Below are 57,671 nucleotides of genomic sequence, written 5' to 3'. Positions count from 1 at the left end.
GAGACTGGCTGTCGTGGATTTTATTTGTTAGCCGATGGGATTACCACCATGCTTCAGCTTGGATACCTACGCTGTATTCAGTGTCGTTACCAGCACCAAACGCATTGTCGTCTTCGTGATCCATCAAGTAGCTTGCGTATACACGGATTTCAGGACGAGCCCAGAAGCTTGAACCAGCAGACCATGCTTGAGCAACAGTCAGCTTGCTACCAGATTTGTCTACATTGTTGTCTTCTTCGATGAAGTGGCCACCTTCGAAGATAGTGCGCATTGTATCATTCCACTTATACATCGGGCGAACAACTGCATTCAGGATTGTGTGGTCATCACGGCTGTCGTAGCTAGTGCTTGCGTATACTACTTGGTGACCGATTTCCCAGCTCTCTGAAGGTGCGACAACACCCCAGTTGATGATACGGAAGCCATCAACACCATCATCAGATGTAGCGTTGAAATAGTGGCCAGCACCCAAGCTTGCCATTTGCTCACCGAAGCCATCTGTACCGTACTGAAGTACCGTTTTGTTGAAGCCAGTAGACAAACCCTGAGTCATTTCAGCCGTCAGCATAACACCATCGTTGAATGTTTTGCCTTCCTTCTGCGCGTCAGTTTCATTGGTCATCGCGTAGTTTAGACCAAGCTCTAGGCTTGCATCGCTCCACAGACCCAGGCCTGCATAACGTACGTCAAAGTTGTTGACGTTCACGTCGCCAGCATCATCTCGTAACCATGCTACAGATAGCTTACCTGCACCCGCTGAAAGGTTTTCGATACCAGCACCATTACCAGAAGTATCCCAGTAGTAGAAGTCAGAAATATGAATGTCGTGACGCTGGTAGTAACGCTTACCGGCCCAAATTGTTGCGTCTGTATCACTTGCAATCAGACCTTTAGCCTGAACATTGAACTGACGCAGAGCAATGGCTTCTAAATCGCCACCAAGGCCTTCCCAGTCATTTGAACCATTAGTTGATACAGCCAGCATGGAGTCAACATAGAAAGTTTTACCATCTTGGTTGTAAACTTCTTTGCCGAGGCCAATTTCACCGTAGACATCATTTTCATTACCTAAACGACCCACTTTAGCCTTTTCATAAGCTAAATCAGCACCGTTTTCACCACTCATACCAACACCAGCACGCATGTAGCCGTGGAAATCAACGTCGCTGGCAGCCATTGAAGACGCTGACATCAGGGCAGCAGAAACTGCCGCTGCGGTAAGACAGATTTTGTTCAATTTCATTGGTGTAACTCCTTGATGGAACAATATGTTTTTTGTTATTTCCGTACTTTTTTATTTGTGGCTGGTGAGGCAGTGGTTCCACCAACCAGTGGAAATTCTTTGTAAAAAAAGAGGCGGGAGGTCTTATTGCTCAAAAGCGTGGCTTCCCGCCATGACCGGTTATTGGTCTAATTCTCAAATCACATGAGTTAAGAGTGAACTCGGCAGTAAAACTCTCTCGATGTTTACTTGATGGGTTTATTCTGCTCCTCTCCCTATGACCCAACATCCTCCTCAGGAATTGATTGGTAAGGAGGAGTAGGGGGGAGGAGTGTGTAGATCACGTTTTGTACAAACGTAAGTGAAAATGATGACCGTCAGCCATGTTTTTGGGTTATTGATCACGTATTTACGTCTTTAGTGAAAATTCAACGGGCGCATATATGACCTTCATCACATATATTTACCCGATAAAAGGGGATGAGCCTTGCGAAATCAGAAGGACTGTGGGGTGTAAGCGACTATTTTTGTGATTTAAGTCGATTATTTTGATGGTCAATGGAACTTTAAAAACAAGATCTTGATCATATTTAAAATTCGCTTACGCAGTATGAGCATAATGACAGAACCGATGCTCATATCCCCAGAGCACTTCAAAATGCAGAGATCCGCAAGGACTCAGTGGCGACTAGCGAAGGTGCCATGATGAACGAATAGAACTTGTTTTTTGAATAGGGCTAACGTAGTACCAAAGCCTCTGAAACTAGCCCAACGTATGATATTGAGAAATATGGGCTGGTATTCAGCCCATATCACATTATTTTCTGGAGTGGCCGTAATTTAAATAACCAGGCTCGTAAATTCCTTGATTGTTGTAATGCCCAATGTCAGAAAGCTGCTCTAACTCTGTTTTTTTGTCAGCAGGTTTTCGCTCGGGTGCACGGTAATTTACGTAGCTGGGCTCGTAATGACCGGACGCATTCTTATAACCAATCTCGTACAGGTTGGAGCCTTGGTTTGGCGTTGAACTGCGCTCTCTAGCATGCTGATAACTTACGTAGCCGGGTTCATAAAGCCCATTGGCGTCTTGTCGGCCAATGTCTTTCAAATCGGCAAAGACAGGAAGACTGATAAGCAGACTGCTACCTAACAATGGAAGCAGTATTAGTTTGATCTTCATAACAAGTATCCTTGTTGGGGGTATCCAGTTATGAAGACCGAGAATCAACGAATAACTTTCAATTTTAGTTGACCATTTCGGGGGGGAAGGGGGGGATAAAGAGTGTCTTTATCCCCCTCCGACAGGCTGGTGCTACTCATCATCAATGAAAGTGCGCCCTTCTAGAGAGTAGGGTTCTTTTTCATCGAAAAGATTTTTCTGTCCCAGGGTCTTTTTAAGTTCATTTTCAAGTGATTTAGCCTCCAGGTAATTCCCTTCTTCATAAGCCAGTGCAATGCGCTCTTCGATATCTTCGATCCTATCTCTGAAGTTCATTTGAGGTGCCTCCAGCAAAGGTGTGGATAGATAAAAGTGAGTATATGTTCGTGTAAACGTCCATAACTATTTTACTGACATCAGATGATGCCTATTTAAAGCTTAAGATAAATTGGCGGTATTGGTAGTTTGTTATGAGTGATTCGCTATGCTTTTGATTTGCAAAAAGCCTTTTAAGGTATTTGGGGGAATATCAATCGGGATGTGTATTTTGAGAAAGCAGAAAAAGCACTACGCGAAATATCGCATAGCGCTTTCATCCGGGGGATTAACGGTTCAGGCGTGTGTTATACGCCTTGTTCCTTAAATAAGCGACGACATGCTGTGCCATCACTGTGGAACAGGTGGCAACGATGGGCTGGAATGCCAATGTCGAATTTCTGACCCGCTTCCACGTCAAGTGTATCTGACTGGCGATAGATGAAATCTGCATCAACATGATCAAGGTTCAGGTAAACTTGGGTTTCATGTCCCAGTTTTTCTACCACCAGAATAGTACCGTCGATACAAGCATCACCATCGTCACAAGGTACCAGATGTTCAGGACGAATACCCAGAGACATACGATCTCCTTTATTCACGGTAGAACCATCGACGGGGATCCAGAATGCTTGGCCGTTTGCAAGCTGAACCATTACGCGTTCGTTTTCAACTTGTTCAATAGAGACACTCATGAAGTTCATTTTTGGCGAGCCGATAAAGCCGGCCACAAAACGGTTTTGAGGGTAGTGGTATAGCTCTAAAGGTTTACCAACCTGAGAAACATAACCGCCGTCCAATACAACAATCTTATTGGCCATAGTCATGGCTTCAATTTGATCGTGAGTTACGTAAATCATCGTCGCACCAAGCTGCTTATGCAGTTTAGCAAGTTCAATTCGCATCTGAACCCGTAACGCAGCATCAAGATTCGACAGTGGTTCATCAAGCAGGAAAACCTCAGGCTGTGATACAAGCGTACGACCGATTGCTACACGTTGTCGCTGACCACCGGACAATGCTTTAGGTTTACGTTCAAGTAAGTGACCAAGCTGAAGAATATCTGAGACACGATCAACACGCTTTTTAATTTCCCCTTTGTCTGCCTTGGCTAGCTTCATACCGAAAGACATATTGTCAAACAGGTTAAGGTGCGGGTACAGAGCATAAGATTGGAAAACCATACCCACACCGCGTTCAGATGGGGCAACCTCGTTCATACGCTGATCACCAATATAGAGGTCACCAGAAGTAATATCTTCCAAGCCAGCAATACAGCGAAGGAGTGTTGATTTACCACAGCCAGATGGCCCAACAAATACAACAAATTCCCCGTCAGCGATATCGAGATCAACATTCTTGGAAATCAGGTTATCTCCATACGCTTTACACACGTTTCGTAAAGTGACACTCGCCATCGAGCCTATTCCTCTAGTTTGTTGTTAGCAGCAAGCACAATAGTATTCATCCATTAGCTTGCTGGTAAAGAATTTCTTGGTGTAGTGAAGAAAAAAACGGGTAGCTTGTATTTCATTAAACAATTGAAAAGGCAGCTACCCTACCAAAAGCTGCTTTATTTACTTCCCCAAGAAATAAAGCGGCATCAATGATTCCGGTTAAAACGAGAATCCTGCGGTGCAAAAATTTAGCGATGCAAAACAGTTAAAAGCTTCTTCATCTACCCAAATGTGTATGTATACATCTTTACCTAGTCTTAGTAAGTAAGCATCATCCTTATTGTGAATTAAAAAGGGGGGATATAGGGGGAGGAGTGTTTAGATCACACTTTGAGATACCGTTAGCTGAAGAGAGAGATTAATCAAAGTACCATGTGCGCCCCATCACATAAACGTGTTGTTTTTTGAGCTTCGTCACAGATGATATCGATGGAGATCACGCTTTTAATTATTTGGTTCCGGGGGCGTAGTTAGTGGGATGATGTCACCTGACACTAACTTAAGGATGATAAGTATGAAATTGCGTTGTCGTGAGCTATAGAATCTGATGATGACGAAACAATAACAATCATGAAGGATGTTAAAAAATGAAGAAAGTCCTCAGCACAGTCGCACTTTGTACCCTTGCTGCACTTAGTTCTGTCAATGCACATGCTGCGATTGAAGAAGGTCAATTAACCATTTGGATTAACGGTGACAAAGGGTATAACGGTCTTGCCGAAGTCGGTAAGAAGTTTGAGGCTGATACTGGTATCAAGGTAACGGTTTCTCACCCTGATTCACTGGAAGAGAAATTCCCTCAGTTAGCTTCTACAGGCGACGGCCCTGATATTGTTTTCTGGGCACATGACCGTTTTGGTGGATATGCACAAGCAGGACTTCTTGCTGAAGTTAAGCCATCAGCAGAATTCAAAGCTAAGTTTGCTGATTTCACATGGGATGCGGTTTCTTACGAAGGTAAGTACGTTGGTTACCCGGTTGCCGTAGAAGCATTGTCTCTAATCTACAACAAAGATTTAGTGGCTAACCCACCTAAAAACTGGGAAGACATTGCTGCGCTTGACAAGAAGCTGCAGAAAGACGGCAAACGCGCCATCATGTGGAACCTACAAGAACCGTTCTTTACATGGCCTGTTCTAGCTGCCGATGGTGGTTATGCATTCAAATACACGGCTAATGGCTATGACGCGAAAGACGTTGGTGTTAACAATGACGGCGCTAAGCGTGCGATGAAATTTGTTAAGAACCTTGTTGATACCGGTGTGATTTCAGCAGATGTTGATTACTCTGTTGCTGAGTCTGGCTTCAATAAAGGTGAAGTCGCAATGACAATCAATGGTCCATGGTCATGGGGTAACATTGATAAAGCGGGTATAAATTATGGTGTAACGCTGCTACCTAAACTAAATGGTAATCCATCTAAGCCTTTCGTTGGTGTACTAACTGCGGGTATCAGCACGGCGTCACCTAACCAGGATCTGGCGGTAGAGTTTATGGAGAACTATCTGTTGACCAACGAAGGTCTTCGTCAGGTGAACAATGACACACCACTAGGTGCGGTTGCATTGAACTCATTCCAGACAGAACTAAGCTCAGATTCACGTATTGGCGCAACAATGGACAATGCGATGAATGGTGAGATCATGCCAAATATTCCTCAAATGTCAGCATTTTGGTATGCAGAAAAAGCGGCAATCGGTAACGTTGTAACAGACCGCCAATCAGTAGATGACGCGCTGAATACTGTTGCGGAACGTATGACTAAGTAACGCAGTTGAACCTAAAGGGGGGAGTATCGTTTTCTCCCCCTACCAGAAGTACAGTGAGGACCTCTAATGCAGTCTCATCAAGCTGCCAGTATGGCAGATGGAAACGCTGATATGGCATCTAATTCAATGACAACAAGCCTTGATTATCGTAAATGGCTTAAATGGACCTCGTTAGGACTAGTCAGTTTAATTAATGGCTACGCAGTTGTTTTAATGTATTCACGAGGTGAATATGCTTTTGCATTATTAACCCTTATCGTCGCCTCTCTTGGTGTATACATTTTTGCCCGTAAGCGCACTTATGCGCATCGTTATATTTACCCTGGTGTAGCAGGTATGATCCTGTTCATCATTTTCCCTTTGGTCTATACCATCGGTCTTGCCTTTACAAACTATAGCGGTAGTAACCAGTTAAGCCTTGAGCGTACTCAGTCTGTTCTTCTGCAACAGACCTCCCAGAGTGGTGATAGCTATAATTTCTCACTGTATGAGCAAGACGGAACCTACAGTATTGCACTTAAAGATGGCGAACAATGGCTATCGACGGATCGTTATGAGCTGACAGCATTGCCGACAGATAAGATCCAGCTGAAAGCCGTGGATGAGCCTGTTGGCAATAAAGCCTCCCTTAAAACGGTGATTTCAAACCGGAAGCAGCTCAGTGATCTGTTATTGTCTACAGTGGAAGGTGACGAACTGCAGATGTCAGGACTCCGTACTTTTGCTGAAATTCGGCCTATGTATGTCTTGCAGGATGACGGTGAAACGTTAGTTAATTATCTAAAAAACATTACCTATAAACCAAATTGGGAAACCGGTTTTTACCAAGAAGTGAATGTGGATGGTGAATTCATTGGTGAACCACTATCTCCAGGTTTTATTGTAAACGTCGGTTTTGATAATTTTACGAGAATTTTTACAGATCCGGGAATTCAAGGCCCCTTCTTTAAAATCTTTGTCTGGACGGTATTATTTTCAGTGCTGACCGTTGTGTTTACACTTGCGGTAGGCGTGGTTCTGGCACAGGTCATCTCTTGGGAATCGCTTAAAGGCCGCAGTGTGTATCGGGTAATGCTGATTCTTCCTTATGCGGTACCTGCTTTTATTTCGATTCTGGTGTTTAAAGGTTTGTTTAACCAGAGCTTTGGTGAAATTAACCTGGTTCTTGAAGGGCTGTTTGGCCTTAGCCCTGCATGGTTTACCGAACCATTCCTAGCTAAGACAATGATTTTAATTGTTAATACATGGCTGGGTTACCCATACATGATGATCTTGGCTATGGGGCTGCTAAAAGCGATTCCTGAAGATCTTTATGAAGCATCTGCAATGGATGGCGCAGGCCCAATTGATAACTTCTTCAATATTACACTGCCATTACTTGTTAAACCGATGATTCCTTTGTTGATTGCAAGCTTTGCTTTTAACTTCAATAACTTTGTACTGATTCAGCTGTTGACTAATGGTGCGCCAGATATGATTGGCACCAGTGTTCCAGCAGGTCATACTGACTTATTGGTTAGCTATACATACCGTATCGCTTTTGAAGGTTCGGGTGGTCAGGACTTTGCTCTGGCTGGGGCAATTGCAACAATGATTTTCTTATTGGTTGGTGGCCTATCACTACTGAATATGAAATTTACTAAGCTGGAATCAGAGTAAGGAGCACGAAAATGGCAATGGTTCAACCGAAATCGTTAAAATACAGAGTGTGGGCCACTCATATTGCAATGTGGTGTTTCCTCGGTCTGATGATGTTCCCGTTATTAATGGTTATTGCTATCTCGTTCCGGGAAGGTAACTATGGATCAGGAGAATTAATCCCGACCAATCCATCTCTAGAGCACTGGAAGTTAGCCCTCGGTATTACCGTTGAAAATGCGGATGGTACGGTAACACTCCCCCCATTCCCGGTGATGACCTGGTTATGGAACACGGTAAAAATATCAGGTATGACCGCGATTGGTATCGTTACACTGTCGACAACTTGTGCTTATGCTTTTGCACGTATGAAGTTTGCGGGTAAAACGACGATTCTGAGATCGATGCTGATTTTCCAGATGTTCCCGGCAGTACTTGCTTTGGTGGCATTGTATGCGTTGTTTGACCGTCTGGGCACTTATGTTCCCTTCCTGGGAATGAACACTCATGGCGGTGTGGTATTCGCTTACATGGGCGGCATTGCTCTGCATGTGTGGACAATTAAAGGTTACTTCGAATCAATCGATGGTTCACTTGAAGAAGCCGCAGCATTGGACGGCGCAACACCATGGCAGGCATTCCGTCTGGTACTGCTGCCACTATCGGTGCCAATTCTTGCTGTAGTATTTATTCTGTCATTTGTTGCTGCTGTAACCGAAGTTCCCGTTGCTTCATTATTACTGCGTGATATTGACACTTATACTCTAGCGGTAGGGATGCAACAATACCTGCATCCGCAGAAATATTTATGGGGTGATTTTGCAGCCGCGGCTGTGCTTGCAGCACTGCCAATTACGGTCGTGTTCTTGCTTGCTCAGAAGTTCCTGGTCGGTGGTTTAACTGCGGGTGGTGTTAAAGGCTAAGGGACTTTAATCTCCATCTGAAGTCAAAATAGGAAAGCTCGTCTTATTCAAATAAGGCGAGCTTTTTCCTTTAAATACAAGCTAATAATGCCATTACGAAGAATCACTGAAAAAGCGATAAAGATTTTATTTATAGGTTTGTTTTTTGTTTAAAAACATTCCCCTGCCTGATACCATGATGCCCATATAGGATAATGGTATTATAGCTTGTTATCGCGCTCGGTGTGGCTATCGTCTAGTTTGATGTCTGCAGTCGCTGCGAGCTTTAATCACTATAATGTAAAGATAGATAACTAATGGTAATTGAAATGTTAAAAGCTGCCAGATTACGATTAGTTGAATGAACAATAATAACAATAATAACAATAAGACTCGCCTTCTCACTTAGGGTGAGTCACTCCCAAGTGTAGCTCTTAACAATGGTTTGGTCGCCGATCTGTTAAGAATCCTATGCTTAACTTAATATTGGCGTTGCTGCATAGCTGGACTTACCCTTTGCAGGATAAGTTTTATTGGTAACCGAAACCCGGCGATATCGTCGGGTTTTTTGTATCTGCAGGGTGACAATATACGGCAAGGAGGAATTATGTTCTCTGATCAAGAGGTATGCTGTAGGTAAGCACTGAATATATTATCGGGCAACTCGGTTTCGTCCTGAATTTTTTGCTTTATAAAGTGCCTCATCCGCAGCTTTAAGGACGTTTTGAGGGTCATGGTCGGGAAAACTATCTGCCAATCCAATACTTACCGTGACATGCACCGCTTGGTTCTTATTGTCTTGTTGTCGTAACTCTGTTCCTTTCTCGTCACTTTTCGGGCGATCATCCTGAGCGCGGACGATAAGATCATACTTTGCAATAGCAATACGCAATTGTTCAAGGTAATTTTGACATTGGCTGGCTTCTTTACCCTTAAACAAAATAGTAAATTCTTCACCGCCGTAGCGGAAGATCTGGGCACCACCTTTTGTTTGCTGCATGATTTTAGCCACAAGCTTTAATACGTTATCACCAACTTTATGGCCGTGGATATCATTGAACTGCTTGAAATGATCAATATCCAGCATTGCCAGAGTATAGGTTCTTCCCAGGTTCTTGAGTTCTGTTTCTAATGCGCGCCGACCGGGAATGTTTGTTAACTGATCAACAAAGGCGAGTTCGTGGCTACAGGTAATTATATTGAGCAGCAAGAGCGTTGCGGCTAGTGAAAAAGCGGTACTGGAAATAAAAGGGTACTGAAAAAGGACAAAAGCCAAACTTGAAAAGAGTAAACTGATATAAACGGTTTGATCAGAACCGAAATTACGCTTCAGAATGGTTGCCGCGCTGCTACAGGTCAGTGCCAACGCCAATAAAATGAGGATTACAGGCAAGGGTGAAAACGTGGGTATGGTGTAGAGGTATGTATTCCATAACCATGAGAGTGTTGTCTGGGAAAAGTAGTCTATAACCAGAGCTGACCATGCAATTTGTAGTGCAATAAACAGCATAAAATAAACCCCGAATCGGGACCACAGCCGTTTATCTGGCATGATGTGGATCTGTAGCAAATTCAGTGGCAGTAAGCTAGCCAGTAAGATAAAAATGAGCTTAGTGGAGTCATTCGACAAAGGTTCTTGTAAATAGGTTTGTATGATGTAGTAAGCCACCATCATGAGAAGCGCGACTAACCCTGTTCTGCCCTGATTAAACGGTTGGCTTAGAAGGACAACTAAAGAAAATAAAATATAAGGCAGGGTCAGTAACAAGTCTTGGTATGAGGCTAAGGCAGCAGTGAACCCTTCTAATGCAAATATCATCAGAATTGAGATCAGCAATGGCGACCCAAATCGAAATCCAGCGCTTCTAAAAACGGCAAATGAAAGAGATGACATTCAAATAATTCCCTTATTCAGGGCGATAGTATAACAAAACAGCGGTAATACCCTTAATTAAACCGAAAAGACAAAATAATAGTTTGGAATATGACTGTTTTTTAGTTTATCCAAAGTTATAAAGGTGTTACTCATACCTTCTTTTATTGTATACCCAAATTAGATCAAAATGCAGGATTCTGGCATCTTGAGGTCACTTGGGTATATGTATATCTTCAGTATATGGAATTACTTTATAAGATAGGGAAACAATTTTCGTTTTTGTTCTACCGTCAGGTTCTGAACACACGCGATATTGCGTTCAGGGATCGCTTCCGGATCCGGATAGTGCCTTAATACATTTTCCATACTTTCTTCACGAATTAGATGGAAAATAGGATATGGCGAGCGGTTGGTCAGGTTTTCGGCATCGTCAGGCGCAGCGCCGTAGAAACAATAGTCAGGGTGGAAGCTGGCAATCTGATAAACCCCATCTCTTCGTAGTTGGATCAGCAGCCCTTCAACCAAATCAAGGAATTGGTTGTAGTCATCAAATTTCTCAAACAAGTTGGGTGCAACAACGAGTGTGGTTTCTAATTCTACTGCAGGGGTTTGATCGAGCAACATCAGCTCTTGATAGATAGCTTCAAGCAGTACCTCCTCTGAGCTTTCTTCACACACCTGAATTTTTATCTGCTTGTTACGGTTAGGCTTTGCTGCAAAAGGGCATAAGTTAAGCCCAATGACCACATCTTCTAACCATTGTTGAACATCTTTTTTGACTTGCGACATGACGACTGACTCTTATCGTTATTTTAATGATTTTATAGTATTGCTATCGGAATACGACTTCAAGATACGCGCTGTGCGCAGTATTTTGGATAGAAAAAGGGTCAGTACGAGACTGACCCTTTGTACCGAATTATAGAAGCTACCGCTTATGCGTCTTCTTTTTCAGTCTTTTTTTCTGCTGCTTCAGCTGGAGCCGGGAACTGTTGAACCGGTTTAGCAACAAGCTGACGAGTCGCGGCACGAACCTCAGCTAATGTAACTTCAAACGTATCACCAAGCTGGTATTCTTTTACCGTATCGATAGTGACGGTACCTAATTCACTATTACACACGATACGCTGCTTGTTATCCACGATAAGCGAAGCGGGGATGAAGGCCGAAGCACCAATCTCAAGTAAGCGAATGCGTATACCGGCACGGTTTATATCGAAGATTTCAGCGTTGAAGATGGTTTCTTCTTTGACTGAATTTTTCAACAGACGAACATACAGCCAATCCGCGACATTCCGCTCTGCCATACGATGGCTGCGGCGGTGGTTGGCAATTTCTTCACCAACGCTATCATCTGGTTTTTGCGTCGGTTCATTACCTGAAATAAGCGCTTTAAGCAGACGGTGGTTGATCATATCGCCGTACTTACGGATTGGTGAGGTCCAGGTTGCGTAGACATCAAGCCCCATTGCATAGTGCGGGGAAGGTTGGTTGCCAACTTCACTATAGGCCTGGAATTTACGTAGGCGGTTATCCAGGTATGTTGAGTCCAGATCATTTAACCAGCGACGCAGGGCACTGAAGCCTTCCAGCGTAGTAAGCTGGTCTTTTTCAAATGGCGCTTCGGCTTCGGTTAGGAAGTTCATCGCAGTATCCAGTTTCTCTGGATGAAAACCGTTGTGGTAGTTGAATACACCGGTACCAAATTTTTCTTTAAGTACACGACCAGCACAGATATTGGCGGTGATCATGGCTTCTTCAATCATACGGTTGGCTGTACGACGAAGATCCGTATGAATCGCGACAACATCGTTATCTTCACTGAGCTCAAAACGGTAATCGGGACGATCCGGAAAGACAACAGCAGTCTTAGTACGCCACTCACTACGCGCATTGGCAAAGCCATGCAGCGCATCGATTTGTGCCGCGATAACGTCGTTTGGTATCCAGTTGTCACATTGACCGTTTTCAATCAGGTCAGAAACGTTGTCATAGGCCAATCGTGCCTGTGACCGAATCCATGCAGCAAAGAATGTGATATCGTCTTGAATTACACCGTCTTTATCAATGCTCACTCGACAACAAATAACCGGACGTTTTTCATTCTCGATCAATGAGCAAAGTTCATCACTTAACTCGCGTGGCAACATTGGGATGTTGCGGCCTGGCAAGTAGATAGTAAAACCACGTTGACGGGCTTCATCGTCCATCTTATCGCCAACAGCAATGTAAGAGGTTGGATCAGCAATCGCAATGGTGATCTCAAAGCTGCCATCGTCTTTTTTAACCGTGTAAAGGGCGTCATCCATATCTTTGGTTGATTCACCATCGATAGTAATAAATGGAAGATCGGTTAAGTCCTGACGTTCTAAGCCTTCGTCCAACATGCTCCAGCTTTCTTGTGGTGCAGGTTCGGCGTTAGGCAGTTCATGACGGGCAAGCGTTACCCACCATGGTGCAATTTTATCGTTGCTGTCTGTGATTTTTTCTTTGATTTCACAGAAGAACGTTTTGTTTTTGTTCGAGTGTTTATTGTCGCCAAGTGGGTGACTATTCAGGTTAGCAACAACCCAGTCACTTTCTTTTAGACTCTCAGGATTAAGCCCCTTCACCGGACGCGCATTAATGGCATCTTTTAGGTGAGGATGATCAGGGATGACGTGCAGACGATCGCGGATCAATTTAACTCGGCCGATAAAACGTGTCAGGTTTTGCTCCACCAGTTCCTGAGGCTCTGCAACTTCTCGCTCTTTTTCTGTACGAATAACGGCAACAACACGGTCACCGTGCATGACATTCTTCATATAAAGAGGAGGGATGAAAAAGCTTTCTTTATTGTCTGTTTCTAGAAAGCCAAAACCACGGTCAGTTGCTTTGACGTTACCTTCCTTCTTCGGAAGTGTCTCTTGAATTTGTTTTTTAAGCTGTGCTAGCAGCGGATTATCTTGAAACATTATGCCTGGTCTCAGATTGTGAACCTAGACACTATACGGATTTGGGGCTGTAAAACCAAGATTTTGGCAAGGGATATTTTTGGACCACAGTTACCGCCGGATCGATTTTAACTCTTATTGTTCGCAGTGGAAGCGGAAGGGGGCAGAGATAGCGTGTGGCGTGATCTCAAGGATAAAAGGTCACATTCTTAAAAGCAGCTACCAGCCCCATTTCGTTCTGGAAGCTAATAAAGCTCTCAGCGACAAAAAGAATGTGCGCTCAAATAAAGACGCCTCTTGCCTCTATTCATGGAACCAATCAGCCCGTATCGGTTGGATCGCGATGATTGTGATGTGGAATGGTGATAATCATCGAAAGAAATTAATTTCAATTGCAGATAAAGCGCTATATTTGGCTAAATAAAGCGGGAGAGGGCTGGTTATTCAATGGGATAGTGGCAAAATGGCCAAGGTTTAGGGCATAAAGTGCTTAACCGACACACTGATTGCTCAAGAAGTAGCAGCTTGAACGTTTTTTTGTGACAGCCTTCAATTTTTTCTGGCATTTTATCGAGTAATGGCGCACAATGCGCGCCTCTTAATCGTCGAGGCCCATGCTTGTGGTTGCTGTTGCAGAACTCTTAAAGCAGAAGGGGCCCCGTTTTACGTTAGATTATTTATTGGGATCCCAATGCTAGAATCTGTTACAGAATTTCGCCAGTTAGATCTGGCCGACACACTACTTTCCGCACTTGACTCAATGGGCTTCGTTACGCCTACCCCTATCCAGGCGGCGTCTATTCCTCTACTACTTACTGGTGCAGATGCACTTGGTAAGGCACAGACTGGTACTGGTAAAACGGCTGCGTTTTCACTACCTGTACTGAACAAAGTAGATCTTTCTCAGCATAAGCCTCAGGCTATTGTTATGGCTCCGACACGTGAGCTGGCGATACAGGTTGCTGCAGAAATCAAAGTTCTTGGTCAGAATATCAAGGGACTTAAAGTTTTAGAGATCTACGGTGGTGCTTCTATCGTGGATCAAATGCGTGCACTGAAAAATGGTGCTCACATTGTTGTTGGTACTCCAGGTCGTGTTAAAGACCTTATTTCACGTGATCGTCTGCACCTTGATGAAGTTAGTACGTTTGTACTGGATGAAGCTGATGAAATGCTGAAAATGGGTTTCGTTGACGACGTTACTTGGATCATGGAGCAAGCTCCTTCATCGGCACAGCGCGTATTGTTCTCGGCAACTATGCCTCCAATCGTTAAGCAAATTGTCGACCGTTTCCTACGTAACCCATCGCGTATTGACGTTGCTGGCGAAAACCGTACTGTATCTCAAGTTGAGCAGCAGTTCTGGGTCGTTAAAGGTGTAGAGAAAGACGAAGCAATGATTCGTATGCTCGAGACTGAAAAGGACATCGATGCGTCAATCGTATTCGTTCGTACTCGTCAGGACACTGAGCGTCTGGCTGACTGGTTATCTTCTCGTGGTTGCAAAGCTGCAGCACTACACGGTGATATTCCTCAGTCTCTTCGTGAGCGTACTGTTGATCACATCAAACGTGGCGTTATCGACGTACTAGTTGCAACTGACGTTGTTGCTCGTGGTCTTGATGTAGCTCGTATTACACACGTATTCAACTACGATATCCCGTTCGATGTAGAATCTTACATCCACCGTATCGGTCGTACTGGCCGTGCTGGCCGCTCTGGTAAGGCGATCCTGTTGGTTCGTACCAACCAGATCCGTATGCTTCGTACTATTGAGCGTGTCACTAAGTCTCGCATGGATGAAATCCAGCTTCCTAACCGTGACGCTGTTGCGGCAGCGCGCTTGACTCGTCTTGGTCAAGAGCTAGAAACACAGAAAGAACAAGCAACGCTTGAAGCTTTTGTTGAGCTAGTTGGCAAGCTACAAGAAACGATTGACGTTGATGCTGCAACACTTGCTGCAATGCTTCTTCAGCGCCAGCAGGGTAACCGTCCTCTGTTCTACAAAGGTCCGGACCCAATGATCGCTGCTATCGAGCGTGAACAACAACGTCGTGAGCGTCGTGGCAATGATGATCGCGGTGACCGTGGCAGTCGTGGTGGCGAACGTGGTGGTGAGCGTGGTGGTGAGCGTGGTGGTGAACGCGGTGAGCGTCGTTCATACAACAATGCTGACTGGGATACTTACCAGCTTCAAGTTGGCCGTGAGCAAGGCGTTCAGGTTAAAGATATTGTTGGCGCTATCGCTAACGAACTTGGCCTGACTAAAGAATTTATTGGTGCTATTAAACTTGCACCTAGCCACACTTATGTTCAGCTTCCTAAGAAAATGACAGCAGAAGTTGCTGCTCAGCTTAAGAAACTGCGCATCCGTCAGAACGAAGCGAAGGCTGTTGTTGTTGAAGGCGAAGTGCTGCGCGAGCATAGTCCTCGTGCCGCCAATCGTGGTGGTTACCGCGGTAACCGCGAAGGTAATCGTGAAGGTGGTACTGGTGGTCGTCGTTTCGATCGCAACCGTGGCGGAGATAGCCGTGGCAGCCATCGTGGTGAACGTAATCACGGTAACAGCGACCGTCCTCGCCGTACAGGCAGTGAAGCATAGCAGTAACGCATAATTAAATTATTGTTATCTGAAAGCCGGGCTTAATGCCCGGCTTTTTTACGCCTGTAATGACCCGATCCAATTCGATCTTTGTCCGGCAGTTTGAGTACAAGTGTAAAAAAAGCCCGCATCGCGAGCTTCTGTTATTTAGGGCATCATATTTTCAGTTTACAGCCTTCACACTGTCACGTTCAACCAAGGTGGGTTCGAGTTGAATGACCTGATTTGATACACGCTTGGTTTTAATTTTATCTAACAAGGTATCTACTGCTTGTTGGCCCAACCGGTGTTTAGGCTGGTGGATTGTGGTGAGTGAAGGCGTAATATATTTCGCTAGTTTGATATCGTCATATCCGACAATAGAAATATCATCGGGTACCGACATGCCTTTTTTACTGGCAGTATTAATAACGCCCATTGCCATCATGTCATTACAGACAAACAGTGCAGACGGAAGCGGGCCTTTTGAATAAAGCTGTTCAAATGCTTTTTCACCGCCTTCACATTCGAAATTGCCTGAAGCAATCCAGTTTTTATTAATCGTCAGGCCTGACTCTTCCATCGCCTGAATAAAACCGGATAAACGCTGCTGCGCCGTGAGCTTGTCTAGCGGGCCTGTCAGGCAGCCAATTTCTTTATGCCCTTTAGCGATTAAATGACGGGTAGCCAGATAGCCGCCGTGGTGGGAATTGTCCTGAATTTTATCGCTTGGAAAGTCCATAGGCCCCCAATCCATGACGACGGTCGGAACGGGCTGGTGACGAGAAAAGAGATCAAAGGCCTGGCCTTCTACTTCGCTACACATCAATAGCAGGCCATCGACACGCTTTTGCAGCAAGGTGTCGAGGTTGGAATGCATTCGTTCCAGATCGCCTTCGGTATTGCACAGGATCAAATTATAGCCATGTTCATAGCAACGGCGTTCAACACCTTTGACAACCTCACCAAAGAATGGATTGGTTGACGTAGTGACCAGCATGCCAAAAGTTCGGGTGTGGTTGACTTTCAAACTACGAGCTAGGGCTGAAGGGGCGTAATTCAGTGTTTCGACCGCTGCCAGAACGCGCTGTGAAATATCTTCACTGACAAAACGCGTTTTGTTGAGCACGTGGCTGACAGTTGAGGTAGAAACGCCAGCATGTTTTGCAACGTCTTTGATAGTCGCCATCAATTTCTCCCTGATCCTTGTTCTGTTTGCAGTTTACCTGCATGGAGCAAGTAAACTGCAAATCAGATTATATTAGCTATGCTCAATGAGAAAGCGTTTAACTTCAGCGCGATGTGGGATAGAGGTTTGAGCCCCCATACGTGTAACTGAAATTGCAGCCGCGGCATGAGCGAAGCGAATAGCTTCATCCAGTTTACGGCCTTCCTGGAGGCCTGTCAGTAAAGCACCGTTAAATGTATCACCGGCAGCGGTGGTATCGGTTGCTTCAACCCGGAAGCCTTCTACTTGCCGGCCATTCCCATTCTGGCTGACCCATACACCCTGACTTCCGAGCGTGATCATAACAAGTTTAATACCCTTTGCATGCAGCACATCTGCTGCTTGCTGAGCTGATGCCATATCCGTTACTTTGATGCCGGTCAGCAACTCTGCTTCCGTTTCATTGGGCGTTATCATATCAACAAGTTTTAATAAGTCATCAGATAATGGCTGAGCGGGGGCCGGATTTAGCACCACCTGTGTACCCGCTGACTTGGCAACTTGCGCGGCTGCTTCGATTGTTTCAATCGGCGTTTCCAACTGCATTAGCAGGGTATCCGCATCAGCGATCAGCTTGTGATGCGGCTTAATGCGTGCCGGGGTTAAGCAGCCGTTGGCTTCGGCAGAAATACAGATGCTGTTTTCACCAGTAGCAGCGACCTGAATCATTGCAATACCGGTCGGCATGTTTTCTTCAATCATCACCGCTTCGGTATTGATGCCTTCGTTGGCAAATGTTTCAAGCATGGAGTGGCCAAAGCTGTCGTCACCAACGCTGGCAATGAACGCAATATCAGCCCCTAAACGTGCAGCCGCAACCGCCTGATTAGCCCCTTTGCCACCAGGAATGACGCAATAACTGTGACCGTGTAACGTTTCGCCCGGACGAGGGAAAGAAGCAACCTGAAGAACATGGTCGGCGTTAACGCTACCTAGAACAACTAACTTATTCATAAACGAACCTTTTTAATTATGAATGTTGGTCAAAATATATGGGTTAGGACTGCGAGTACAGTGCTAAACGATAGATTTTCGATTCAGGTAAAGAGAGGCGAGTTTCGAGCTTCTCGAAACTCGCCAAAGGTCTTATTTCGTGATGACTTTAAGTTGTACCGGGATGTACTTCTCTACTGATTCGCCTTTCAGCACTTTGTCAGCCGTTTCCACACCCAGCGCACCAATAAGATCGGGTTGTTGTGCGATAGTTGCGCCCAGAATACCGCGTTTAACGGCTGCGATACCGTCTTCAGTACCGTCAAAGCCAACGATTAAAACATCTTTACCAGAAGCCTGGACAGCGCGAAGTGCACCCAGTGCCATTTCGTCATTCTGTGCGAATACAGCTTCCACGTCTGGGTTGGCAGCCAGCATGTTTTCCATTACGTTCAGACCTTTGGTACGGTCGAAATCAGCCGGCTGACTAGCAAGCAATTCCATACCGCTGCTTTCAACGGCGTTCATGAAGCCCTTTCCACGCTCACGCGCTGCAGATGTACCGGCAATTCCTTCAAGCTGGATAACACGGGCTTTTTCGCCTACTTTTTCCATGATGAATTTACCGGCCATTTCACCACCAGCAACATTGTCAGAAGCAATATGGCTTACCACGTCACCACGGCTTGCACCACGGTCAAGCGTCAGTACCGGGATGTTCGAGCGGTTTGCCATACGAATAGCGTTAGATACCGCATCTGAATCGGTAGGGTTAATCAGAATTGCCTTAACGCCGCGGACAGTCAGATCTTCTACGTTAGAAAGCTCTTTGCTCGGGTCGTTTTGAGAATCCAGAACAATCAGGTTGTAGCCCAGCTCTTTTGCTTTCGCTTCAGCGCCTTCTTTCATGGTAACGAAGAATGGATTATTCAACGTAGAAACAACCATTGCCATTGTGTCTTGTGCAGAAGCAGTCGTGCTGAAAGATGCCGAAAGAACAGCAGCAGAGATAAGGGTTGCTAACTTTTTCATTCTATATTCCTTATATGTTTCGGGTCAGGTTTTCGGGCATTAATGCGGAATTGCGTTGATGCCCGGTATACAGAGGGTTAGGGTTTACTTCTTTTTAGTCTCTACCAGTACTGCCAGTAAAATGACCACTGCTTTTGCAATCATCTGGAAGTACGAAGACACATCTAACAGGTTTAGTGCGTTGTTAAGGAAGCCGATGATCAGAGCACCGATTAAAGTGCCCATGATTCGACCTTTGCCCCCGGCAAGGCTGGTACCGCCAAGCACGACAGCTGCAATCGCATCCAATTCGTATCCCATACCGGCAGTAGGCTGAGCGGATGAAAGACGAGAGGTGACGATGATGCCGGCAAGGGCTGCTAACAGGCCGCAGATTGCGTAGACGCCAATCTTGACGCGATCTACGTTGATGCCTGATAAGCGCGTTGCCGATTCGTTTCCGCCCAGGGCGTAGATGTAACGACCGAAGCGGGTATGATTAAGCAGGTACCATACAGAGGCGAATACGATGACCATCAGCCAGATTGGAACCGGGATGCCCATCGCATAACCGGTACCGAACCAGGCGAAGCTATCTGCTACGTCTGTAAAACCGGTTGAAATAGGGCGGCCGTCAGTGTACACCATGGTCACACCACGCAATAAGGTCATGGTTACCAGCGTCGCAATGAACGCCTGAACTTTGCCTTTTGCGATGATCACCCCACTGATTGCACCTAATGCCGCACCGGCAAGCAGGGCCGTCGGTACTGCGACTATTGCCGGGATTTCCAGTCCAATCATGGTGGCTGCAAAGGCACCGCAGAGAGCCAATACAGAGCCGACACTCAAATCAATGCCCGCGGTTAAGATAACCAGCGTCATACCCACTGCGATAATCGCATTCACCGACGTCTGACGGAGAATGTTCAACAGGTTATCGAGAGTGAAGAAATTAGGATTAAGAAAAGAGACCACCACGATCAGCAGAATTAAAGCGATTAGTGATTTTTGTTCAATTAACCATTCTTTAGTAAAAAGCTTATTGGCGTGTAAAGCATGCTTTTCAGCAGATTGCTTATTATTGGTCATAGCGTTATCACTCATGCTGCTACCTCATTGATTTTTTTACCAACAGCGCAAGCCATTAGTTTTTCCTGATCGGCATCGGCTGCCATAAATTCACCACTGATATGACCTTCGTGCATGACTATAATGCGATCACTCATCCCCAGTACTTCCGGCATTTCAGATGACACTAAAATGATGCTCATGCCATCGGCTTTGAACTGGTTGATCAGCTGGTAAATTTCTTTTTTCGCACCGACATCGACACCGCGTGTCGGCTCATCAAGGATAAGTACTTTCGGTCTGGTCATCAGGCCTTTGGCAATGGCGACTTTCTGTTGATTACCACCCGACAAGTTACCAATAATTTGATCGCGAGTCGGTGTCTTGATATTGAACAGACGGATAAAGTCTTCAACTGCAGTAACTTCATCGTAGTGTTTAATCTGTACACCTTTTGACAGCTGCTCTAACGCACAAAGCGACATGTTTTCTTTTACTGACAGCCCTAAGACAAGTCCATCGCCTTTGCGGTCTTCTGAGATATAAGCAATGCCGTTGGCCAATCCGTCCTGCGGACTCTGCGGATTAATGACTTTGCCATCTAAGATGATATCCCCCGAGTCACGGTGCAGGGCACCATAAATAATCTTCATCAGTTCAGTTCGACCCGCTCCCATCAGGCCGGATACGCCGAGGATTTCACCGCGATCAAGCTTGAAGCTCACACTGTTAACACCTGAGCCTGACAGGTTTTTTACTTCCAGACAGGTTGTGCCGTGTGTAACGTCTATGCGCGGGTATTGTTCTTCTAAGCGGCGGCCGACCATCATTTCAATCAGCCCGTCTTCATCAATATCAGCCACCCGGCGTTCACCTATGAACTTGCCATCTCGAAGCACAGTGATGTCATCGCAGATCTCAAAGATTTCTTTCAGGCGGTGTGAAATATAAACGATGCCGCAGCCTTCATCGCGAAGCTCGTTGATGACTTTAAACAGTGATTCAGTTTCAGTGTCTGTCAGAGCATCTGTCGGTTCATCCATGATGATGACTTGTGACTTGAATGACAGCGCTTTGGCAATTTCAACCATCTGCTGTTCGCCGAGGCTGAGTTCACCCAGTAGCTGATGTGAGTGGTGCTTCACATTCAGGCGTTTTAGAAGCGCATCGGCTTCACGATACATCTCTGACCACTTGATGCCACCAAACGCATTGGTTTTTTCACGGCCGAGGAAAATATTTTCAGCAATAGTCAGTTCAGGGATCAAGTTTAATTCCTGATGAATAATACTGATCCCCGCTTCCTGGGAGTGTCTCGGGCCATTAAAATTGACGAGCTTACCCTGATAGCGGATTTCACCGGCATCCATGGCATAGATACCCGTTAATGATTTCATCAGGGTGGACTTACCGGCACCATTTTCACCCAGCAAGGCCATGACCTTACCCGGATAAACATTCAAGCAAGCGTTGTCTAACGCTTTTACGCCAGGGAATGCTTTTTCGATGCCTTTAAGTTCTAAAATTGGCTGGTTCATGTCAGCTCCTTGCGATTATTCCGAAAATCGAGGGGTTAAAAAACAACGCCTGACTGGAAAATTACGTTCGCATAAGGTGTGCATTCACCTGTACGAATGACGGCCTTACTGTCTTGCGTATGTACCTTGAATGCTTCGTGGCTGATATAAGAAACGGCGATTTTTTTATTGCATAACGTTTCTTCTTCGCGGATCAGTGCAATCAGCGCTTGGTGTAATTCGGGGCTGACTTGTGCAAACTCTTCTGCAAGTACAACGCCTTCAATTTGCATTTCACCTAGAACAGCTTTGACGGTATCGATAAAAGTAGGGACGCCAGGGATTAATGCAAGATCGATACGTTGTGTCTCATCAGGGATCGGTAATCCAGCGTCGCAAATGGTGACTTCATCGGTATGACCCAGAGTCGCGATAACATAAGACAGCTCGGCGTTGATGAGGGCGTTTTTTTTCATGGTTAGCACCTTTAATAATTCATGGTGGTGATGCTTTCTGAGTGTAGCCAACCGTAGATATTACTCTCTCAATTGGCTGTTTTATGCCATCGAATCGTTTACGCAAACGTTTCGATGGCTAAAATGTAGTTTGTAAAGTGATGGATTGCACTCTGGATTATCACAAAGTGTGATTGAGATCAGACCAAGATATACCTAGCCTGAATAAATGGAGGGGTAGATCACAATTAAAACGCGGCGAGAGACGCTAGCAGTGCTAATTCTATTGATTATCTAATCATTAAGAGCATCGCGGGGGGAGTATATGGATAGCAATACAGAAAAGGAGTCTTGTTTGAAATCGCTAGCACATTGTCGCAATAATGACTTGCGCAGAATGAAAGCAGGCATAGATGTTCTCATCAGTAGCCAAGTTAGTATCTGCCAAAGTTGAATTATCAACTAACGCACACAGCTCATCCACCTTGTTAAGGGCGACGGTGACTTCTGTTGACGTCTTATCACGACTGATGGCTTTGATTTTGCCTTTTATCTGGTTGTCGTACGGTAATTCAGAGGACATTGCATTGACGACCACAACGGACGGCCCTTTGATCAACGCGACGACATCTTTGCCGATTTCAAGCTGCAGTCTTAAGGTACTGCTATGAGTAATTGTCGCTGAAATTTGCTGGTTGTCGTTTAACGCAATAATAATCAGATCATGGAGTTCATGTCGCTCAATATGGCTAATGGTGCCAAATAACTGATTGCGGGCACTGGTTTGTAATGAAAGTTTACTCATCACACCAAGCAGGCTATGTAGTGGTACATTGTCATCGTTTAACGCTTTTAGCCCCATATCCTGGATTTTATCCAGCAGATCATACATTTGTATAAGACGCTCACCGAAGTGGGTGAGCGATGCACCGCCTCCGCCTTTTCCGCCTTTTTCGCTGGTCACTAAAGGTTCCTTAGCACGACTATTCATATCTTTGATCGCATCATAGGCGGCTTTATAACTGATCCCGGCCTGTTTGGCTCCCTGACTTATCGACCCCGTATCCTGAACCGCTTTGAGCAGTGCCACGCGTCGAGGATTGGCAAACACTTTGTTATTTTCTGAAAGGGTTAAGAGCGCATCAAAGTCCATCATTGCTGAGTTTGTACCTTTAATTGATAAAAATAGAGCTAAATCAGAAATATAACTTCTGTTTTGCAATAAAGTATACCTTAGTATGTGTAAAGCATTTATTGTTTTTCAGCCTTCAAACAAGCGAGTAATGACGATGCAAAATATTTTATTTATCTTAAATGAGGCGGCTTACGGCTCTGAACGTACCTTCAATGCGTTACGGTTGGCGATTAATTTGAATGAACAAGAGCACCAGGAAGTCCGGTTGCAGATCTTTTTGATGTCAGACTCAGTCAGTTGCGCATTAATGAGGCAGATGCCTGCGGAGGGGTATAACATTCAGCAAATGTTGGAAATTCTCGTGGCCCAGGGAGCGGAAGTGAAACTTTGCAAAACCTGTACGGATGCGCGTGGTTTATCTGTATTGCCGCTGATTGAAGGAGCTGAAATTGCCACATTGGATGATCTCTCGTTGTGGACACTGCATGCCGATAAAGTCTTGACCTTTTAAAGTGAGGTTCTAGCTTTCTGTACCACGCCAACAAATGTGATTGATAAATCAACTGATAGCCACCAGGCTGCAGCTCCAATGTCAATTGATTGTCAGGATATCCCTAGCTTCGAGCCATGCACTACAATAAGAATGCTAAGCACGCTATTGTTTGGTTCATAATAATTTTGAGGGTGCAGCAATGAAAAAAACAATAATTGCAGGGGTTGTCGGTCTCGTGCTGGTCGGGTGCGACGGCGGTGGTTCTTCTGAGAGTGGAACCGGAAAGTTTTCATTGGCCTTTTCTGATGCAACGGTAGATGGTCTTGATCAGGTTTGCGTCGCATTTGATAAAATATCGGTACACCATACCGATGGTGGCGAATCAAACTGGGGTACCACTTCTTTTGCTGCTGATCAAAGCTCACCGGAGTGTATTCCTTCAGGAATGATTATTCCCGGCTCTGATACTGGCAATCCTGAATTTATGGTGATTAACCTGATGGCTTATCAGGGGAGTAATTCACTGCAGGTGCTCAGCAATGAAGTGATGGCAGCCGGTAAATATACCCAGCTGAGATTATCGGTACTGGAAGAAAACAATCATGCTTATAGCGACGGCACACCGTATTCTCATGTGATGGAGACGCTTACTAAAGACAAACTTGGTTTCGGTGTTGCAAGCGGGGAGCTGAAACTCGATGGCTTTGATGTCACTGCTGATGCCACTCAGGCTTACACCCTGGAGTTTGATCTCCGTAAGAGCATGGTTGAAAATGCCAATGGCTATCAGCTGAAGCCTCGTGGTGTACGTCTGGTGAACAACGAAGGCGTTGCCTACATTGATGGTACCGTGGGCAGTGAGGCGTGCCTCGGTAACCTTAATGATGCGTTTGTTTATATCTATCCGGGATCAACGCAAGTGTATGGTGATTTAGGCTCAGATTCTGAACCCTTTACATCCGCATCGGTTGAGGTTGATACCCTCTCCGGAGAAGGTCAATTTGCCGTCGGTTATGTTCCGTTGGGCTCCTATGACTTAGCGTTAGTCTGTAACGGCAGCGAAGATGATTCAGAAGCAGGCGGCGATACGCTCAGTATTACTGATCCAATCATTGCTGATGTGATTTTACCGATCACAGGCGTCACAGTGTCATTCTGATCGTCTAGTACTTGATCACCTGAAATGAACAAAACCCGCATTCAGCGGGTTTTGTTATTAGTGATGAATAAAATGTGAATTAAGCGTGATGAGAGCTTAACTCGAATTTCTTGATCTTGCGGTATAATGTAGCAATACCAATTCCTAGCTCTTCTGCGACTAACTTACGATTACCCAAGCGATTAATTGCCTCTTCGATGCGAATTTTTTCCATCTCTTCGAGGCTCATAATACTGTCATCCATAGTGTGCTGTTCGCTGCGTTTCTCACAGGGCGTACGTTCGAAATAAGGTGGCAGTAAATCGACATCAATCATATCCCCGGCAGGTACAACATTCACCAGGTACTCGATTAAGTTGCTGAGCTCGCGTACATTACCCGGCCAGTTATAGCTATTCAGCCGGGTCATGACACTGGGGGTGATACCCGGATAACCAACCCCGATTTTCCGGGTGTGGATATCAAGGAAGTAATGTACCAGTATGTCGACATCTCCCTGACGATCTTTAAGTGGCGGAAGGTGAATTGGAATGACATTCAGTCGATAAAAAAGATCTTCACGGAACTTGTTGGTCGCGATCATTTCAGAAAAATCACGGTTCGTCGCTGAAATTACCCGAATGTCGACAGGCACTGCGGTGTTGGAACCAATCGGCATGACTTCACGTTCTTCAAGAACACGCAGCAGTTTGGCCTGCAATGTCATCGACATGTCGCCAATTTCATCCAAGAACAGAGTGCCTTTATTCGCGGCCTGGATCAGGCCGGTCTTTCCTTTATTCGAAGCGCCGGTAAAGGCACCTCTGACATAGCCGAACAGTTCACTTTCAAGCAGCTGATCTGGAATTGCGGCGCAGTTGATGGCAACAAAGGGTTTATCGTTGCGATCGCTTAGGTTGTGCACCGCGTGGGCAATGACTTCTTTACCCGTTCCGCTTTCACCGTTAATTAATACACTTGAAGGGCTTGTGGCAATACGGCTGATCAATGTCTTAAGTGTTTGCATTTGCTTGCATTCGCCAATAACGCTGCGCAATTGTTGCGGCGGCTTGCCTATTTCAAAAGACGTATTGGGCTGGTAGAAAGCCATTAAAAATAATTGGTGGCCTTGAATATCATGGAACTGGCCGACAACCAGCTCCTGGCGTTCTCCTAATGAAATAATATGTTGTTGATGACCTTTTAATTCATTGTTATGGAAAGATAATGGCTGAATGTTGACTGCGATATGGGCCAATCCGTCACGGGAAATATTAAGGTTATTCAAAGCCGGATCGTTGCCGTATTTCACCCGGTTATTGTCATCAAGTACCAGTACCCCCTGATCCATATTTTCAATCAGGCTGGTAAATACTTTACTTAGTCCATTATCGTTGTCTCCGGACTCCAGCACTTTAGAGACAAAAATTTGAGAAATATGCCGGATATAGTCAGAGAATAACTGGACGTTTTCTTTGATCTTTTCCCGTGACTCCTCAGTAAACGCCACCAGGCTAATCACGCCGATGCAACGGTCTTCGATCATAATAGGGACGCCTAAAAAGGCGGTTTCACGACAACTTTCTTTATTGGAGCAGCCATCACAAATAGGATCGGTCCGTGACTTGACTACAACTTTTTCCTGATGGGTTTCAAGGATATAACGAAATATTCTTGAGGTGGTATTCAGTTTTTTTCCAAAAAACTTACTGTAAGGGCCGGTACCAGCGATACGAACTAGATCAGCATCAACCACTTCTGCGTCTAACTGTAAGACGGCTGAAAGCATTTGCGTGAATCGCAGTATCGTGGGCTGTAACTGCATTAATTCAGACTGGTGAAGTGTATTCAACATAGTATAAATCTATTTCTAAATGAAAAGACCGTAGTAACATAGTAAACATTAATACTCATCAGTTTGATGTGCATCAGGATTTTATAATGGAATCGCGATGCGCAATAGGAATTGCAAGGTAGATCACACCTAGATATCAATATGATAAACCGACATCGAGTCACTATCATTTTGGTCGCTATCGCTGATAGTCCGTGATAGTGAGGAGCGAAACAGAGAAGACACGGATAAAATCATCTCACCTTATAACCCACTGTTTTAATAATAAAAAATATTTTTTTCATTTTGAATTCTGTTGTTGGCATAGTAATTGGATTAAGAGAATCAGACGTCTGTTATAACCCGACAGACTTTTTCCAGCCACAGGCTTAATAACGAATTTCTAACCTGATAACAGACCACTAACTGGCTATCGAATTAATAACTGGGAAGAATAAAATGAAAAGCATTAATGAACTTATCAAGGAAATCAATGAACTAAAGTCAGAACTTCATAATAAAGATTTCCTCTTGACCTGGGAGCAGAGCCCTGAAGAACTGGAGCGTGTATTAAAAACGGCGCAGGTTTTAAAAGCGATGCGCCAGGAAAATATTGCAACCAACGTCTTTAAAAATGGTTTAGGTATTTCGCTATTCCGCGATAACTCAACCCGTACTCGTTTTTCTTACGCATCGGCAATTAATATGCTGGGCCTCGCTCAGCAAGATCTTGACGAAGGTAAATCACAAATCGCTCACGGCGAGACCGTACGTGAAACCGCAAACATGATTTCTTTTTGTGCCGATGCCATCGGTATTCGTGATGACATGTATTTAGGTGCGGGTAATGCTTACATGCGTGAAGTTGGCGAAGCGTTAGATGAAGGCGTGAAAGAGGGCGTACTGCCTAATCGTCCTGCATTGGTTAACCTTCAGTGTGATATTGACCACCCAACCCAATCTATGGCCGACCTTGCCTGGTTGGAAGAGCATTTCGGTGACCTCAAGAAGTTGAAAGGCAAGAAAATTGCGATGACTTGGGCTTACTCGCCAAGCTATGGCAAACCACTTTCAGTGCCACAAGGCATTATCGGCCTGATGACCCGTTTTGGTATGGATGTGACGTTGGCTCACCCTGAAGGCTATGATCTTATTCCTGACGTTGTCGAACAAGCGCGCAAGAATGCTGAAGCATCTGGCGGTAGTTTCACTCAGGTTGCTTCGATGGAAGAGGCATTTAAAGACGCTGATATCGTATATCCAAAATCATGGGCGCCTTATCAGGTAATGGAACGTCGTACCGAGCTACTTCGTGCCAATGACCATGACGGTCTGAAAGCACTTGAGCAAGAATGTCTGGCTCAGAATGCTAATCACAAAGACTGGCACTGCACTGAAGAAATGATGAAGCACACCAAAGACGGTGAAGCGTTGTACATGCACTGCCTGCCTGCCGATATCACCGGCGTTTCTTGTAAAGAAGGTGAAGTCGAAGAATCGGTATTCGAAAAATACCGCATCGCGACCTACAAAGAAGCCAGCTGGAAGCCATATGTGATTGCGGCCATGATCATGAACCGCAAGTACCAGGAACCAGGTGCCGTACTGCAACAGCTGCTTGATGAGTACGAAAAGCGCGTTAAATAACACTAACTATTCATCGTCTTGCTATTTTGCCCAATAACGGCATCAGAAGTGCTCATTTATACTTATAAACTCCGCGCTTCCTCGTTGCTCTTGAACAAAATAGCAGCGAGCTGAATAGCTACAGTAGCTGCTATATCTGTATTCAATTATATAGTTAATACAGTTGGAAAAATGCAAACCCTTCGCGGGGTAACAGATTCCGGTTATCCCCGCATTTTCTTTCTATTCACATCAATGAGGTCTGGTCGTGTCTACATTCTCTCTAAAAATGGAGATAGCCGATAACCGCCATTATAACGGTCAGCAATCTTCTCTGTTCACCATTGATGAAGCGGAAAAAGCCCGCGCCTTCCATCAAAAAGTTGAAGGCTACCAACCAACACCGTTGCAATCACTTGACTGCTTAGCCAAAGAAATTGGTGTTGGAAAAATTCTCGTTAAAGATGAAGCATACCGCTTCGATCTCTGTGCATTCAAGATGCTGGGTGGCGCGTATGCCATTGCCCGTCTGCTTTGTGATGAATACCAGCTTGATATCAACACGTTTGATTTTGACAAACTGAAAACCGACATCACAGAAAAAATGACCTTTGCAACCGCAACCGATGGTAACCACGGTCGCGGTGTCGCCTGGGCGGCCAATAAATTGGGTCAGAACGCTGTGGTCTATATGCCTAAAGGGGCAGCGGATGAGCGAGTAAATAACATTCGCGCACTGGGTGCAAAATGCATCGTTACTGATATGAACTACGATGACACCGTGCGTCTAGCCATTAAAACGGCAGAAGAGTGTGGTTGGAAAGTAGTGCAGGATACCGCTTGGGAAGGTTATACCAAGATCCCAACCTGGATCATGCAAGGTTACACCACAATGGCGGCAGAAGCGGTAGATCAGATGCAAAGCCAAGGTATCAACCAGCCGACTCATGTCTTCTTGCAAGCCGGTGTCGGTGCCATGGCGGGGGGGGTACTGGGCTATCTCTGCGACAAGTTTGGTGCGGACAACCTGCATTCTGTCGTGGTTGAACCCGATCAGGCCGACTGTATTTACCGTTCTGGTATCAGTGCCGATGGCGACATGGTCAACGTTGACGGCGATCTTGCCACCATCATGGTTGGATTAGCATGTGGCGAACCAAACCCACTCGGCTGGCCAGTACTGCGCGACTGCAGTACCCAGTTTGTCTCGTGCCAGGACAACGTTGCTGCACTTGGTATGCGTGTTCTCGGCAATCCGTTAGGTTCTGACCCTCGTGTGGTATCCGGTGAATCCGGCGCGGTGGGAGCAGGCTTGCTAGCTGCTATATATTACCATCCGCAGCGAGAAGAGCTGATGGCAAAAATGGGGCTGACAAAAGACTCCGTAGTGCTGTTGATCAACACCGAAGGTGACACCGATCCCGTTCATTACCGTGAAGTTGTGTGGGAAGGTAAGCACCCAACAACAGCTTAGTTACTAGCAGAATCCAATAACAATTTGCGAGCTCGGTTTTGTCATCGTGTAAACAGGGCTTCAGGTCTTAAAGACAAAAATATCATGTCGGGTGTGATGACCACCATCCGACTTAAGGAGAATTAAAATGACAATGAACATCCCTTTCAACACTGTCCTAGAAAAAGCCCAAGAATATAAAGCGGATATGAGCCGTTTTCTGCGCGATATGATTGCGATTCCAAGCGAAAGCTGTGACGAAGAAAAAGTAGTACTGCGCATTAAAGAAGAAATGGAAAAAGTGGGTTTCGACAAGGTCGAAATCGACCCAATGGGTAACGTATTGGGCTGGATCGGTCATGGTCCGCATCTTATTGCGATGGATGCACACATTGATACCGTCGGTGTCGGCAACATGGATAACTGGGAATTTGACCCGTACCAGGGTATGGAAGACGATGAAATCATCGGTGGTCGTGGTGCGTCAGATCAGGAAGGCGGCATGGCATCTATGGTCTACGCCGGTAAGATCATCAAAGATCTGGGCCTTGAAGACGAATATACCTTACTTGTAACCGGTACGGTTCAGGAAGAAGACTGTGATGGCCTTTGCTGGCAGTACATCATTGAAGAAAGCAAAATCCGTCCTGAGTTCGTGGTATCGACAGAGCCGACAGATTGCCAAATCTATCGTGGTCAGCGTGGCCGTATGGAAATTCGTGTTGATGTTGCAGGGGTGAGCTGTCACGGCTCTGCACCAGAGCGCGGTGATAACGCGATCTTTAAGATGGGCCCGATCCTTAACCAACTTGAAGGACTTTCTCATAATCTTAAAAATGACGAATTCCTGGGTAAAGGCACACTAACCGTGTCTGAAATTTTCTTCACCTCACCAAGCCGTTGCGCTGTGGCAGATAGCTGCGCAGTGTCTATTGACCGTCGCTTAACTTGGGGCGAAACATGGGAAGGTGCATTAGACGAAATTCGTGCACTACCAGCGGTACAAGAAGCTAACGCGGTTGTTTCAATGTACGAATATAACCGTCCAGCCTACACCGGATTGGTATACCCAACAGAGTGCTACTTCCCGACTTGGTTAATTGATGAAGAGCATGTCGCGACTAAAACGCTGGAAGCTTCTTATGAGCTTCTATTTGACAAGAAACCAACGGTTGATAAGTGGACGTTCTCAACGAACGGCGTATCTATCATGGGCCGTTACGGCATTCCAGTGATTGGTTTCGGTCCGGGTAAAGAGCCAGAAGCACATGCGCCAAACGAGAAAACCTGGAAAGACCACTTGGTAACATGTGCTGCAATGTACGCTGTGATCCCGCAGATGTATCTGAAGCAGTTAGGTGAAAAGTAATTAGCGATGTTGGCGAGTAGCCGACATTGATACCGACTTCCGTCCCGAGGGGGTCAGCTCGCTCTGCCTGAGAGCTGACCACATATCCCCCTCGGGATGGCTTTTGTCTTATGTTTAAACCGCAATATCTTTGCTATTTCGTTTACTAACTGAGTCGGCCTTTAGCCAGTCAACAGACACTGTCTATTTGTTACTAAACGAAATAGTTGCGATTAAAGCGACCAGTGTAATTTGATTTTCAAGTGCAGATAAAGCGAAGGATAGCGTTATGAAGCAAAGCGGTCATTCCCCGATTGAGACTGGTAATTCTAAGGCCAGCGCTACCTTAATTAAGCATGGCATCGTGGTTGATGCACATAGCGAAACCAATCAGGACATTCTTATTGTCGACGGCAAAATTGCCCAAATTGCACCGTCAATAAGTGACTATCCTGCTGAGACGAAGATCATTGATGCCTCTGGTATGTACGTCATGCCGGGTGGTATTGATGTCCATACTCATTTTAATCTTGATGTGGGCTTTGCTCGTAGCTGCGATGATTTTTATACCGGCACCCGTTCAGCCGCATGTGGTGGCACCACCATGATCATCGATCATATGGGGTTTGGACCAAAGAGCTGTAACCTTCACCACCAACTCAACGTTTATAAAGAGAGCGCCAAAGATAAAGCGGTTATTGACTACAGCTTTCATGGCGTTATCCAGCATGTTAATGACGAGATCCTGAACGAAATGGCCTCTATGGTTGAACAGGAAGGGATCTCCAGCTTTAAGCTCTATCTCACCTATGGCTATAAACTGGATGACGAATCCGTACTGCGGGCGCTGAGCCGATTGAATCAGGTCAACGCCTTAACCACCGTTCATCCGGAAAATGATGCTGCGATAGCACTCCGGCGTACACAGTTACTTGAAGCCGGAAAAACCGCCCCGAAATACCATGCCATCAGCCGCCCTTTAGAATGCGAAGCAGAAGCCATTGGCAGAATGATCAATCTGGCAAGGCTGGCTGATGACGCACCGCTTTATATCGTTCACTTATCTAATGGCTTAGGTCTGGATTACATTCGTCTGGCGCGTCGTAACGGCCAACCGGTCTGGGCCGAAACCTGCCCGCAATATCTGCTGCTTGATGACAGCTGCTATGAGCAGGAAGATGCACTGAAATTTATTCTCAGCCCGCCATTACGCCCGAAAGAAGAGTTGGAAAAATTGTGGACGGGATTAACCGACGGCAGCATTGATACGGTCGCAACCGACCATTGCTCGTTCACATACCAGACCCAGAAACAGCGCGGCAAAGATAATTTTACCGCTTGCCCGAATGGCATGCCGGGGGTCGAAACCCGAATGCCGCTGTTGTTTTCTGAAGGCGTAATGAAAGGGCGTATCAGCCCAAGCCGTTTTGTTGAACTAACCAGTTATATGCCAGCCAGACTCTTTGGTATCTATCCGCTAAAAGGGTGTCTGGCCACCGGTTCTGATGCTGATTTAGTGCTGTTTGATCCGAAGCAGCAAGTCACCATCAGCCACGATTTATTGCATGACAATACCGATTATACCCCGTATGAAGCAATACAAAGCCATGGCTGGCCAGTCATGACCATCAGCCGTGGCGAGGTGGTGTCGTGCAATGGCGAATTTATGGGGAAAGCAGGGAATGGCCGCTTTATTCGTCGCGAGCCTTTTCTTCGGCAGAATCTGAAAGATTAAAAAATAGGCCGCAGAGAAAAGGGATAAATAAACTTATAAATAAAGGAGTCAACATGAAACCGACAGCTGTCGTTGCCTTAGGCGGCAATGCCCTATTACGTCGCGGTGATGCGCCGAGCTTTGAAAACCAATTGGCCAATATCAAGATTGCCGCCAAAGCGATAGCCGAGATTGCGCGAGAATACCGTGTTGCTATTGTGCATGGCAATGGCCCGCAAGTAGGGTTGTTAGCATTACAGAATCTTGCTTACGATAAAGTAGCGCCGTATCCATTAGATGTTCTAGGGGCGGAAAGTGAAGGCATGATCGGGTATATGCTGGCCCAGGAGTTGCAAAACCTGATGCCGGAGACTCAGGTCGCAAGCTTGTTAACGCGCATTGAAGTGGATGCTGATGATCCGAGCATGCTCGATCCTACCAAATTTGTCGGCCCGGTTTATAACGAAGACGAAGCGGGTATTTTAGCCGAAGCCAATAATTGGGTCATGAAACGCGATGGGGAATTTCTACGCCGGGTTGTGCCATCGCCAAAGCCAATGAACATTCTCGATAAAACCTCAATTGATACCTTGCTCGAAGCCGGGCAAATGGTCATTTGCTGTGGCGGCGGCGGGATCCCGGTCTGTCGTTCAGATTTCGGTTACCGGGGCGTAGAAGGGGTGATTGATAAAGATCTGTCCGCGACATTACTGGCTAAACAGTTAAAGGCTGACAAGCTGCTGATCCTGACCGATGCGGATGCCGTTTATCTCGATTGGGGAACAGACCAGCAACGTGCGTTGCGTTCAGTGACACCGGCCGAGCTAAGTGAACATGAATTCCCTGCTGGTTCGATGGGGCCGAAAGTTGAGGCCGCCGCTGAATTTGCCCAGTTTGGCGGTCGGGCGTATATCGGCGCGTTAGAACAAGGCCTCGATGTGCTGGCTGAAAAAGCCGGAACCTGCGTAGCGGTTTAAGTTATGTGTGAAATGTAGTTATTCATCTCGTTGCAGATTAATGAAATGGCATAGACTTGAACGGCTACACTTTTTTATGGAAAAAATATTCATCGTTTACATTGTCGACATCTACCCTACAAAGCAATATCTAAAAATTGACACCTAAAAGCGAGTCTGATGTACCGACAAAGCAGAAGAACAGACAAAAAGCGATGTGAAACAGCAAGCTTCTCATAACAATGGAATTGAGTGGCTTGCTCTTTATTGTGCCACCAGGCACTTAGAGAAAGGTAGAGCATTATGAGTAATTGTCCAAAGGATATGACCCTTCCTCCGGATCTCACCCTCAAGAAGGGATCGGGACCAGTCAGAACAAAATTCCCCATCTATTCCAACTCCCTGCCGCCCTGTAACCATGCTTGCCCGACCGGGAGTAATATTCAGGAATGGCTGTCGCTAGCGCAGGAAGAGCAATACGAAGAAGCGTTTCAGGCTTTGATCAAAAACAACCCCATGCCGGCGATCCATGGTCGCGTCTGTTACCACCCGTGCGAATCCGCCTGTAACCGTGCCAATATTGATCAAGCTGTCAGTATTCATGCGGTGGAGCGTTTTCTGGGCGATCAGGCGATAGAAAAAGGCTGGCAAGTGCGTGTTGATGCGCAACCAACCGGGAAGCGGGTGTTGGTTGTCGGGGCTGGCCCGAGTGGCCTAGCAACGGCGTATCACCTGAAACGAAAAGGGCACGATGTCGAGATCCGCGACGCTGCGCCAATGGCCGGTGGCATGATGCATTTCGGTATTCCTGCCTACCGCTTACCCCGTGATATTCTGGAAAGTGAAATCGCCCGTATTGAAGCAATGGGTATTAAGATTGTGCTCAATCATACCGTCGAAGATTTGCTGGCAGAAAAAGTAAGAGGGCAATTTGATGCTGTCTTTCTTGCTATAGGCGCGCATGTCGGACGGGGGCTGGATATTCCCAACGATGATCCCGGCAAAGTAAATGATGCTGTCTCGTATCTTCGAGCAACAGAAATGAATACTGCGCCAGCACTGGGCAAGCGTGTTGCCGTGTATGGTGGTGGCAATACCGCAATGGATGCCGCGCGAACGGCCAGGCGTCAGGGGGCCGATGTGATGGTGATTTACCGTCGCGACCGTGCCCACATGCCAGCCCATGATTTTGAATGCGTTGAAGCGATGGAAGAAGGGGTGGTATTCCACTGGCAGCGAACGATTAACCAAATTGATGGTACGACCTTTACCCTTGAGAAAATGGCGATAGACGGCGATGGCCGTCCGCAGCCTACAGGGGAGTTTGAAACCGTCGAGGCGGACTCCCTGATCCTGGCTCTTGGTCAGAATATCGATACCAAACTGACCAAGTCGATTCCGGGTGTTGAGCATAAAAAAGACGGAACCGTTATCGTTAACGAACAGATGATGACCGGCTATCACGGGTTATTTGCCGGTGGTGATATGGTGCCAAGTGATCGTACGGTTACAATCGCCGTCGGTCACGGTAAGAAAGCCGCAGCGCATATCGATGCTTTTCTGAATAAACGTACCTTCAGCAAAATTTCCAAACAACCGCTGATCCGCTACGACAAGTTGCACCTCTGGTATAAAACCGATGCAGACAAGAGCGAGCAGCCGGCAATTCCCGTAGTACAACGTGCCACATCGTTTGACGAAGTCTTCGGGGGGTTAACTGAACAGGAAGCCCTGTTTGAAGCCAAGCGTTGCTACTCCTGTGGCAACTGTTTTGAATGTGATGGCTGTTTTGGTGCCTGTCCTCAGGGGGCAATTACCCGTTTAGGAAAAGGTAAGGGATATAAGGTTGATTACGATAAGTGCACCGGCTGTGAAGCTTGCTATTTGCAGTGCCCTTGTCATGCCATCGAAATGGTAGCCGCTGAAACGGACTAGGAGCAGATCATGACAGATAAAACGATTCATTCGTCGAAGGCGGCTCTTTCATCGATGCCAGTGATGCACACCTGTGACGGTAACGAAGCCGCGGCACATATTGCATACCGCGTCAGTGAAGTGTGTGCAATATATCCAATTACACCTTCTTCGACTATGGCCGAATTTGCTGACCAGTGGGCCGCAGAAGACAAACGAAATATTTGGGGCAATATTCCGCTGATCGCGGAAATGCAAAGTGAAGGCGGTGCCGCAGGTACCGTCCATGGCTCGCTGCAAAGTGGTGCGCTAACAACGACATTTACGGCCTCGCAAGGCTTGATGTTAATGCTGCCCAACATGTACAAAATTGCTGGCGAGCTGACATCCGCGGTATTCCACGTCGCCGCACGGTCGCTGGCGGCTCAGGGGCTGTCTATTTTTGGTGATCATCAGGATATTATGGCCGCACGGGGCACGGGGTTTGCACTACTTGCCGCTTCCTCGGTACAAGAGGCGCACGATATGGCGCTGGTGGCTCATGCCGCAACGCTCGATGCACGTATTCCGTTTATTCACTTCTTTGATGGTTTCAGGACCTCCCATGAAGTGAACAAGATCAGTCTGATTTCTGATGCCCATATCAGGGAAATGATCTCAGACCAATTGGTACGGGCACACCGTGAACGTGGTTTGAGTCCTGATACTCCGTTCATTCGTGGCACGGCGCAAAACCCGGATGTATATTTTCAGGGTCGCGAAACGGTTAATCCGTTTTATGCCAGTACCCCGGACATTGTTCAGGGCTGTATGGATAAACTGGGCAAGCTAACGGGGCGCCATTATAAGCTGATCGAATTCCACGGTGCGCCAGATGCCGAGCGGGTAGTGATTGCGATGGGATCGGGTGTCGAAACCATCAAAGAGACTGTCGAATATTTAGTTGCACAGGGCGAGAAAGTCGGTGTGCTGCAAGTGCGGTTGTACCGGCCTCTTTCGGCAGAGCATCTGATGGCGGCACTGCCAAAGACAACGAAAAAACTGGCGATATTAGATCGTACCAAAGAGCCGGGAGCCAATGCCGATCCGCTCTATCAGGATGTGCTGACCGCATTGATGGATTCTTTTAATGGTGAGGGACAGAATCGCCTTGAGCAGATGCCACGCTTAGTGGCTGGTCGTTATGGCTTGTCGAGTAAAGAATTCACACCAGCGATGGTTAAAGCCGTCTTTGATAATCTTGCGAAAGAACAGCCTAAGCACCATTTTACCGTCGGTATTATTGATGATGTGATGAACTCGCATCTCGCTTACGATGCTGATTTCGATATTGAATCCAGCGAAGTGGTGCGCGCCATGTTCTATGGCCTGGGGGCTGACGGCACGGTAGGCGCGAATAAGAATACCATCAAGATCATCGGAGATGATCCGGACTATTTTGCTCAGGGTTACTTTGTCTACGATTCAAAAAAATCGGGTTCGCAGACCGAATCGCACCTGCGTTTCGGCCATCATCCGATCAACAGTCCGTACCTGATCCAGTCGGCTAATTTTATTGCCTGTCATCAGTCAACCTTTGTTGAAAGTACAGACATGCTGGCGAAAGCGGCGGATAACGCGACATTCTTGCTAAATACGACTGAACCTGCGGATAAGGTATGGGACAGCCTGCCAGCAAGAATGCAGCAGCAACTGATCGAACGCAATATGACCCTGCATGTGATCGACGCCTATAAAGTGGCGCGTGATACCGGCATGGGCAATCGCATCAATACCATTATGCAGACGTGTTTCTTTGCCCTTTCCGGGGTGTTAGAAAAAGACGTTGCCATTGCTAAAATTAAAACAGCGATAGAGAAAACATACGCCCGTAAAGGCCCCGAAGTGGTAAAGAAAAACTTTGCCGCGGTTGACCATACCCTGTCTCACCTTTATCAGGTGAAGGTACAAGATAAGGTCACGGCGACGGGGGTGTCAAAACCAACAGTTTCCGAACTCGCGCCGAAGTTTGTCCAGGAAGTCACTGCGGCGATGATGGCGGGCAAGGGCGATCTTATTCCTGTCTCGATGCTACCGGTCGACGGCACCTATCCGTCAGGTACGACGCAGTGGGAAAAACGCAATATTGCCCAGAAAATTCCAGTCTGGGAGCAAGATGACTGTATCCAGTGTGGTAACTGCAGCATTGTTTGTCCGCATGCGGCGATTCGGGCCAAGTTCTACGACAAGTCGAAACTGGATGATGCCCCACAAGGCTTCAAATCTGCGGGCATTACCGCCCGAGGCTTCCCGGATACACGTTACACATTACAGGTTTACGCCGAAGATTGTACCGGTTGCAGCTTGTGTGTCGATGCCTGCCCGATGGTCGTGCAAGAAGCGACAGAAACGTTGCCCGAGCGCAAAGCTATCAATATGGAGCTGAAAGCGCCTTATCTGGAGCAAGAGAAGCAGAACCTGAGCTTCTTTGAGGCGTTGGCCTACAACGAACGTGCCCGTATCGACTTCTCGAATGTCCGTGGGGCGCAGTTCCTGCAGCCACTGTTTGAGTTCTCTGGTGCATGTGCGGGATGCGGTGAAACCCCTTACCTTAAGTTGATGTCACAGCTATTTGGCGATCGGATGATGGTGGCCAATGCTACGGGCTGCTCGTCTATTTATGGCGGTAACTTACCGACTACACCATGGTCGAAAAATGCCGAAGGGCGGGGGCCTGCCTGGGCGAACTCATTGTTCGAAGATAATGCCGAGTTCGGCTTTGGTTTCCGTCTGGCTGCTGTGAAGCAACACGAAATGGCGAAACAGTTGGTGGTGGAAAACCGCGACCGACTCGATCCGTTATTGGTTGATCAATTACTGAATGCTGAACAAAATACCGAAACGGAAATTCAGGCACAGATCAAGCGTGTTGATCTGCTTAAAACGGAGCTTAAAGCATTCGGAACAGAATCTGCGTTGAACCTGATATCTGTCGCCGATCAGCTGATCCGCCGCTCAATCTGGATTGTTGGGGGGGACGGCTGGGCGTACGATATTGGCTCAAGCGGTCTGGATCATGTATTGGCCAGTGGTGCCGATGTTAACGTGCTGGTGATGGATACCGAAGTGTATTCCAATACTGGCGGTCAGATGTCGAAATCCACCCCGTTAGGCGCAGTGGCGAAATTCGCTTCAGCCGGTAAAAAAGCGATCAAGAAAGACGTCGCGATGCAGGCTATTTCTTACAATAACGTCTATGTTGCTCGTGTCGCGCTGGGGGCAGATCCGCAACAGGTGCTATTAGCGATGCGGGAAGCTGAGGCTTACCGCGGTCCATCAATCATTATTGCCTACAGCCACTGTATTGCTCACGGCATTAATATGGAAGATGGCCTGCACCAGCAGCAGCTTGCGGTTAAATCCGGTCACTGGCCATTATTCCGCTATAACCCGGAACTGCGTGATGTGGGTGAGAATCCGTTCTCGCTCGATACATTACGTCCGACGATCCCGCTGGAAGCGTATCGCTACAACGAAGGGCGCTATCAGAGCTTACGCCGTAGTCACCCTGAACTTGCCGGTGATATTACCGCTCAAGCGCAGACTGTGGCCGAACGTAAATGGCGGTTATATGAAGAGTTAGCCACTCGTCCTCAGGGAGCCGTTGCGCCACATGTTGAGTTGCAGGGCAAATAGTTATACCTGAAAAAGGACCAAGGCCTGTTTATCTTCCGACCGCTGTAATTGCAATGGTGAAGACAATCTGGCCCTCATGTCTCGAAATGAATAAAAGTGCCTGACATCTTGTGACAGGCACTTTTACTTCACATTTTTAATGTTGCAAAAAGCATACAATTACTTGCCATATCCTGATACCAACTGATTTATTAAGTATCACGGGATAACCAATCAGCCCTCGCATAAAACCGCATGCCGTTTCTGACAGATGACATTTGAGGACTGATAATAATTTGTTTTTATAGTGGAGGGATACCATGACAACAGGAAAATACCTAAGGTGGAAAGATGAAGAAGGCAATGAATTCCGACCTGTTTCATTAACCGGTACCGAGTTGCTCAACGATCGTACCCTGAACAAAAGCACTGCCTTTAGTTATGAAGAACGTGAAGCATTTCAGTTGAGCGGCTTGCTTCCACCAAGGGTACAAACCTTCGATGATCAATTAAACCGTGTATATGATGGCTTCAGAAACGCCTCAACAGATATTGAAAAATACCTTTTCTTGCGTGCCCTTCAAGATAGAAACGAAACCTTATTCTATGCATTGTTATCCCGTCATGTAGAAGAAATGACACCGATCATCTACACCCCAACCGTCGGTAAGGCATGCCAGGAATTTAGCCACCGTTACCAAAAAGCGCGAGGTCTGTACATTACCGAAGATAGTGTTGACGAAATGGGAGAGATGGCTCGTCACTTTATCGGCAAAGACATCAAAATTATCGTTGTTACCGACAGCCAGGGCATTCTTGGCTTAGGTGATCAGGGTGTCGGCGGAATGGGGATCCCAATTGGTAAACTTTCCCTTTATACCCTGGGGGCTGGTATTCATCCGGCACATTGCCTGCCAATAGCACTGGACGTTGGTACCGACAACCAGGATTTGCTTGATGATCCTATGTATCTGGGGATGCCTCGTAAACGTATGCGCGGCGAGGAATATAAGGCTTTCATCCGTAAGTTTGTGAAGCAGGTGAAGCGCCACTTCCCGAAAGCGGTATTGCAGTGGGAAGATTTCAGTAAATCCAATGCATTCGATAACCTGAGTGATTACGAAGATGACTTGCCGTCATTTAACGATGATATTCAAGGCACAGGCTCCGTTGTGCTGGCGGGTATACTTGGTGCGGTGAAAATTAAAAACGAGAAGCTTGCCGATCAAACCTATGTGGTTTATGGGGCAGGTGCTGGTGGAGTAGGGGTCGCCGATCAGATTTACGCGGGCCTACTCAAAGAAGGTTGCTCGCATGTTGCGGCGCGGGAAAAAATATTTGTACTCGATTCGCAAGGCTTAGTGTTTGATGATCGGGATGGTCTGGATGAATACAAGAAACGCTATGCCAAACCTCGCGCACTGGCTGAAGGCTGGCACACTGAAGTGCTCGGCAAGGTTTCTCTGACAGAACTTATCAACAACCATCCGGTAACGGTGCTATTGGGAACCAGTGGTATCGGCGGCGCATTTAAAGAAGAGCACGTTCAGAAGATGCTGGAATACACCAAACGACCAATGGTATTTCCGCTTTCTAACCCCACCGCAAACTGCGAAGCGATACCAGAAGATATTTACAAATGGAGTGATGGTCAGGCTATTGTCGCCACCGGAAGCCCATTTGATAATGTTAACTACAACGGCCATGAGTACCGGATCGGCCAGGGTAATAACGTCTTTATCTTCCCTGGTGTGGGATTGGCATCGATAGTTTCTCAAACCCAGAAAGTCACCCTTGACATGTTCACTATGGCTTCTTACGCCTTGGCTGAGTGTGTTTCAGAGGAAGATCTGGCTGCGGGATGCGTATACCCGAGGATCAGTAAACTGAAGGAAGTCTCTGTTGTGGTGGCAACCAGTATTCTTGAAAATATGCAAGCCACTGAACCGAATAGCCTGCTTCGAGGTAAAAATATTCAACAAGAACTTGCTCAACAAATGTGGGAACCTGTTTACCTGCCTTACAGAAGGGTATAAAAGCATGTAAGGACATGCGTTAAGCCCAGTGAAAGCTGGGCTTTTCGTTGAGAACATTGACCACACCCATTAGTGTTTTTTTGTTACGCCCTGGTAAGCGGATTTAAACATCAGGTTAAAGCCATCTTGTGAGATTTCTTTTGGAGTGGTATTTGCGGCTTTAAGTCGTCGGTAGCATTCATGTAACGTCGCAAGTACGATTTCTTGTTCTTTGGGGCTCATTTTTTGTGTGTTCACTTGGTTTCCCTCTCATTTCGCTCGAATTGAGTTTCCAGAGGAAGCTCTGAATCTCTTGTAGTGACTTGAATATACCTATAGACAATAAACCAGCGATATTGAATTGAATCTGAACCAACATTGATCATCTGCGAAGAATACAAATTGAATAACACTCTAGTTGCATAATGTCTCACTTTACATATTTTTCAGTCTATTCTTATCAGTATTAAAAACTGACATGCATCCATTTTAATCGGATATTCGGCTGGATGATGAATAGCTGGTTTGGGCGTACGGGAATAAGAATGTTATATCAATTGGGATAACTGTCCCGACTGATATTATTTATAGCGGGAATTAGCACATGACGTTAAATTCGCTGAAAGAAGGAATAAAATCAGGATCTGCTGAGCAAAATACAGAGGCTGTAAGCGCTGCTCAGACTGGTTCCGCAGATCAAAACACTGGTGCTGGCTTAACACAAAAAAATGCTGAAGAGAGACTGAAAGAATATGGTATCAACCGGTTGCCTGAGCCTCCGATGCCCGGAACGGTACAAATATTTGCCCGACAGTTTTTAAGTCCGTTTATTTATATTCTGGTTATTGCCGCCATTGTTTCATTCATTCTGGGGCAAAACCCTAGTGGTATCTTTATTATTGTGGTGCTGATCCTTAACGCCATTATAGGCACTGTTCAGGAGTATTCTGCCCAACGCTCTGCAGCGGCATTACGGAATATGGTCAAAGGTGTAACCCATGTCATCCGTGACAGTATTGCCCGCACTATTGATGTCGAAGAAATCGTTCCGGGTGATTTGCTTCTGCTCTCTTCCGGCGACAAGGTGCCCGCAGATGTACTCCTTATTAATTGCCACAATTTGGCTGTTGATGAATCGATGTTAACGGGTGAGTCTCTGGCTGTGAGTAAAAATCCCTGGGCCAAGGTTGCTGAGGACGCGCCGTTGTCGGAAAGGGTAAACCAGTGTTTTGCGGGTAGTATTATTACCCACGGACGTGCTCAGGCCATTGTAACCGCAACGGCGACCCATACCGAGATCGGGCGTATTGCTCGCCATGTCACGAAAGAGCGTGTCTCCGAACCACCATTGATGATCCGCATCCGGGCTTTTACCTATCAGGTCGCTGGCGGTATTTTTATCGCAATCTTAACGCTTACGATCATGATGTTGCTGAAAGGGAGCTATACCACCGAAGCCATTATCTTAATGACCATTGGCCTCGCCGTCTCGGTGATACCTGAGGGGTTGCCCGCCGCGCTGACTGTCGCTCTGGCTATCGGTATGAGGCGAATGGCCAAAAACAATGTCATTATCCGTAAACTGATCGCCGTGGAATCGCTAGGTTCGTGTACCTTTATCTGTTCTGATAAAACGGGCACATTGACCGTAAATGAGTTAACGATCCGTCAGGTAGTACTGCCAGACAATAAGGCTTTTCAGGTGACGGGAGAAGGGATCGCTCCTGGCGGTGAAATTTGCGGTAATACCGAACAACAACACCTGCAGCAGTTGTGTATTGCTGGTGTCTTGGCCAATGAAAGCCATCTTAGTTATGCCGGAGGAGAATGGGTATCGGACGGTGATATCGTCGACGTTGCATTTCTGGTGTTAGCTAAAAAGCTGGGGATGTCGATCACGCAACTGCGGCAACAGCAGACCCAGCTGGAGCTTATCCCTTACGAACCAGAAAAAGCCTATAGCGGCAGCGTGAATCTTGATGGTGACAGTGCTTGGCTGTATGCCAAAGGCAGCCCTGAAAAAATGCTCAGTATGTGTAGTCAAATGGAAACGGCATCAGGGCCGGTCGACATTGACAAGGCATTGATCGAAGATCAATTTGAATCTCTGGCTAAACAAGGTTACCGGATTATTGCCCTGGCCAAACGGGAAGTGATTGAAAACAGCCATAAGACATTAGAGAAAATGAACTTTCTAGGTATGGTGGCTATGATTGATCCGGTACGTAAAGAAGCGTTTGATGCGATAACCCGCTGCCGTAACGGGGGGATTGAAGTCGCGATGATCACCGGTGATCACCCGGCTACTGCAAAGTCGATTGCCATAGAGCTTGGTCTGTGTGAACAAGATGCCGCTGTTGTCACAGGAAGTATGATCCATCAGGCCAATGCCCAAAGTCTGAAAGCCGCAGACGACTTAATCAGACCGATCCGCGTTTTTGCCCGTATTGAACCGCAACAAAAGGAGCAGATAGTCGATAGTTTTATGCGCCAGGGCCATTTTGTTGCGGTAACCGGAGACGGCGTGAATGATGCACCGGCTATGCGCCAGGCAAATACCGGCATCGCAATGGGAAAGCGCGGAACAGATGTTGCGAAAGAAACGGCGGATCTCATTATTACTGACGATAACTTTGCTTCTATCGTGTCCGGTATCGAGCAAGGCCGTGTGGTTTACAACAATATACGCAAGGTTATCGCCTTATTGGTGGCAACCGGATTTTCTGCTCTTTGGCTGTTTTTCCTCTCGGTTATTGCCGGCTTGCCGATGCCAATGATCGCTGTTCAACTGTTATGGCTGAACTTAGTCGCCAATGGGTTGCAGGACGTCGCCCTGGCGTTTGAACCTAAAGAAGGCAATGAACTTAGCTTTAAGCCAAGAAAACCCAGAGAGCCGATTTTTGAAAAAATAATTATTGAGCATATTCTGATTTCCGGAACCGTGATGGGCGGGTTGGCATTTATTAATTATTATCTTGCTCTTGATGCCGGCCAGCCTGTGGAGCAGGCGAGAAACCTGACCCTGATGCTAATGGTATTGTTTGGTAATATTCATGCGCTTAATAGCCGTTCTGAAACGCTGTCACTCTTTTCTCTTTCCCTCTTTGCTAATCCGTTTTTGATGTTAGCTGTTCCTATTGCCCAACTGGTACACATTGCCGCCATGTACACCCCGGGGATCAGCGACGTATTGGCGATCCAACCGATTTCCTTAGCCGAGTGGGGCCAACTGTTGCTGATCGCTTCCAGCTTATTCGTGGTTGAAGAGCTCCACAAATGGTGGCGTCGCCGCTCTCTTCGAAGGAACCCTGCCTAGGTTTATGTGCCTTGTTTCAATGGGAAAATGTAACAAAGCCAGCAATTAAGCTGGCTTTTATGAATGTGGCAGAGCAATTTGGGTGTGTTTTGTTAATATCGACCGTGATTTCCGCCGTTAACCGTAACGTCCATCATTTGTTTTTATGGGTATTAAGGAGATGAACAGTCTTAACACTGAGTATCCAATTCTCATATGGGACGCTAATAGCGTTCGTCTAACGCCATCAGTTTTTTTAGAAAAGCCTGAACCTGGGCCTCATTATTATTATGTATATCTGCTGTGGTTTGATTGATGGTGGTTTCTGGGTTGTCATTATCAGTATGGAAGTGGTACGTATTGTGAAAGTTGATATCCAGGCTGACATTGTCGTCTGCCAGACTCACACTGTAACCATCCAAACTCTCGGTGCAGGTGATATCTTCTAGCTTACATTGGTTGTCCTTACGCTGGCCCTGCGTTTTTACTTTTTCATACACACTTAGCAGGGTACGAACATCAACACTGTTTTTCATAAATCTCTCCTGATCTCAGGCTGATAATGTAGATGAAGACGTAAATCCCTTTTACTTATTATATAAATCTAGGCCGTCATTGTGAGGATGCAAGGGCGGTTAGGATTATATTAATCTCGATCACTATTATGTCTATCTCTCTAAATGTAGGTGTGGGAGGCAAGTAAAAAGAGGACGGTTTCATCGTGACGTTTTGAATCGGAAGTGATAATTTGAAGTGATTAACAGTAAAAACGGAATTTATCTGATGTTTAAGCAGCTTACACAAGCACAGCTCGATCCTATTTTGTCTCTTTCAATAGCCTACCGTGAAGATAGCCGGGCAGATAAAATGGATTTGGGGATTGGTGTCTACCGGAACAGTCAAGGTGAAACGCCCATTATGCAGGCTGTTCAGCAGGCACAGCAATACTTGCTGGCTACGCAAACAACCAAGGCCTATGTCGGTCTGGCGGGTGATGAAGTATTTAACCAGTCGATGATGGATTTATTGCTATCAGGCACCTCAGCACATAGCCGGGCGGCCGCAGTTCAAACCCCCGGTGCAAGTGGTGCGTTGCGTATGTTGGCCGATTTGATGCGTCTTGCCCAGCCGGATACCACGGTATGGTTAACAAATCCCAGCTACGTCAATCATAAGCCTGTCATGGAAGCCGCTGGACTGACTGTGAAATATTATCCGTATTTTGATTCTGCGACCAAGCAAGTGAACAGTGATGCTATGTTGGCGGAACTGGCAAAAGCCGGGCCTAAAGATGTGGTATTGCTACACGGTTGCTGCCATAACCCAACCGGTGCTGATATTTCTTTTGCCGACTGGCAAGCGATAACAGCACTTGCAAATCAAAATGGTTTCCTTCCATTTGTTGATATTGCTTATCAAGGTTTCGGTGATGGTTTAGAGCAAGATGCAGCAGGCCTTAAATACATGGCTGATAATGTCGAAGAGTTGATTGTCGCGACCTCATGTTCAAAGAATTTTGGCTTGTATCGTGAACGTACCGGTGCCGCGATTGTGATCAGTGATAGCTTGCAGGAAGCCCAAAAGGCGAAAGGGAGGATTCTGCAGTTAGCGCGTTCTACTTATACAATGCCGCCAGATCACGGTGCGGCAGTCGTTGCGACGATTCTGACCGATGATGATTTAACGGCTGTCTGGAAACAAGAGCTTGGTGAGATGAATGGCCGCTTACGGAGTTTACGCGCTGGCCTGACACAAGCTATTCGTACTCAGGGATCTGATTCATTTGATTTTATCGAGAAACATAAAGGTATGTTTTCAGTTACAGGTTTAACCCCTGAGCAGATCGAACGCCTGCGTAAAGAATTCGCGATTTATGCGGTTGGTGATGGCCGTGTAAATATTGCGGGTCTTCAAGAACAGCAAATTAATTATCTGGCAAATGCGCTATTAACCGTCTCTCGGTAAATAGCTTCAGCGGGTGGATTTGTTAATTGAAATGGGGTTTATTTAAACCCCATTTCTATCATTTCGTCCGGCAGCAATACTCCTCCGTTCATAAGAAGGTATCACTTCCATTATTTTGTTAAAACAAGAATGTCATGGTCTTCTTTTGCTTTGTTGAGAAGGTAGTTTTCCATTTCATCTTGCAACGCTTGTTGATTAGCGAGGGGCAGTGCATGAACATCTGCAATGAGCGCGCAGTTTCCCTCATCTGACTGGTGATGATAAATCATACCGCAGGCGGCTGGTTTTCCTTTATAAAAGCCAACGTAGAGCTGAGCCGGAGCATCTTGTTCGAACATAATTTGAGTGAGATATTCAATGAGCGCATCTTTGTCGGCTTCTTTTGCCCATTGGCTGGCAAGTACCAACGAATACCTGATGGTCAGCGGGTGACAATCGACAGGATAGAAAGAAAGAGAAGATGTAGCACAATCTGGAATAGAGGATATCAGTTGAGATGAAAGCTGCAGTTGTTTTGCTTGATACAAGGCCAATCCCTTCTCGCTGAGTGGTGTCGGAAATTCAGCGTCGGTGACGTGGCTTGCCATCCAGGCATTTTTTAATTTGTTGAGCTGTTCAATCATTAACTGCATATCATCTATTCTTTTGTTTGAGCCCCACACCATACCGCAAAATAATGCGATAAGGTATGGGGTAGGCGCTAAAAGCTTAATTAATGGCTAACGATAATACTGATTCCTGATACGATGCATTGCACCATAAATCCCTTCTTCTCATAAAACAGAATGAAAAAGAGTGAGTTCATACTTACATCAAGGTGACTTGTTGCATATTGATCTCAGCTTTAGTATACCTCCCATCAGATTAATATAGATAATGGATGTAAGCCGTGAGTACTAGTAGGATAAGTCATGTACTAAGGAATGCAGTGATTAGCATTTTATTTTGCTTTGCTATCTCCTGTATAACCTACGTGATTATAGGAGGAGCTTTCAGTCGACACTTGATTATCTCATTCGGATACGGTGGCATTTGTAATATAATTAACTACATGGTTCAAAATAATCGTGCGTACTGGCCACCTTTCATTGGTTTTATCGTTGTGGTTGGCGGAACCTTAGTTTTCGGAACAATACATGCCCTGTTATGGTCAGTGTGGTTTGTAAATAGTAAAGATTATAATCAGATTTTTTATCTTATCAGTTTTTGTATTTTCTTCTCGTCGATTATTTATTATTTTTTTTATAATCGAGAAAAGGCGTTATTGATCGAAAATGAGCTGAAACAAGTTAAACTTACGCAGACGGAGCAGGAGCGTGCATTAGTCGTCAGTCAGTTGCAAGTCTTACAAAGTCAGATTGAACCGCATTTTCTTTTTAATACTCTTGCCAATTTACAAGTCCTTATTGATGCCGACCCTAGGAAAGCGACGAAGTTGTTAGAACAACTTACTGAGTTATTACGAATTAGTTTAAAGAAGAGTCGTCGGCAGTGGATCATGCTTGGTGATGAAATTGATTTACTCGATGCTTACTTAGGGATTCAATCGATGCGTTTAGGTGACAGACTCAATTACCGGTTTATTGTCAATGATAGCGTGGACAAGCAATGGGAGATCCCCCCACATATGCTTCAGCCTCTGGTGGAAAATGCAATTTATCATGGCATTGAGCCCTGTGAAGACGGCGGTGAAATTGTAGTGTGCCTTTGTTGTGAAAATAATAAGCTGATTGTTGAAGTCAAAGACAATGGTGTAGGGTTTAATCATCCGTCGATGCATGCCGGGCATGGTGTTAGTTTAGATAATATTCGTCAGCGTTTGAAAGGGCTTTATGGCGAGGACGCTAGATTATTCATCTCTGCCCCGGAAATAGGGGGGGTTATAGCTAAAATGGAGCTATTGCCTGGAGGGCATTCAATATGAAGGAAATGTTATCTTACACTGCCGTTATCGCAGATGATGAACCGCTGCTGCGTTATCATTTAAACAAAACACTTGCAGAAGTATGGCCGCAACTTGAAGTAGTGGCAAGCGAGAAAGACGGTAAATCAGTGTTAGCCAGTATTAAGCAATATCAACCCGATATTGCTTTCCTTGATATTAGAATGCCAGGACTTGACGGAATTTCGGTCGCTAAATCGTTGAAGTCGATCAATAAGGTACCACTAGTCGTTTTTGTTACTGCATATGATGAATATGCGATAAAGGCATTTGAGGAGCAGGCAATAGATTATTTGCTTAAGCCATTTAACGAAACTCGTTTGCTGCAAACGTGTGAGCGTATTCAGCATTATCTGAAAAATCGTTACTCTGCGTCACAAGGTGGGGATAAATTATCGATTGATGCATTACAGAGCTTAGTTGCCACAATACAGAGTCCTGCCAATCAGTACTTACGTTGGATAAGGGCCAGTAAAGGTGACGATATTTGCTTGATATCAGTTGATGAAGTGAATTATCTGCATGCGGAAGCTAAATATGTCAGCGTTTACACCCATGATGATGAGTATCTTATTCGTACACCGCTAAAAGAGCTAATTAAGCAGCTTGACCCGGATGTTTTCTGGCAAATACACCGCTCTACGATTGTACGGGTTGATGCAATAGACAAAGTGAAACGGGATTTTGCAGGGAGGATGAGTGTTTATTTGCAAAATAATGGTGAAAAGTTGGCGGTCAGTCGTAATGCTCAAGGCTTATTTAAGCAAATGTGAGTAGATATCCCCTGGTGACTTCAATATGCAGAAGAATTGCGGTCGCTAACTCTCACCTTTCGGAAGTGGTCCAGACTGTCCACTTATGTGTCCAATTTACTCGAAAGGGCCAGCCAACCCAGGGCAAGAGCATGAAAATCACAAAGTAATTGGAAATCAAGCTGTTACAGTCTAGGCCAGGAATAACCCTAATAGCGTAAAATGTTGATTTATTTCGAAATTTCATTCTTCGTGCGTTTGCCCTGCCAGCCAACCCTTCGCTATTCCCCTTGAATTGAACTGGTTGGCATTACTTAGAATTCTGCACCAGAGTTGAAGTGGATTGAAAACCGTTTATCGGTTTATTTCCCTTTTATCCTTATTATACGCCATTTATCTCATTGTTTAATATGAGCTCTCCGATAGCCTTAGTCTAAGGCTACATCAATGAGGGAGGTAAAGAATAACGCAAGAACCATTACGACCGCCTACCCTTATAGACAATATAAAAATAAATAATGTTAGTTGGCATAAAACACTTGGTAGCTTGGCTCATATCTATGGTTTTGAAGCCATAGGAGCCTCGTTATCAAGGAGGTTATATGATTGAGTTCCAGAGGATCAAGAAGACATATATATTTAATGGTCACATTTATAACGCACTGCAGGGGGTCGATGGAAAAATTGCCTCAGGGGAGATGGTTGCTCTCTATGGCCCTTCAGGATCCGGGAAAAGTTCATTACTCAATGTATGTAGTTTACTGGATGAAAACTATCAAGGTCGAGTCATTATTGGCGATGAACCCATAATCAAAACATCGGCATTTGCTATCGATGTTCGCCGTAAACAAATGGGGTTTATTTTTCCAAAATTTAATTTGGTTTCGGTACAGACTGTTTTTGAGAACATCGAGTTTCCTTTAATACTGAATCGTATTGGTAAAGTAGAGCGTACTCAACGGGTGTTAGAAATGATCGATAAGGTGGGATTGAGTGAGTTTGTTGATCTTAAACCTGAAAGCTTAACGGGAATACAAAAACAGTCCGTTGCGATTGCAAGAGCGTTTATCCATAAACCAGTTGCAGTGATTGCAGATGAGCCTACTGGCAGTCTCGATAGTGATTCCAGCGCCGTTGTCATAGAATTGATGCTCAAATTGGGCCATGAGTTTGATACCGCGATTTTAGTCGCAACCAGTGACACAACAATTGCAAAAATGTGTCATCGGACAATTCATATGTTAGATGGCTGTATTGTCGAGCATGTTCCCGCAGTTCTTTTTAAATACCGGAAAATGACGGAGGCGCTCCCGTGGGGAGTCTGATTTTTTTACTGCGGTTGGCCAAGAAGTACATTATTCATAATGCAGGACTGTCACTGTTTATGGTGTCAGTTATCTCCACTTCAGGATTTCTCCTTCTGTTTTTAGGAGGGTACGGGCTTAATGCACTGGAAAAAGTAAAAGAATCTGTCGCTTTGGACAATGGGAGTCATCTGGATTTTTTTGAATATAACGTTTTTTTAGTTATGAATACTTCAGCTATTATAATTACAGTCATCATGTATGTTCTGCTGCAATATATCATGATCAATAATATTTCCAGACGGCAAAGAGAAATAGATCTACTCACTATTTTAGGTGCGAACCCCCGAGAAATTATTGCTGGATTTTTTTGTGAAGTAAGTTTGATTGTTATCGCGGGCTTGTCACTGGGAGGTGGCTTAGCTGTATGGTGTAGTGCGATCTATCTGGACATAATAGTTCAGCTTTCTCAATTTTTTGAGCTTCATTACCTCGTTTATGTTGAAATATCATCTCCTCTGTTGCTGGTATTAAGTGTTTCAATTGTAATTATCAGTATTTCGATTTTGTCGGCATTAATAGCCGTGAAAAGAGGAGTGAGGAAGTCATGCTTAATGGCTCTGAATTGTCAGCGACTATGAATGACCGGTAAACGTATGTTGTCATATTAAGCAATCTTAGGTGTCGGCCAGCCACTTAGTATCATAGAAAATTGTGTGTCAAAAAGCGATGAGGGTAAAAAGAGAGATTGCTCGCTATTCTAATAAAATCTGTGTTGATGTTATTTCTATAGACTATTTGTTAGTAGAGCCTAACATACATTTTAAGGGAGCGTTAAATGGGTGTCGATTTAAAAGCAGATTCACAATTTGTACAGTTTCCACTATCTTTTGATCCAAAATTGTATCTGGATCAGATCCAAACTTGGATTGAAGCCGGAAAAACATTAGAAATAATTTCTGCTACTCAATTACAGCAAGCTATTGGCGGCAGTTATAAGCATGCTTTAATCGCACTTGAAGAGGTTGAGCGTGTTATTCGCTTAAGCCATCAACAAGAAAACAATGATCATGAAAGCAGCGAGCTGGTCTTTCCATTTGATGTCATCAATCGGACCAATAATACCCTTTTTGATACCTGGCGAGTCATGATGGGGGTGGGTACAAAAGCTGAGGAAGATCTTGGCGAACGCTTAGAAACAGAGAAACAAAAACAGCATGCTAATGAGGCTTTTTATTCGGATAGAATGGCAGCGTTAGAAGCCGCAGCCAGAGAAAATGATAAACGATTGATGGTCCAAAATGCAGCATATGATAAAGCCATTAAAGAGAAGCAAGCAGCGCAACGGAGTGTGGAAAAACAAAAAGCAGAGTTAGATAAAAGTACTGAAAAAATACTACAACTGACTATGCAGTTGGATAAGGCGGTCACGCTTAATCATCAACTCAAAGGGACTAATACTGAATTACAGTCACAAGTGGCTGAATTAGAGAAAACATTATCGGATACCAGGTTAAGCGCCAAGCAATCGTTGAATGATCTTAGTAACGAACATAAGAAAAAACAGAAGGGATCTCAGCAGCATCAGGATGACTTAAAAGATAAATAGCTCTACTTGCCAATGAGTTTGGACAGCAAAAAAAAAGGTTAAATTGTTACAGGGATTCCAACAACAGTTAAAGCGGTCATCAAATTAATTAAAACAATAATTCGTTCTATCCTTTTAAAAGCGCCTTGCTCACAGGGCGCTTTCTTTTTTTGAACTGGATAACCGTGACTTTACTTACTCATGATAATCTCGGCTAGAATCATGTTTATACTTTTGCTTGCGGGAAAAGAGAAAAAGGCCAGTCACTATGAACTGGCCTGAAAATGATGGAGGCCTCAACGTTACTCAGAAGTAATCACTTTTGGGGGAAAGGGATTACAAAGCTAGCTTGGCGACCATCTGTTGACGTTTTCATGAAAAATATGTTTTTCATATGGGCCTTATTTTAAGTTAAAATAGGAAAGTTAAAAGAGAACAAATGAATTTATAAGGTTCCCCTTTTATGACGGGTCAACGACTAAAGCTTCAGTTCCAGCGCCTGTATGATCATTTCTCTGGTGCAGAAAGCGAAACGAACTTACATGATATTTCCGAAGTTCTGTTTTGTACGCGACGAAATGTGCGAATGGTTATTAATAAAATGGTTGAAAAGGGCTGGATCGACTGGCAACCGGCGGTTGGGCGCGGGAAACAATCTAGATTAATTTTTCACAGTACAGACAGTGAGTTACAGTATTTACATGCTAGGAAGTTGGTGGCGGAAGGGAAGTTGGAACCCGCTCTGGCTGTGCTGGATAACAATGGCGATAAGCTGGCCCAATTGATTCAGGAGCAGCTCGGTGTAACAACCCTGAAAGGTAAGCAAATTGTCCGTATACCTTACTACCGTTCTTTCACCAATATGAATCCTCTGCGTCCTTTACGGCGTTCAGAACAGCATTTAGTTCGACAGATTTTTAGCGGCCTCACTCGTATAAATGAGGAAAAAGAGGAAGTGGAAGGGGATCTTGCTCACCACTGGGAATCAATAACCCCTCGTCATTGGCGTTTTTATTTGCGTCCGGCTGTCCGATTCCATGACGGCAAACTAATGGAAAGCAGTGATGTTGTTGCGACGTTAGAGCAGGTAAAGAAGCATCGCTTGTTCAAGCACCTTAAAAGTATTCAATCACCGTTTCCCAATACCATCGATATTTATTTATGTCGGGACGACGTTCGCTTACCTGATTTGATGGCGAATATATTGGCGATGATCCAGCCTGCGGATGCACTCAGCCGAAATGATATTGACATGTATCCGGTAGGCACCGGACCTTATAAAGTCACGTTGAATGATAAGCAGCGACTTAAGCTTGAAGCGTTTGATCAATATTTTGGTTTTCGAGCGCTGATCGATATGGTTGATATCTGGATTTTAGCTGGATTTACTGCTTGTTACCTGAAGCCAACGACAGATATTAATAAACTGGATCCGATGAATGTATCGACCAGGCTCAAACTTGATGAAGGTTGTAACTATTTACTGTTCAACCGCCTTACAGGTTTGGCAAATAATCAAGAGTGGCTGGCGTATTTTCATGCGAGGCTAACTCCGCTGAATATTTTGCGATTACTGGATCACTCTAAAATTGGAGACTTCCGGTTAACGAATGCTTACGGATTACTACCCGGTTGGGCGCACATTTTGCCAGCTCGGGCCGTTGATTCGGCACCTGCAAAACGAACCGTTACATTGGCTTACCAACAGGAGCATCCGGTATATCCGCATTTGGCAGCAACATTAAGGGAAATATTGGCAGAAGATGGGCTGCGTCTTAAAATTTTAGAACTATCGTCATCAGATATATTGCTTGGAAAGTACGTTGATAAGATTGATATCTGGCTTGGTGGTATGAGCTTAAGTAATTATCGTAGCGATGCTATTTTGCCTTGGTTCTATAGTTTTGATCAGTTATTCAGAGTGATGCCAAAGGAAGAGTTTGACGATCTGGAGCGACAGGTCATGACTTGGCGTGCTGATATTGAAGCGGTTTTCCCTTCAGATGAAATTGGCGCTAGCCTGGTACAAAACGGGCAGATATTACCCTTGTTCCATAATTGGTTAGGGGCAGATAGTTCAGGGTCAATTGAAGGGATGGCTTTGAATGCAATGGGCTGGTTTGATTTTAAGTCGCTATGGATGAAGCCTGAGCTGAAGATCTAGGCTATCAGCACTCTTTGATGTTAAAACAGCGTTATCGAGAACAGGTAAGCTTCAGGTTGTTTTGTCCTGCCACTAAGGCAACCAATATTGTACATTTTCACTTTGAATAAGATTGATTTTTGTTAGGATAATGTTGATATTATTTTACGCGTAATGGGTTTGCTTCACGTAAATTTTGATCAGGAATGTGTATTCTTTCATCAGTGATAATTTCTCAAGGAGCTGAGAATAAGCATGAAAATACAACCGGTTATATATGCCAGTTTAGGTTTTTTTACTTCTTTTCCGGTATTAGCCTCTGATACCGCACTGGATTTGACTCAATCGACGATAGGGTATGTCTCATTAGCCCTGTTCGGGCTGGCGTATTGTCTGGTGATGGCTGAAGAATATTTAAATCTTCGTAAATCCAAGCCGGTATTGCTTGCTGCGGGTTTGATTTGGTTAATGATAGGGTACTTCTTCCAGCAGCAAGGTCAAATTGAAGTCGCCAAGCAGGCGTTAGACCATAATTTACTGGAATATGCTGAGCTACTTTTATTTCTGCTCGTTGCGATGACGTATATCAATGCGATGGAAGAGCGTCGTTTGTTCGATGTTCTGCAGGCCTGGATGGTCAGTAAAGGTTTTAACTTCCGAACTTTGTTTTGGCTAACCGGTATTTTATCCTTCTTGATTTCACCGATTGCCGATAACCTGACAACGGCGTTACTGATGTGTGCTGTAGTGATGAAAGTAGGAGGAAGTAACGCCAAGTTTATTAATTTAGCTTGCATCAATATTGTTATTGCGGCCAATGCCGGTGGGGCATTTAGCCCGTTTGGTGATATTACGACGCTAATGGTCTGGCAGGCTGGACTCGTTTCTTTTAGTAGCTTCTTATCTTTATTTATTCCTTCTTTGGTTAATTATTTACTTCCAGCTTTTATCATGTCGCGATTTGTATCAACAACTCAGCCTGATACTATCAGTGAATATGTCGAGTTAAAGCGTGGTGCTCGACGTATTGTCCTATTATTTTTGCTGACTATTTCAACGGCGGTTGGCTTCCATGGTTTTGTTCATTTACCTCCGGTGGTTGGCATGATGATGGGGCTGGCATATTTACAATTTTTCGGATATTTCCTGCGCAGAACATTACCGGGTTCTTTGGCAAAAAAGAAAGCGATAGCGCTAGCCAATCATGATGACGCGGCATTGAAACGTTTAGGTTCAGTTGTTCCTTTTGATGTGTTTAAACGAGTATCTCATGCCGAGTGGGACACCTTACTGTTCTTTTATGGTGTCGTCATGTGTGTAGGGGGGCTGAGTTTGCTCGGCTACTTAGGCCTGGTTTCTGAAGTCATGTATACCCAATGGAACCCGATATGGGCCAATGTTATGGTGGGTCTCTTATCTGCAATCGTGGATAATATCCCGGTGATGTTCGCAGTGTTAACGATGAATCCTGAGATGTCTGTTGGTAACTGGTTATTGGTGACACTGACTGCCGGCGTCGGAGGCAGTTTACTCTCTATTGGCTCTGCCGCTGGTGTGGCACTCATGGGGGCTGCACATGGTAAATACACCTTCTTTGGACATTTGAAATGGATGCCGGTCATTGCATTGGGATATGCTGCCAGTATTGCAATGCATCTGTTTCTAAATGGATCGATGTTTAATATTTAATCAGCACCCAAAAACCATTACATTCAGACTCGAACCGGCGATTGTTTGCTTTTTCCTATGCCATATTTTAGTAATCAAGCTAAGCTAAAGGTGATAAATGTCAGAGGGATAGGCATATGATTAACATTGGGTTGCTATGCTTGAGTGTATTGTTGTTGCTTAACCCGTTACAAACGGCGATAGCAATGGATTTCGCAACCATTTTTCGGATGCCGGCGTTCAAGATTGGTATGGCAGGCAGTGCTGGTACTGTAGAAGTCTCTGACAGTAAATCTTTTTCTGACGTTCCGTTTAAATCAAGTAGCTCTTTATCGCCTCTTGTCGCACTGATACAACCACCAGTATATTTCGGCGAAGATACTCGTTGGGGATACCATACCGAGTTGAATGTTAAGTATTTTAAACTTGATTATGATAATGATGACGGGCGTTATCAGGATGGCGAACTTAAAGGTTATACCGTTGACGTTACCCCGGTATTTTTTTATCAGTGGGGTTATAAAAATCTATGTGCCAACTGCCGCAGTTGGCGAGTTGAAGCGGGACTCGGGATTAACTACCTGAACTCTGACGGGGAATTGCAGCAACTGGGTGGCAAAGAGATTGCATTTTCGAGTGTTGGCTTTGGTTTTAATTCACATATTGGTGCTGTTGTAAATTATCGTCAATGGGAGTTGGGCTTAAGACTGGTCGTCCCGGCCCGAATAAATGATGATGATGACGATGCGGATGCAAGGCACGCACTATCGTCAGTAAGCCTTGCTTATCGCTTTTAAAAAAACTATCTGGGTTAACAGGCGCGGTCAACACGCCTTTGTTTCTTGTTTAGCTAAGCGCCTTCTTTAGCGCGTTTAAGAAGCTGTCAATGTCTTTGCGGGTGATATCAAGATGAGTGACCAGTCGCATTGGGTTGCCCGCACTGAGTAAAATATCTTGCTCTTTTAGCTGAGAAACAAGGCGGTTTTGATCTATGGCCGAATCAACGTTAGCAAACACCATATTAGTCTGAACAAGTTTTGGTTTGACCGTGAAACCTTCTATGTCCGCTAATTGTTCAGCAAGGTAATGTGCATTGGCATGATCATCAGCCAATCTGGTGATATTCTCTGTTAATGCCAGCTTGCCTGCTGCGGCGAGAATACCGGCTTGGCGCATACCTCCGCCTAAAACCTTACGCCAGCGGCGGGCCTTAGCAATTAACTCGTCACTCCCAAGCAATAAAGAGCCGACAGGTGCCCCCAGGCCTTTTGACAAACAGATGGTCATTGAGTCGAAATGCATTGCGATTTCGGTGATATCAACATTTAAAGCAACTGCGGCGTTATACACGCGCGCACCATCTAAGTGAAGTTTTAAGCCATGCTGTTCTGTAAATTGACGAGCTTGTCGGAGGTATGAAAGAGGAAGTACTTTGCCATTAATTGTATTTTCTATACTGAGCAGAGTCGTACGTGCAAAGTGGGGATCGATTGGTTTGATAACGGCTTCGAGTTTATCAAACGACAGTGAGCCATCTTTTTCATTGTCGATAGGCTGAGGCTGAATAGAGCCGAGTACAGCGGCACCACCACCTTCAAATTTATAGTTGTGTGCTTGCTGACCACAAAGGTATTCATCACCACGCTCACAATGCGACATTAGTGCGA

44 protein-coding genes (1 of these 44 only partly in view) are annotated in these 57,671 nt (G+C 45.4%); 25 read left to right on the top strand and 19 right to left on the bottom strand.

Annotated elements, in window-relative coordinates:
* Positions 1–40: 40 nt before the first annotated feature.
* The 4 genes from AC2204_RS07480 to malK all read right to left on the bottom strand — a co-directional run bounded on the left by AC2204_RS07480 (position 41) and on the right by malK (position 4,114).
* Positions 41–1,237, bottom strand: coding sequence for a maltoporin (locus AC2204_RS07480; RefSeq protein ID WP_318925033.1), 1,197 nt, complete (start codon positions 1,235–1,237; stop codon positions 41–43).
* An 802-nt stretch (positions 1,238–2,039) separates the two neighbouring features.
* Positions 2,040–2,402 carry a hypothetical protein gene (locus tag AC2204_RS07475; RefSeq protein ID WP_318924893.1) on the bottom strand — a complete coding sequence of 121 codons (363 nt, stop codon included), beginning with the start codon at positions 2,400–2,402 and terminating at the stop codon, positions 2,040–2,042.
* A gap of 132 nt (positions 2,403–2,534) precedes the next feature.
* Complete coding sequence (locus AC2204_RS07470) at positions 2,535–2,717, bottom strand: hypothetical protein (protein WP_318924892.1); 183 nt, start codon at positions 2,715–2,717, stop codon at positions 2,535–2,537.
* A 287-nt stretch (positions 2,718–3,004) separates the two neighbouring features.
* Complete coding sequence (malK, locus tag AC2204_RS07465) at positions 3,005–4,114, bottom strand: maltose/maltodextrin ABC transporter ATP-binding protein MalK (RefSeq protein WP_318924891.1); 1,110 nt, start codon at positions 4,112–4,114, stop codon at positions 3,005–3,007.
* Between the two features lie 626 nt (positions 4,115–4,740).
* Between malK and malE the strand changes: the two genes are divergently transcribed.
* The 3 genes from malE to malG all read left to right on the top strand — a co-directional run bounded on the left by malE (position 4,741) and on the right by malG (position 8,483).
* Complete coding sequence (gene malE / locus AC2204_RS07460) at positions 4,741–5,922, top strand: maltose/maltodextrin ABC transporter substrate-binding protein MalE (protein ID WP_318924890.1); 1,182 nt, start codon at positions 4,741–4,743, stop codon at positions 5,920–5,922.
* Positions 5,923–6,033: 111 nt separating this feature from the next.
* Positions 6,034–7,581, top strand: a complete 1,548-nt coding sequence (gene malF / locus AC2204_RS07455; RefSeq protein WP_318925032.1) for a maltose ABC transporter permease MalF — start codon at positions 6,034–6,036, stop codon at positions 7,579–7,581.
* 11 nt (positions 7,582–7,592) lie between these two features.
* Positions 7,593–8,483 (top strand): maltose ABC transporter permease MalG, encoded by an 891-nt coding sequence (gene malG, locus AC2204_RS07450; protein ID WP_318924889.1) that lies wholly within the window; start codon positions 7,593–7,595, stop codon positions 8,481–8,483.
* Positions 8,484–9,114: 631 nt separating this feature from the next.
* Here the strand turns inward: malG and AC2204_RS07445 are convergent.
* The 3 genes from AC2204_RS07445 to AC2204_RS07435 all read right to left on the bottom strand — a co-directional run bounded on the left by AC2204_RS07445 (position 9,115) and on the right by AC2204_RS07435 (position 13,292).
* Entirely contained in the window at positions 9,115–10,356 is a 1,242-nt protein-coding gene (locus AC2204_RS07445) for a GGDEF domain-containing protein (protein ID WP_318924888.1), read from the bottom strand.
* Between the two features lie 228 nt (positions 10,357–10,584).
* Positions 10,585–11,127 (bottom strand): DUF1415 domain-containing protein, encoded by a 543-nt coding sequence (locus AC2204_RS07440; RefSeq protein ID WP_318924887.1) that lies wholly within the window; start codon positions 11,125–11,127, stop codon positions 10,585–10,587.
* 146 nt (positions 11,128–11,273) lie between these two features.
* A complete protein-coding gene (locus AC2204_RS07435) occupies positions 11,274–13,292 on the bottom strand; it encodes an exoribonuclease II (protein ID WP_318924886.1) in 2,019 nt (672 codons plus the stop codon).
* A 79-nt stretch (positions 13,293–13,371) separates the two neighbouring features.
* On the opposite strand from AC2204_RS07435, the gene AC2204_RS07430 reads away from it, so the two are divergent.
* Positions 13,372–13,695 carry a hypothetical protein gene (locus AC2204_RS07430; protein WP_318924885.1) on the top strand — a complete coding sequence of 108 codons (324 nt, stop codon included), beginning with the start codon at positions 13,372–13,374 and terminating at the stop codon, positions 13,693–13,695.
* Between the two features lie 267 nt (positions 13,696–13,962).
* The gene (locus AC2204_RS07425; RefSeq protein WP_318924884.1) at positions 13,963–15,873 is read left to right on the top strand and encodes a DEAD/DEAH box helicase; all 1,911 of its coding nucleotides are present in this window, start codon (positions 13,963–13,965) and stop codon (positions 15,871–15,873) included.
* A gap of 163 nt (positions 15,874–16,036) precedes the next feature.
* On the opposite strand, the gene AC2204_RS07420 is transcribed toward AC2204_RS07425, so the two are convergent.
* The 7 genes from AC2204_RS07420 to AC2204_RS07390 all read right to left on the bottom strand — a co-directional run bounded on the left by AC2204_RS07420 (position 16,037) and on the right by AC2204_RS07390 (position 23,223).
* Positions 16,037–17,041, bottom strand: coding sequence for a substrate-binding domain-containing protein (locus AC2204_RS07420; protein ID WP_318924883.1), 1,005 nt, complete (start codon positions 17,039–17,041; stop codon positions 16,037–16,039).
* A gap of 72 nt (positions 17,042–17,113) precedes the next feature.
* Complete coding sequence (rbsK, locus tag AC2204_RS07415) at positions 17,114–18,034, bottom strand: ribokinase (RefSeq protein ID WP_318924882.1); 921 nt, start codon at positions 18,032–18,034, stop codon at positions 17,114–17,116.
* A gap of 132 nt (positions 18,035–18,166) precedes the next feature.
* Positions 18,167–19,045: a ribose ABC transporter substrate-binding protein RbsB gene (gene rbsB / locus AC2204_RS07410; RefSeq protein WP_318924881.1), complete on the bottom strand. Its 879-nt coding sequence runs from the start codon at positions 19,043–19,045 to the stop codon at positions 18,167–18,169.
* An 84-nt stretch (positions 19,046–19,129) separates the two neighbouring features.
* Entirely contained in the window at positions 19,130–20,131 is a 1,002-nt protein-coding gene (gene rbsC, locus AC2204_RS07405) for a ribose ABC transporter permease (protein WP_318924880.1), read from the bottom strand.
* On the bottom strand, positions 20,128–21,633 hold the full coding sequence (gene rbsA / locus AC2204_RS07400; RefSeq protein WP_318924879.1) for a ribose ABC transporter ATP-binding protein RbsA: 1,506 nt from the start codon (positions 21,631–21,633) through the stop codon (positions 20,128–20,130). The genes rbsC and rbsA overlap by 4 nt, the downstream gene beginning before the upstream one ends.
* 35 nt (positions 21,634–21,668) lie before the next feature.
* On the bottom strand, positions 21,669–22,088 hold the full coding sequence (rbsD, locus tag AC2204_RS07395) for a D-ribose pyranase (RefSeq protein WP_318924878.1): 420 nt from the start codon (positions 22,086–22,088) through the stop codon (positions 21,669–21,671).
* Between the two features lie 343 nt (positions 22,089–22,431).
* Positions 22,432–23,223 carry a TOBE domain-containing protein gene (locus AC2204_RS07390; protein WP_318924877.1) on the bottom strand — a complete coding sequence of 264 codons (792 nt, stop codon included), beginning with the start codon at positions 23,221–23,223 and terminating at the stop codon, positions 22,432–22,434.
* Between the two features lie 133 nt (positions 23,224–23,356).
* Between AC2204_RS07390 and AC2204_RS07385 the strand changes: the two genes are divergently transcribed.
* Both AC2204_RS07385 and AC2204_RS07380 read left to right on the top strand, forming a co-directional pair.
* The gene (locus AC2204_RS07385; RefSeq protein WP_318924876.1) at positions 23,357–23,713 is read left to right on the top strand and encodes a DsrE/DsrF/TusD sulfur relay family protein; all 357 of its coding nucleotides are present in this window, start codon (positions 23,357–23,359) and stop codon (positions 23,711–23,713) included.
* 181 nt (positions 23,714–23,894) lie between these two features.
* Positions 23,895–24,854, top strand: a complete 960-nt coding sequence (locus tag AC2204_RS07380; RefSeq protein ID WP_318924875.1) for a DUF4382 domain-containing protein — start codon at positions 23,895–23,897, stop codon at positions 24,852–24,854.
* Positions 24,855–24,933: 79 nt separating this feature from the next.
* Here AC2204_RS07380 and AC2204_RS07375 read toward each other — a convergent pair whose 3' ends face one another.
* Positions 24,934–26,688: a sigma 54-interacting transcriptional regulator gene (locus AC2204_RS07375; protein WP_318924874.1), complete on the bottom strand. Its 1,755-nt coding sequence runs from the start codon at positions 26,686–26,688 to the stop codon at positions 24,934–24,936.
* A 438-nt stretch (positions 26,689–27,126) separates the two neighbouring features.
* Here AC2204_RS07375 and ygeW point away from each other — a divergent pair, with 438 nt between their 5' ends.
* From ygeW to AC2204_RS07335, 8 genes are all read left to right on the top strand, one after another.
* On the top strand, positions 27,127–28,314 hold the full coding sequence (ygeW, locus tag AC2204_RS07370; RefSeq protein WP_318924873.1) for a knotted carbamoyltransferase YgeW: 1,188 nt from the start codon (positions 27,127–27,129) through the stop codon (positions 28,312–28,314).
* Between the two features lie 247 nt (positions 28,315–28,561).
* Positions 28,562–29,767, top strand: a complete 1,206-nt coding sequence (gene dpaL, locus AC2204_RS07365; RefSeq protein ID WP_318924872.1) for a diaminopropionate ammonia-lyase — start codon at positions 28,562–28,564, stop codon at positions 29,765–29,767.
* A 127-nt stretch (positions 29,768–29,894) separates the two neighbouring features.
* Positions 29,895–31,115: a YgeY family selenium metabolism-linked hydrolase gene (locus AC2204_RS07360; protein ID WP_318924871.1), complete on the top strand. Its 1,221-nt coding sequence runs from the start codon at positions 29,895–29,897 to the stop codon at positions 31,113–31,115.
* A 268-nt stretch (positions 31,116–31,383) separates the two neighbouring features.
* Entirely contained in the window at positions 31,384–32,829 is a 1,446-nt protein-coding gene (gene hydA, locus AC2204_RS07355; protein ID WP_318924870.1) for a dihydropyrimidinase, read from the top strand.
* A 53-nt stretch (positions 32,830–32,882) separates the two neighbouring features.
* On the top strand, positions 32,883–33,785 hold the full coding sequence (gene arcC, locus AC2204_RS07350) for a carbamate kinase (protein WP_318924869.1): 903 nt from the start codon (positions 32,883–32,885) through the stop codon (positions 33,783–33,785).
* A gap of 282 nt (positions 33,786–34,067) precedes the next feature.
* A complete protein-coding gene (locus tag AC2204_RS07345) occupies positions 34,068–35,699 on the top strand; it encodes an NAD(P)-binding protein (protein WP_318924868.1) in 1,632 nt (543 codons plus the stop codon).
* A gap of 9 nt (positions 35,700–35,708) precedes the next feature.
* On the top strand, positions 35,709–39,353 hold the full coding sequence (gene nifJ / locus AC2204_RS07340) for a pyruvate:ferredoxin (flavodoxin) oxidoreductase (protein WP_318924867.1): 3,645 nt from the start codon (positions 35,709–35,711) through the stop codon (positions 39,351–39,353).
* 299 nt (positions 39,354–39,652) lie between these two features.
* Positions 39,653–41,368: an NAD-dependent malic enzyme gene (locus tag AC2204_RS07335; RefSeq protein ID WP_318924866.1), complete on the top strand. Its 1,716-nt coding sequence runs from the start codon at positions 39,653–39,655 to the stop codon at positions 41,366–41,368.
* Between the two features lie 69 nt (positions 41,369–41,437).
* On the opposite strand, the gene AC2204_RS07330 is transcribed toward AC2204_RS07335, so the two are convergent.
* Positions 41,438–41,605 (bottom strand): hypothetical protein, encoded by a 168-nt coding sequence (locus AC2204_RS07330; RefSeq protein ID WP_318924865.1) that lies wholly within the window; start codon positions 41,603–41,605, stop codon positions 41,438–41,440.
* A 346-nt stretch (positions 41,606–41,951) separates the two neighbouring features.
* On the opposite strand from AC2204_RS07330, the gene AC2204_RS07325 reads away from it, so the two are divergent.
* Positions 41,952–44,663: a cation-translocating P-type ATPase gene (locus tag AC2204_RS07325; RefSeq protein ID WP_318924864.1), complete on the top strand. Its 2,712-nt coding sequence runs from the start codon at positions 41,952–41,954 to the stop codon at positions 44,661–44,663.
* Positions 44,664–44,866: 203 nt separating this feature from the next.
* Here AC2204_RS07325 and AC2204_RS07320 read toward each other — a convergent pair whose 3' ends face one another.
* Positions 44,867–45,178 (bottom strand): DUF3081 family protein, encoded by a 312-nt coding sequence (locus AC2204_RS07320; RefSeq protein WP_318924863.1) that lies wholly within the window; start codon positions 45,176–45,178, stop codon positions 44,867–44,869.
* A gap of 247 nt (positions 45,179–45,425) precedes the next feature.
* Between AC2204_RS07320 and AC2204_RS07315 the strand changes: the two genes are divergently transcribed.
* Positions 45,426–46,607 carry an amino acid aminotransferase gene (locus tag AC2204_RS07315; RefSeq protein ID WP_318924861.1) on the top strand — a complete coding sequence of 394 codons (1,182 nt, stop codon included), beginning with the start codon at positions 45,426–45,428 and terminating at the stop codon, positions 46,605–46,607.
* Between the two features lie 110 nt (positions 46,608–46,717).
* Here the strand turns inward: AC2204_RS07315 and AC2204_RS07310 are convergent, their stop codons facing one another.
* Positions 46,718–47,239, bottom strand: coding sequence for a hypothetical protein (locus tag AC2204_RS07310; RefSeq protein WP_318924860.1), 522 nt, complete (start codon positions 47,237–47,239; stop codon positions 46,718–46,720).
* Between the two features lie 296 nt (positions 47,240–47,535).
* On the opposite strand from AC2204_RS07310, the gene AC2204_RS07305 reads away from it, so the two are divergent.
* The 8 genes from AC2204_RS07305 (at position 47,536) to AC2204_RS07270 (ending at position 56,801) form a co-directional block, all read left to right on the top strand.
* Positions 47,536–48,531, top strand: a complete 996-nt coding sequence (locus AC2204_RS07305; RefSeq protein WP_318924858.1) for a sensor histidine kinase — start codon at positions 47,536–47,538, stop codon at positions 48,529–48,531.
* A 5-nt stretch (positions 48,532–48,536) separates the two neighbouring features.
* Entirely contained in the window at positions 48,537–49,322 is a 786-nt protein-coding gene (locus AC2204_RS07300; protein ID WP_318925031.1) for a LytR/AlgR family response regulator transcription factor, read from the top strand.
* A 581-nt stretch (positions 49,323–49,903) separates the two neighbouring features.
* Entirely contained in the window at positions 49,904–50,626 is a 723-nt protein-coding gene (locus AC2204_RS07295) for an ABC transporter ATP-binding protein (RefSeq protein WP_318924856.1), read from the top strand.
* Positions 50,614–51,246: an FtsX-like permease family protein gene (locus AC2204_RS07290; RefSeq protein WP_318924855.1), complete on the top strand. Its 633-nt coding sequence runs from the start codon at positions 50,614–50,616 to the stop codon at positions 51,244–51,246. The genes AC2204_RS07295 and AC2204_RS07290 overlap by 13 nt, the downstream gene beginning before the upstream one ends.
* Positions 51,247–51,443: 197 nt before the next feature.
* Positions 51,444–52,214: a hypothetical protein gene (locus tag AC2204_RS07285; protein WP_318924853.1), complete on the top strand. Its 771-nt coding sequence runs from the start codon at positions 51,444–51,446 to the stop codon at positions 52,212–52,214.
* Positions 52,215–52,656: 442 nt separating this feature from the next.
* Positions 52,657–54,357 carry an HTH-type transcriptional regulator SgrR gene (gene sgrR, locus AC2204_RS07280; protein WP_318924852.1) on the top strand — a complete coding sequence of 567 codons (1,701 nt, stop codon included), beginning with the start codon at positions 52,657–52,659 and terminating at the stop codon, positions 54,355–54,357.
* A 234-nt stretch (positions 54,358–54,591) separates the two neighbouring features.
* The gene (gene nhaD, locus AC2204_RS07275; RefSeq protein ID WP_318924850.1) at positions 54,592–56,025 is read left to right on the top strand and encodes a sodium:proton antiporter NhaD; all 1,434 of its coding nucleotides are present in this window, start codon (positions 54,592–54,594) and stop codon (positions 56,023–56,025) included.
* 116 nt (positions 56,026–56,141) lie between these two features.
* Positions 56,142–56,801 carry a hypothetical protein gene (locus AC2204_RS07270; RefSeq protein ID WP_318924849.1) on the top strand — a complete coding sequence of 220 codons (660 nt, stop codon included), beginning with the start codon at positions 56,142–56,144 and terminating at the stop codon, positions 56,799–56,801.
* Positions 56,802–56,850: 49 nt separating this feature from the next.
* Here AC2204_RS07270 and ltaE read toward each other — a convergent pair whose 3' ends face one another.
* On the bottom strand, positions 56,851–57,671 hold the 3' portion of the coding sequence (gene ltaE / locus AC2204_RS07265) for a low-specificity L-threonine aldolase (protein WP_318924848.1). The gene runs 190 nt beyond the window's last position; 821 of the gene's 1,011 nt are visible here — the last part of the coding sequence; its start codon lies beyond the right edge, outside the window; its stop codon occupies positions 56,851–56,853.

This window comes from Photobacterium sp., from assembly GCF_057456235.1.
The sequence above is the reverse complement of the archived record's forward strand: the minus strand, read 5'-3'. Positions and strand labels throughout refer to the sequence as shown.

What these genes read in the sequence shown, in the direction of transcription:
- AC2204_RS07385 (WP_318924876.1), top strand. Translation starts at nt 23,357, where the DNA reads ATGCAAAATATTTTATTTATCTTAAATGAGGCGGCTTACGGCTCTGAA.
- AC2204_RS07475 (WP_318924893.1), bottom strand. Translation starts at nt 2,402, where the DNA reads ATGAAGATCAAACTAATACTGCTTCCATTGTTAGGTAGCAGTCTGCTT.
- ygeW (WP_318924873.1), top strand. Translation starts at nt 27,127, where the DNA reads ATGAAAAGCATTAATGAACTTATCAAGGAAATCAATGAACTAAAGTCA.
- hydA (WP_318924870.1), top strand. Translation starts at nt 31,384, where the DNA reads ATGAAGCAAAGCGGTCATTCCCCGATTGAGACTGGTAATTCTAAGGCC.
- AC2204_RS07360 (WP_318924871.1), top strand. Translation starts at nt 29,895, where the DNA reads ATGACAATGAACATCCCTTTCAACACTGTCCTAGAAAAAGCCCAAGAA.
- AC2204_RS07270 (WP_318924849.1), top strand. Translation starts at nt 56,142, where the DNA reads ATGATTAACATTGGGTTGCTATGCTTGAGTGTATTGTTGTTGCTTAAC.
- arcC (WP_318924869.1), top strand. Translation starts at nt 32,883, where the DNA reads ATGAAACCGACAGCTGTCGTTGCCTTAGGCGGCAATGCCCTATTACGT.
- AC2204_RS07345 (WP_318924868.1), top strand. Translation starts at nt 34,068, where the DNA reads ATGAGTAATTGTCCAAAGGATATGACCCTTCCTCCGGATCTCACCCTC.
- AC2204_RS07380 (WP_318924875.1), top strand. Translation starts at nt 23,895, where the DNA reads ATGAAAAAAACAATAATTGCAGGGGTTGTCGGTCTCGTGCTGGTCGGG.
- AC2204_RS07335 (WP_318924866.1), top strand. Translation starts at nt 39,653, where the DNA reads ATGACAACAGGAAAATACCTAAGGTGGAAAGATGAAGAAGGCAATGAA.
- malK (WP_318924891.1), bottom strand. Translation starts at nt 4,114, where the DNA reads ATGGCGAGTGTCACTTTACGAAACGTGTGTAAAGCGTATGGAGATAAC.
- malG (WP_318924889.1), top strand. Translation starts at nt 7,593, where the DNA reads ATGGCAATGGTTCAACCGAAATCGTTAAAATACAGAGTGTGGGCCACT.
- rbsA (WP_318924879.1), bottom strand. Translation starts at nt 21,633, where the DNA reads ATGAACCAGCCAATTTTAGAACTTAAAGGCATCGAAAAAGCATTCCCT.
- AC2204_RS07325 (WP_318924864.1), top strand. Translation starts at nt 41,952, where the DNA reads ATGACGTTAAATTCGCTGAAAGAAGGAATAAAATCAGGATCTGCTGAG.
- sgrR (WP_318924852.1), top strand. Translation starts at nt 52,657, where the DNA reads ATGACGGGTCAACGACTAAAGCTTCAGTTCCAGCGCCTGTATGATCAT.
- AC2204_RS07445 (WP_318924888.1), bottom strand. Translation starts at nt 10,356, where the DNA reads ATGTCATCTCTTTCATTTGCCGTTTTTAGAAGCGCTGGATTTCGATTT.
- AC2204_RS07285 (WP_318924853.1), top strand. Translation starts at nt 51,444, where the DNA reads ATGGGTGTCGATTTAAAAGCAGATTCACAATTTGTACAGTTTCCACTA.
- rbsK (WP_318924882.1), bottom strand. Translation starts at nt 18,034, where the DNA reads ATGAATAAGTTAGTTGTTCTAGGTAGCGTTAACGCCGACCATGTTCTT.
- AC2204_RS07315 (WP_318924861.1), top strand. Translation starts at nt 45,426, where the DNA reads ATGTTTAAGCAGCTTACACAAGCACAGCTCGATCCTATTTTGTCTCTT.
- malF (WP_318925032.1), top strand. Translation starts at nt 6,034, where the DNA reads ATGGCATCTAATTCAATGACAACAAGCCTTGATTATCGTAAATGGCTT.
- malE (WP_318924890.1), top strand. Translation starts at nt 4,741, where the DNA reads ATGAAGAAAGTCCTCAGCACAGTCGCACTTTGTACCCTTGCTGCACTT.
- nhaD (WP_318924850.1), top strand. Translation starts at nt 54,592, where the DNA reads ATGAAAATACAACCGGTTATATATGCCAGTTTAGGTTTTTTTACTTCT.
- rbsD (WP_318924878.1), bottom strand. Translation starts at nt 22,088, where the DNA reads ATGAAAAAAAACGCCCTCATCAACGCCGAGCTGTCTTATGTTATCGCG.
- nifJ (WP_318924867.1), top strand. Translation starts at nt 35,709, where the DNA reads ATGACAGATAAAACGATTCATTCGTCGAAGGCGGCTCTTTCATCGATG.
- AC2204_RS07420 (WP_318924883.1), bottom strand. Translation starts at nt 17,041, where the DNA reads ATGGCGACTATCAAAGACGTTGCAAAACATGCTGGCGTTTCTACCTCA.
- AC2204_RS07435 (WP_318924886.1), bottom strand. Translation starts at nt 13,292, where the DNA reads ATGTTTCAAGATAATCCGCTGCTAGCACAGCTTAAAAAACAAATTCAA.
- AC2204_RS07440 (WP_318924887.1), bottom strand. Translation starts at nt 11,127, where the DNA reads ATGTCGCAAGTCAAAAAAGATGTTCAACAATGGTTAGAAGATGTGGTC.
- AC2204_RS07375 (WP_318924874.1), bottom strand. Translation starts at nt 26,688, where the DNA reads ATGTTGAATACACTTCACCAGTCTGAATTAATGCAGTTACAGCCCACG.
- AC2204_RS07300 (WP_318925031.1), top strand. Translation starts at nt 48,537, where the DNA reads ATGTTATCTTACACTGCCGTTATCGCAGATGATGAACCGCTGCTGCGT.
- rbsB (WP_318924881.1), bottom strand. Translation starts at nt 19,045, where the DNA reads ATGAAAAAGTTAGCAACCCTTATCTCTGCTGCTGTTCTTTCGGCATCT.
- AC2204_RS07425 (WP_318924884.1), top strand. Translation starts at nt 13,963, where the DNA reads ATGCTAGAATCTGTTACAGAATTTCGCCAGTTAGATCTGGCCGACACA.
- AC2204_RS07390 (WP_318924877.1), bottom strand. Translation starts at nt 23,223, where the DNA reads ATGATGGACTTTGATGCGCTCTTAACCCTTTCAGAAAATAACAAAGTG.
- AC2204_RS07470 (WP_318924892.1), bottom strand. Translation starts at nt 2,717, where the DNA reads ATGAACTTCAGAGATAGGATCGAAGATATCGAAGAGCGCATTGCACTG.
- AC2204_RS07320 (WP_318924863.1), bottom strand. Translation starts at nt 45,178, where the DNA reads ATGAAAAACAGTGTTGATGTTCGTACCCTGCTAAGTGTGTATGAAAAA.
- AC2204_RS07295 (WP_318924856.1), top strand. Translation starts at nt 49,904, where the DNA reads ATGATTGAGTTCCAGAGGATCAAGAAGACATATATATTTAATGGTCAC.
- rbsC (WP_318924880.1), bottom strand. Translation starts at nt 20,131, where the DNA reads ATGAGTGATAACGCTATGACCAATAATAAGCAATCTGCTGAAAAGCAT.
- AC2204_RS07310 (WP_318924860.1), bottom strand. Translation starts at nt 47,239, where the DNA reads ATGCAGTTAATGATTGAACAGCTCAACAAATTAAAAAATGCCTGGATG.